The organism is Stenotrophomonas sp. JAG2, assembly GCF_041080745.1.
In the GTDB taxonomy this organism is placed as follows: Bacteria; Pseudomonadota; Gammaproteobacteria; order Xanthomonadales; family Xanthomonadaceae; genus Stenotrophomonas; species Stenotrophomonas maltophilia_AA.
This window is the reverse complement of the sequence record NZ_JBEUMH010000018.1, coordinates 1-57,671: the sequence shown is the minus strand read 5'-3', so window position 1 is coordinate 57,671 and position 57,671 is coordinate 1. Positions and strand designations below refer to the sequence as shown.

Annotated in this window: 47 protein-coding genes and 1 pseudogene (1 of these 48 running past the window's edge); 20 read left to right on the top strand and 28 right to left on the bottom strand. The window is 66.8% G+C overall.

What is annotated here, in order from left to right:
- Window positions 1-245: the 5' end (the start) of a cyclic nucleotide-binding domain-containing protein gene (locus AB9O74_RS17615; protein WP_369350082.1), read on the bottom strand. The gene continues 523 nt to the left of window position 1, outside the view; 245 of the gene's 768 nt are visible here — the first part of the coding sequence; the start codon lies at window positions 243-245; its stop codon lies off the left edge, out of view.
- Between the two features lie 380 nt (window positions 246-625).
- Here AB9O74_RS17615 and AB9O74_RS17610 point away from each other — a divergent pair, with 380 nt between their 5' ends.
- Window positions 626-910 carry a hypothetical protein gene (locus tag AB9O74_RS17610; protein ID WP_046273347.1) on the top strand — a complete coding sequence of 95 codons (285 nt, stop codon included), beginning with the start codon at window positions 626-628 and terminating at the stop codon, window positions 908-910.
- Here the strand turns inward: AB9O74_RS17610 and AB9O74_RS17605 are convergent, their stop codons facing one another.
- Genes AB9O74_RS17605 through AB9O74_RS17590 form a run of 4 tightly spaced genes read right to left on the bottom strand, consistent with a single transcriptional unit; the run spans window position 911 to window position 4,654 of the window.
- Entirely contained in the window at window positions 911-1,480 is a 570-nt protein-coding gene (locus tag AB9O74_RS17605) for an SCO family protein (protein ID WP_369350081.1), read from the bottom strand.
- Between the two features lie 31 nt (window positions 1,481-1,511).
- On the bottom strand, window positions 1,512-2,660 hold the full coding sequence (locus AB9O74_RS17600) for a hypothetical protein (protein ID WP_369350085.1): 1,149 nt from the start codon (window positions 2,658-2,660) through the stop codon (window positions 1,512-1,514).
- Window positions 2,660-4,249 (bottom strand): multicopper oxidase family protein, encoded by a 1,590-nt coding sequence (locus AB9O74_RS17595; protein ID WP_369350080.1) that lies wholly within the window; start codon window positions 4,247-4,249, stop codon window positions 2,660-2,662. The genes AB9O74_RS17600 and AB9O74_RS17595 overlap by 1 nt, the downstream gene beginning before the upstream one ends.
- Window positions 4,250-4,285: 36 nt before the next feature.
- Window positions 4,286-4,654 (bottom strand): hypothetical protein, encoded by a 369-nt coding sequence (locus AB9O74_RS17590; RefSeq protein ID WP_346477655.1) that lies wholly within the window; start codon window positions 4,652-4,654, stop codon window positions 4,286-4,288.
- Between the two features lie 204 nt (window positions 4,655-4,858).
- Here AB9O74_RS17590 and AB9O74_RS17585 point away from each other — a divergent pair, with 204 nt between their 5' ends.
- Window positions 4,859-5,542, top strand: coding sequence for a MarC family protein (locus tag AB9O74_RS17585; protein WP_369350079.1), 684 nt, complete (start codon window positions 4,859-4,861; stop codon window positions 5,540-5,542).
- 21 nt (window positions 5,543-5,563) lie between these two features.
- Here the strand turns inward: AB9O74_RS17585 and AB9O74_RS17580 are convergent, their stop codons facing one another.
- Complete coding sequence (locus AB9O74_RS17580; protein WP_369350084.1) at window positions 5,564-6,250, bottom strand: SGNH/GDSL hydrolase family protein; 687 nt, start codon at window positions 6,248-6,250, stop codon at window positions 5,564-5,566.
- Window positions 6,251-6,383: 133 nt separating this feature from the next.
- Window positions 6,384-6,959, bottom strand: coding sequence for a TetR/AcrR family transcriptional regulator (locus AB9O74_RS17575; protein WP_046273342.1), 576 nt, complete (start codon window positions 6,957-6,959; stop codon window positions 6,384-6,386).
- A gap of 82 nt (window positions 6,960-7,041) precedes the next feature.
- Here AB9O74_RS17575 and AB9O74_RS17570 point away from each other — a divergent pair, with 82 nt between their 5' ends.
- Entirely contained in the window at window positions 7,042-7,581 is a 540-nt protein-coding gene (locus tag AB9O74_RS17570) for an acyl-CoA thioesterase (protein WP_369350078.1), read from the top strand.
- A gap of 98 nt (window positions 7,582-7,679) precedes the next feature.
- On the opposite strand, the gene AB9O74_RS17565 is transcribed toward AB9O74_RS17570, so the two are convergent.
- The 4 genes from AB9O74_RS17565 to AB9O74_RS17550 all read right to left on the bottom strand — a co-directional run bounded on the left by AB9O74_RS17565 (window position 7,680) and on the right by AB9O74_RS17550 (window position 13,535).
- Window positions 7,680-8,018, bottom strand: a complete 339-nt coding sequence (locus tag AB9O74_RS17565; RefSeq protein ID WP_369350077.1) for a hypothetical protein — start codon at window positions 8,016-8,018, stop codon at window positions 7,680-7,682.
- Window positions 8,019-8,087: 69 nt separating this feature from the next.
- Window positions 8,088-10,304, bottom strand: a complete 2,217-nt coding sequence (locus tag AB9O74_RS17560; protein ID WP_369350076.1) for a patatin-like phospholipase family protein — start codon at window positions 10,302-10,304, stop codon at window positions 8,088-8,090.
- Between the two features lie 176 nt (window positions 10,305-10,480).
- The gene (locus AB9O74_RS17555) at window positions 10,481-10,927 is read right to left on the bottom strand and encodes a hypothetical protein (RefSeq protein WP_369350075.1); all 447 of its coding nucleotides are present in this window, start codon (window positions 10,925-10,927) and stop codon (window positions 10,481-10,483) included.
- A gap of 136 nt (window positions 10,928-11,063) precedes the next feature.
- Window positions 11,064-13,535, bottom strand: a complete 2,472-nt coding sequence (locus AB9O74_RS17550) for a prolyl oligopeptidase family serine peptidase (RefSeq protein WP_369350074.1) — start codon at window positions 13,533-13,535, stop codon at window positions 11,064-11,066.
- Window positions 13,536-13,664: 129 nt separating this feature from the next.
- Between AB9O74_RS17550 and AB9O74_RS17545 the strand changes: the two genes are divergently transcribed.
- Entirely contained in the window at window positions 13,665-14,441 is a 777-nt protein-coding gene (locus AB9O74_RS17545; protein ID WP_369350073.1) for a HipA family kinase, read from the top strand.
- Window positions 14,419-14,811 carry a DUF3037 domain-containing protein gene (locus tag AB9O74_RS17540; RefSeq protein WP_176990907.1) on the top strand — a complete coding sequence of 131 codons (393 nt, stop codon included), beginning with the start codon at window positions 14,419-14,421 and terminating at the stop codon, window positions 14,809-14,811. The genes AB9O74_RS17545 and AB9O74_RS17540 overlap by 23 nt, the downstream gene beginning before the upstream one ends.
- A 20-nt stretch (window positions 14,812-14,831) precedes the next feature.
- Here AB9O74_RS17540 and AB9O74_RS17535 read toward each other — a convergent pair whose 3' ends face one another.
- The 8 genes from AB9O74_RS17535 to ligA form a co-directional block, all read right to left on the bottom strand.
- Window positions 14,832-15,335, bottom strand: a complete 504-nt coding sequence (locus tag AB9O74_RS17535; RefSeq protein WP_369350072.1) for a DUF4952 domain-containing protein — start codon at window positions 15,333-15,335, stop codon at window positions 14,832-14,834.
- Window positions 15,336-15,400: 65 nt separating this feature from the next.
- Window positions 15,401-17,890: a membrane-bound PQQ-dependent dehydrogenase, glucose/quinate/shikimate family gene (locus AB9O74_RS17530; protein WP_369350071.1), complete on the bottom strand. Its 2,490-nt coding sequence runs from the start codon at window positions 17,888-17,890 to the stop codon at window positions 15,401-15,403.
- A 201-nt stretch (window positions 17,891-18,091) separates the two neighbouring features.
- Window positions 18,092-20,791 (bottom strand): DNA gyrase subunit A, encoded by a 2,700-nt coding sequence (gene gyrA / locus AB9O74_RS17525; protein ID WP_346490330.1) that lies wholly within the window; start codon window positions 20,789-20,791, stop codon window positions 18,092-18,094.
- Window positions 20,792-21,039: 248 nt separating this feature from the next.
- Entirely contained in the window at window positions 21,040-22,101 is a 1,062-nt protein-coding gene (gene mtnA, locus AB9O74_RS17520) for an S-methyl-5-thioribose-1-phosphate isomerase (RefSeq protein ID WP_369350070.1), read from the bottom strand.
- Between the two features lie 43 nt (window positions 22,102-22,144).
- Window positions 22,145-22,867, bottom strand: a complete 723-nt coding sequence (locus AB9O74_RS17515; RefSeq protein ID WP_346477669.1) for a DUF3011 domain-containing protein — start codon at window positions 22,865-22,867, stop codon at window positions 22,145-22,147.
- A gap of 110 nt (window positions 22,868-22,977) precedes the next feature.
- Window positions 22,978-23,922, bottom strand: coding sequence for an EF-P lysine aminoacylase EpmA (gene epmA, locus AB9O74_RS17510; protein ID WP_369350069.1), 945 nt, complete (start codon window positions 23,920-23,922; stop codon window positions 22,978-22,980).
- The gene (locus AB9O74_RS17505; RefSeq protein WP_369350068.1) at window positions 23,919-24,404 is read right to left on the bottom strand and encodes an N-acetyltransferase family protein; all 486 of its coding nucleotides are present in this window, start codon (window positions 24,402-24,404) and stop codon (window positions 23,919-23,921) included. Before AB9O74_RS17505 ends, epmA begins: the two co-directional genes overlap by 4 nt.
- Window positions 24,405-24,456: 52 nt before the next feature.
- On the bottom strand, window positions 24,457-26,919 hold the full coding sequence (gene ligA, locus AB9O74_RS17500; RefSeq protein ID WP_369350067.1) for an NAD-dependent DNA ligase LigA: 2,463 nt from the start codon (window positions 26,917-26,919) through the stop codon (window positions 24,457-24,459).
- 126 nt (window positions 26,920-27,045) lie between these two features.
- Here ligA and AB9O74_RS17495 point away from each other — a divergent pair, with 126 nt between their 5' ends.
- Window positions 27,046-28,167 (top strand): pyridoxal phosphate-dependent aminotransferase, encoded by a 1,122-nt coding sequence (locus AB9O74_RS17495; protein WP_369350066.1) that lies wholly within the window; start codon window positions 27,046-27,048, stop codon window positions 28,165-28,167.
- A 91-nt stretch (window positions 28,168-28,258) separates the two neighbouring features.
- Here AB9O74_RS17495 and zipA read toward each other — a convergent pair whose 3' ends face one another.
- From zipA to AB9O74_RS17465, 6 genes are all read right to left on the bottom strand, one after another.
- Window positions 28,259-28,996 (bottom strand): cell division protein ZipA, encoded by a 738-nt coding sequence (zipA, locus tag AB9O74_RS17490; RefSeq protein ID WP_179458572.1) that lies wholly within the window; start codon window positions 28,994-28,996, stop codon window positions 28,259-28,261.
- A gap of 47 nt (window positions 28,997-29,043) precedes the next feature.
- Complete coding sequence (gene smc, locus AB9O74_RS17485; RefSeq protein WP_354273448.1) at window positions 29,044-32,547, bottom strand: chromosome segregation protein SMC; 3,504 nt, start codon at window positions 32,545-32,547, stop codon at window positions 29,044-29,046.
- 720 nt (window positions 32,548-33,267) lie between these two features.
- Window positions 33,268-33,720, bottom strand: a complete 453-nt coding sequence (gene rplI, locus AB9O74_RS17480; RefSeq protein ID WP_019184347.1) for a 50S ribosomal protein L9 — start codon at window positions 33,718-33,720, stop codon at window positions 33,268-33,270.
- Window positions 33,721-33,875: 155 nt separating this feature from the next.
- Entirely contained in the window at window positions 33,876-34,106 is a 231-nt protein-coding gene (rpsR, locus tag AB9O74_RS17475; protein WP_002804494.1) for a 30S ribosomal protein S18, read from the bottom strand.
- Window positions 34,107-34,117: 11 nt separating this feature from the next.
- Entirely contained in the window at window positions 34,118-34,558 is a 441-nt protein-coding gene (gene rpsF, locus AB9O74_RS17470; RefSeq protein ID WP_019184348.1) for a 30S ribosomal protein S6, read from the bottom strand.
- 167 nt (window positions 34,559-34,725) lie between these two features.
- Complete coding sequence (locus tag AB9O74_RS17465; protein WP_123729654.1) at window positions 34,726-35,064, bottom strand: iron-sulfur cluster assembly accessory protein; 339 nt, start codon at window positions 35,062-35,064, stop codon at window positions 34,726-34,728.
- Window positions 35,065-35,248: 184 nt separating this feature from the next.
- On the opposite strand from AB9O74_RS17465, the gene asnS reads away from it, so the two are divergent.
- The 11 genes from asnS (at window position 35,249) to AB9O74_RS17410 (ending at window position 44,894) form a co-directional block, all read left to right on the top strand.
- Window positions 35,249-36,643, top strand: coding sequence for an asparagine--tRNA ligase (asnS, locus tag AB9O74_RS17460; protein WP_176990895.1), 1,395 nt, complete (start codon window positions 35,249-35,251; stop codon window positions 36,641-36,643).
- 25 nt (window positions 36,644-36,668) lie between these two features.
- On the top strand, window positions 36,669-36,974 hold the full coding sequence (locus AB9O74_RS17455) for a hypothetical protein (protein ID WP_176990894.1): 306 nt from the start codon (window positions 36,669-36,671) through the stop codon (window positions 36,972-36,974).
- Window positions 36,971-37,285, top strand: a complete 315-nt coding sequence (locus tag AB9O74_RS17450; protein ID WP_121037851.1) for a hypothetical protein — start codon at window positions 36,971-36,973, stop codon at window positions 37,283-37,285. The genes AB9O74_RS17455 and AB9O74_RS17450 overlap by 4 nt, the downstream gene beginning before the upstream one ends.
- 6 nt (window positions 37,286-37,291) lie before the next feature.
- Entirely contained in the window at window positions 37,292-37,930 is a 639-nt protein-coding gene (locus AB9O74_RS17445) for an FMN-binding negative transcriptional regulator (RefSeq protein ID WP_369350065.1), read from the top strand.
- A 74-nt stretch (window positions 37,931-38,004) separates the two neighbouring features.
- The gene (can, locus tag AB9O74_RS17440; RefSeq protein ID WP_176990892.1) at window positions 38,005-38,667 is read left to right on the top strand and encodes a carbonate dehydratase; all 663 of its coding nucleotides are present in this window, start codon (window positions 38,005-38,007) and stop codon (window positions 38,665-38,667) included.
- Window positions 38,668-38,692: 25 nt separating this feature from the next.
- Window positions 38,693-39,205, top strand: coding sequence for a 3-hydroxyanthranilate 3,4-dioxygenase (locus tag AB9O74_RS17435; protein WP_369350064.1), 513 nt, complete (start codon window positions 38,693-38,695; stop codon window positions 39,203-39,205).
- Window positions 39,206-39,449: 244 nt separating this feature from the next.
- Window positions 39,450-40,727, top strand: coding sequence for a kynureninase (gene kynU / locus AB9O74_RS17430; protein WP_369350063.1), 1,278 nt, complete (start codon window positions 39,450-39,452; stop codon window positions 40,725-40,727).
- A gap of 34 nt (window positions 40,728-40,761) precedes the next feature.
- Complete coding sequence (locus AB9O74_RS17425) at window positions 40,762-42,129, top strand: FAD-dependent oxidoreductase (RefSeq protein WP_369350062.1); 1,368 nt, start codon at window positions 40,762-40,764, stop codon at window positions 42,127-42,129.
- On the top strand, window positions 42,129-43,568 hold the full coding sequence (gene sbcB / locus AB9O74_RS17420) for an exodeoxyribonuclease I (RefSeq protein WP_369350061.1): 1,440 nt from the start codon (window positions 42,129-42,131) through the stop codon (window positions 43,566-43,568). Before AB9O74_RS17425 ends, sbcB begins: the two co-directional genes overlap by 1 nt.
- On the top strand, window positions 43,565-44,251 hold the full coding sequence (locus AB9O74_RS17415) for a DUF2461 domain-containing protein (RefSeq protein WP_019184359.1): 687 nt from the start codon (window positions 43,565-43,567) through the stop codon (window positions 44,249-44,251). Before sbcB ends, AB9O74_RS17415 begins: the two co-directional genes overlap by 4 nt.
- A gap of 61 nt (window positions 44,252-44,312) precedes the next feature.
- Window positions 44,313-44,894: a DUF2939 domain-containing protein gene (locus tag AB9O74_RS17410; protein ID WP_369350060.1), complete on the top strand. Its 582-nt coding sequence runs from the start codon at window positions 44,313-44,315 to the stop codon at window positions 44,892-44,894.
- A gap of 73 nt (window positions 44,895-44,967) precedes the next feature.
- On the opposite strand, the gene AB9O74_RS17405 is transcribed toward AB9O74_RS17410, so the two are convergent.
- The 3 genes and pseudogenes from AB9O74_RS17405 to AB9O74_RS17395 form a co-directional block, all read right to left on the bottom strand.
- Window positions 44,968-45,915, bottom strand: coding sequence for a 5'-nucleotidase (locus AB9O74_RS17405; RefSeq protein WP_088434636.1), 948 nt, complete (start codon window positions 45,913-45,915; stop codon window positions 44,968-44,970).
- Between the two features lie 79 nt (window positions 45,916-45,994).
- On the bottom strand, window positions 45,995-46,765 hold the full coding sequence (locus AB9O74_RS17400; protein WP_176990886.1) for an NAD kinase: 771 nt from the start codon (window positions 46,763-46,765) through the stop codon (window positions 45,995-45,997).
- A gap of 372 nt (window positions 46,766-47,137) precedes the next feature.
- Window positions 47,138-52,030: pseudogene (locus AB9O74_RS17395) on the bottom strand (NAD-glutamate dehydrogenase); the annotation flags it as partial.
- Window positions 52,031-52,377: 347 nt separating this feature from the next.
- On the opposite strand from AB9O74_RS17395, the gene AB9O74_RS17390 reads away from it, so the two are divergent.
- From AB9O74_RS17390 to AB9O74_RS17380, 3 genes are read left to right on the top strand one after another with little or no spacing between them, the layout of a single operon-like run.
- A complete protein-coding gene (locus tag AB9O74_RS17390; protein ID WP_346479835.1) occupies window positions 52,378-53,037 on the top strand; it encodes a TetR/AcrR family transcriptional regulator in 660 nt (219 codons plus the stop codon).
- Complete coding sequence (locus tag AB9O74_RS17385) at window positions 53,037-54,314, top strand: efflux RND transporter periplasmic adaptor subunit (protein WP_346479836.1); 1,278 nt, start codon at window positions 53,037-53,039, stop codon at window positions 54,312-54,314. Before AB9O74_RS17390 ends, AB9O74_RS17385 begins: the two co-directional genes overlap by 1 nt.
- Window positions 54,315-54,329: 15 nt before the next feature.
- Window positions 54,330-57,503, top strand: coding sequence for a multidrug efflux RND transporter permease subunit (locus AB9O74_RS17380; RefSeq protein WP_176990882.1), 3,174 nt, complete (start codon window positions 54,330-54,332; stop codon window positions 57,501-57,503).
- The last annotated feature ends 168 nt before the right edge of the window (window positions 57,504-57,671 follow it).

Below are 57,671 nucleotides of genomic sequence, written 5' to 3'. Positions count from 1 at the left end.
TCGCGGCCTTCGCGATCCACTGCATAGGTCTTGACCGTGCCCAAGCGGATCGCCGTGAGGTACTGGAACCGATCACCTTGCCGGAACAACAGATGGCCGGCATGCACGGGCATCGTGTGCTCGACCAGCCTCTCCAACTCCTGCAGATGGGCCGCATCGGCGGATCCCGGAAAGCACCCCGGACCCAGCGGGCAGGAACAGCATGCGCAGCGCAGCGCCGACGGCGTGCCAGAGAGGATGCGCATGATCGTGGGCCTCCTGCGATGCTGCGTCACCCGGTGCGCGGGCGCGTCTGGCAGGTACTGCACCTGCCGCCTTTCCCCCTGTGACTGACACACCCCATCCGCACTGATACTGCTGCCCTTGCCGGTGGCGGATTCATACTGTTTTGAGCCGCGGCGTTGTGCAATATCCGAACGACCAGTATTTCTACTGGTTTATGCCGTCGAGCCCTCTCCGGGCGCGCGCCAGGCTGAAGCGTTCAGTCCCGCCGTCGAGGAAATCCGGCGAAGCGCTGCGCGCTTGACCCACATCAAGCTGACCGTTCCCAGGCGGTCGTAACGTGTCCCCTACCGGGCGCAGCGGGGTACGGTCCGGACGTCCTGTCCTTTCCGGAGTCGATCCCATGAAGCCTCATTCCCTTCTTGCCCCCCTTGCTCTGGTCGGCGCCCTTGGCCTCGCCGGGCTCGCCCTGGCGCAGGCGCCCACCGTCAACATCGGCGAGCGCCATGGCAACCTCCGCACCGCACAGGAACACATCGTGCAGGCCTACCAACTGATCGGCGTGGCACAGCAGGACAACAATTCGCGCCTCGGCGGCCATGCAGAGCGTGCACGCCAGCTGTTGATCCAGGCGGATCAGGAATTGCGGATGGCGGCGAATTCGGCCAACGACCGCGGCCGCCCCTGATCATCGCTGCCGGGCCGCGTGCGCTCGAGGCGACGTCCCGCCCAGCCCGGCGGCGATATCGCCTGCCACCGCGGCTTCGTCGGCGGTGCGCCCGAAATGGTCGACATAGCGGCCCTCGCGATCAAGCAGGAACACGAACGTCGAGTGATCCATCATGTACTGGCCCTGCTTGCCGTAGGGCACCTTCTGGTAATACACGTGATAGCGATCGGTGACCGTCGCGATCTGCGCAGGGGTACCGGTCAGCCCGATCACATCGGGACCGAACAGCGATACATAGGCCTTCATTTTCGACGGCGTGTCGCGTGCGGGATCGACGCTGACGAAGATCGTTTTCAGCGGGGGCCCACCGAGTGCGCGCACCCGCTGCGCAATGCGCACCAGCCGTGCGAGGTCGGTCGGGCAGACATCCGGGCAGGCCGTGAAGCCGAAGTACAGCAGCACCGGCCTGCCATGGAAACTGCGATCGGTGACTACCTTCCCGTCCTGGTCGACCAGCGTGAAACCACCGCCGATCGGGTTGGCTGGCGAGGCTGACCACGCCGGTAGCGCCAGAAACGCGATCCCCACCCACGCCAGTGTCCACAGAGTGCGCCCCATCTCAGTGCGCCCCGTTGTAGGAGAGCGCCATGCCGACCAGGTTGGCCTGCTGCCCACCCACTGCCTGGCTGCCGATGGAGACCCCGATACTGAGTTGGCCAGTCACGCGATAGCCGCAGCTCACTTCATTGAGATAGTCATGCCGGCCCGCACCGGCCGCCCACGGGCGGCGCTTGTCGGTACGTGTCGCCCCGAAGACCCAGCGCCCGTAGTCGACGGTGACCGAGGTCGTCAGATAGCGCGTGTCATTGCCGGCGATCGCATTCTCATTCTGCACATCCGCGTACTCGACCAGCGGCACGATATCGAAATAGCGGAACCGCAACGTGGTATCCAGGTCCGCGCTGGAATCGGGCGCCCAGATGTAGCGCGCGGACACAATGCGGATCACTTCGTCATCGGCCGGCCCACTGTCGGGCTGCCCGACGCCGGCGCGGTTGCGCATGTAGCCGGCCTGCATCTCCAGGAACGGCAGCGCCGGAATCGCATCCCAGTTCACGGTGACCGCATAGGAATCGAGCTTGCCGGTGTTGGCCGGCCCGCCGTCCGAGCGCTGCGCCCGCGCACCGCTGCGCAGGAAAGGCCGGCTCAGCTCGGTGGTGTCAGCGGTGTACAGGTTGAGCCCCCCTTCGATCATCCCGACTTTCTGGCCGAACCAGCGGTAGGCGTACGTGGCGCCCAGCATCCCGCCAAGGTCGTAGGCGGCGACGAAATCATTGGTATACAGGCCGGGCGCAGCGTCCATCGCACGCCCGAACGGCACCTGCAGTTTGCCGATCTGCAGCTGGGTGTGCTGGGTCAGCTTGTAGTAGTTGAGTTCGTTCACCACCAGCCCGAGATCACCGAAAGTGCGCTTTTCACCGGCGGCTGGCGGATTGACCGGGTTGAACTCGGTGGACAGCCGCAGCTGGTCATTGGGGCTGAAGCGGATGTAGAAGCTGCTCTGGATGTCCGGATAGAAATCCGTGGTGTTGCGCGGGGAGGTCACACCACTGCCTTCCGTGCGGCTGACGTCGTACTGCATCACCACGTTGTAATCCATGCCCAGGTTCGGGTAATAGCCCTTGTCGGCATGCGCGCCCGCGCTGGCCAGCAGGCCCAGCCCGGCAACAAGCCCGGCACACAGAGGGGATCTGCACACGATGCGCATCACGGCACCTCCGCAGGCAGCTGCACGTTGGCCGGCAGCGCGAAGTCGCGCCCGGTGTTCCTGAGATAGCTGCAGGTCTGGTTGTCGCCGTAGATGCCACCAAGCGGCGCCAGCTTGACCGCCTGCGCGTAGTCCTCCGGGCGTACCACCTGGATCACCTGCATCATTCCGCCGTCCTCGTGCTCGAGGATGTGGCAGTGGTAGACGAACTTGCCCAGCATCACCGGATCACGGAACGGAATGCGCAACGTGATCGAACCGCGGGTCGGGATGAACACCGTATCGCGGTACCCACTGAACGGGACGGGCTTGTCGTTGATCGCCACCACCTGGAAATCGGTCTGGTGGATATGGAACTGATGCAGCTCCTGGGACGGGTTGTACAGGCGCCACTCCTCGACATCGCCGAGTTTGACGGTGGTGTTCACCCGGCGTGGATCGAAGCGCTCGCCATTGATCAGGAAGGCGTCGCCGTCAGTCGCCGAATCCTGGAAGGCGAACTGGCGGACATTGGCCACACGCACGTTGCTCAGATCTTCCAATACCGGATATGCGCTGGTGATCGCCCGGGTGGCCACAGCTGCTCCGCCGGCACGCAGGGTCGCGATGCGCGCGCCCTTGTACTGGTCACCTGCCGCACCCGTATTGCCGGCGGCCAGCTCGACCGGGTGATCGCCCGCGGACGGGCCGACCACCAGAATGCTGAAACGCGCGGACGGCCCGATCAGCAGTTCATCGGTCATCACCCGCTTGTTCACCGTATTGCCGTCGCGCGACAGGATCTGCACGTTCTGTCCGTTGATGCGGATGCGGAAGTACTGGTTGGCGGAGATGTTGAGCAGGTGCCACAGCTGGGTTTCGCCGGGCTGGATGGCGATCACTGGATCGCCCTGCCCGTTGACTGTCCGGATCGATGGCGCGCTGGTCACGATCTCGCTGGCCAGCCTGCCGGTACGAGTCTTCTGGAAATTGCGCAGGACCAGAACGCGCTCCTGGATGCCCTTCAGTTCCGGGAACGGATCGAGGATGCCGTCGACCAGGATAGGCCCGGCGATGCCCGACTCCACCTGGCGCTGCGCGCCGCCGTGGAAATGGCTGTGGTACCAATAGGCGCCCGGGCTGTGATCGGGGGGCAGCTTGAAACGGTACAGCCCTTTCTCGTGCGGGCCAACCTCGCGGAAGATGCTGTCACCCGAGTCCAGCGGCGTGACCGTCATCCCATGGAAGTGGAGATTGGTCTTCTCGTCCATCTGGTTGTCCAGTGTGATCGCCACCGTGCCACCGGGTCGCGTGCGGATCACCGGGGCGTCGTAGTTGCCGTTGAAGACCAGCGCGCGATATGGCTGCCCACCCACGGATACCGCCGACATCGCCGCGCGCAGCGTGCCCGCGCTGATGCCATCGGCCCCGTAGCGGATTTCCGTGGGGGCCTGCAGCGCTGCGCCCGGGTCCGCGCTGTCCGGCGGTGCCTGCGCCATCGTCGCGCCAACCCACAGCAGCATGCCGGTCAGGGCAACGAGACAGGCATCGAGCAGTCGGCGCCGCTGCCGGCTGCGCGGGGTGATCGCTGCGGTGCGGGACAGAGCCATGGCGATACCTGCTGGAGAGAAGAAGGGAACGGCGCGTCAGGTGCCGGCGATGGCCCAGGTGATGAAACCGGTGGCAATGGTGCTGACCACCAGGCCGGTCAGGAACAGCCAGTCGGCCATCCCCTCCAGGAACTGGTTGCGCCTGCGTCGCCGCGTACGCAGCGCCCAATAGGCGCTCAGGCACGCGGCCAGGTAGATCAGCGAGTTGATGCTGAGCAGGTCATCGCCGAGGGTGTCGACCTGGCGCAGTACCGTGACCACGTGCAGCACGCCGACCACGGTCATGCACACGCCCAGCATCGCGGCCGAGGTGGTGAAGATGTGGACGCAGATATCCTCGTCCAGGGAGGCCGCATGTGTTGGCGGCTTGTCCGCTGCAGGTGGGGGAGAGGCTGGCTCGTGCATGGGTCTCGCTCGGAGCATTCGGACCTGCGCCGGTCACAGGCCACCCCACGGTAGCGAGCGCTGCCGCCCCGACGCATGACCTAGATCAAGCCGGGACGCCTTGCCGTGCGCGACGGGCGCATTCAGCCCCTTGACCAGGATCAAGCCGCCTTCACCGCCGTGGTCGCATCGTAGGGCGCGGCTCCCCGCGTGTTGCGAGCACCCATGGCCATGTGGAACGACTTCAGCCATACCTTCCTGGTGATCTTCACCAGCCTGCTCCCGGTGACCAATCCGCCGGGCGCGGCGCTGATGGTCCTCGGCATCGTGCCTGAAGCCACCACCGCCCAGCGCAGCCGGGTGGCCCGCGCGGTGGCCTTCAACAGCCTGGTGATGCTTGCCGCCTCGATCGGCATCGGGGCCTATGTGCTGTCGTTCTTCGGCATCTCGATCCCGGTGCTGCGGCTGGCGGGCGGGCTGGTGATCGCGGTGACCGGGTGGCGCCTGCTGCAGGCACCCGCGCAGGGCGAGCATGGCTCGCTGGCCGGCGCCGCCCAGCAGGAGGCCCGCGACGATGCGGAGGCCTCGCTGGACTCATTGCTGTTCTATCCCTTCACCCTGCCCCTTACCGTGGGGCCGGGATCCATCGCGGTGGCCATCGCGGTTGGCACGAGCTCACCGGCACAGGGGCCGGAGGCCGTGCACATCGCAGCCGCCGCGTGCGCATTGCTTGCACTGTGCGCCTTGATCTACCTGTGCATGCGCTACGCCGGGCGGCTGCAGTCACTGCTGGGTCGCACCGGCACCCAGGTGGTGCTGCGGCTGCTGGCATTCGTGATTCTGTGCATCGGCGTGCAGATCGGGTGGCTCGGTCTGTCCGAGCTGCTCGCGCAGCAGGCGGCACGGTAAGCCGCGACCCCGGGGATTGCTTCAGCGCCCCTGTGCCCGGGCAATCGCCGCTTCGGCCAACGGCACCATCTTCGCGTAACCGGCCGGCGTGGGATGCACGCCATCGGCAGCCAGTTCCGGGTCGAGGCCGCCGTCTTTGTTGGTCATGGCCGTGTGGTAATCCAGATAGACCAGACCCTGCTCCTCCGCGTAAGCACGCAACGCCCGATTGAGCGCCGTCACTTTGCCCGCGGGCTGCACGCCGGGTTGCCACGGGTAATCGCTGACCGGCAGCACCGAGGCCAACACGATGCGGATGTTATGCGCCTGCGCCAGTTCCACCATCGCATGCAGGTTGTCTTCGATCATCGCCTGCGTGGTGGGCCCGGTGTTGCCGGCGATATCGTTGGTGCCGGCGAGGATCACGACCAGCGCCGGCTTCAGTGCGATGACGTCCTGCTGGAAGCGCAGCAGCATCTGCGCCGTGGTCTGCCCGGAAATTCCCCGGTTGACGTAGGGCTTGCCCGGGAAGAAACGCTCGCTGCCGGTCGGTCCCCAACCTTCGGTGATCGAGTCCCCGTAGAACACCACGCGCTTCGTCCCCGGCGCGACCGCCGCCAATGCGGCGTTCTCGCCGCGGTAGCGCTGCAGCTGCGGCCAGTCCAGCAGGCGCTGCTGCATCTCCGTGATCTGCGCGGGCGTCGCCTGGTCGGCAGGCACCCGATACAGCGGATTGGTCGCAGGCGATTCCTGCGCGTGCGCACTCGGATGCAGGACGCACGCGGCGAGCGTCGCGGCGAACACGGTGGAACGGATCAAGGCGGTCAAAGCGCGGCACTCCGGTGGCGGCAGGCCGACAGTCTCAGCGATCGGCGACCAGGGAAACAAGCTGCGCTGCGACGCGATCGAACGGGCCGATGTCGCGCGTGGCCCGGCTCATCGCCACCGCGCCCTCGATGCTGGCGATGATCATGGTGGCAATGCCGTTGGCCTGCTCGGGCGAGCGGCCACCGCGACCCAACGCTTCGGTCAGACGGGCTTCCCAGCGCGCGAATACCTCGGCCGCGGCCCGCCGTGCATCGTCGGGTGCATCGTCGATCGGCTCTTCGACCGCCGCCGCAAGGACCGGGCAGCCGACATGGAACGCCGAGCGGATCAGGCGCTCGCGCCACGCCGCCAGGAACAAGGACAGCCCGTCGGGGGCCGCTCCCTGCAGGCAGGTATCGAGCAGCGCATCCACCTTGGTGCCCGCCAATGTCGTGGCTTCGGCCAGGACCTGCTGCTTGCCGCCGGGAAAGTGGTGGTAGGTGGAGCCGAACGGCGCCTGCGCGCGCTTGGCGACCTCACGGACGCTGGAGGCATTGAGTCCGTAGGTGGCCAGCATTTCCGCGGCCGCAGCCACGACGCGCTGCGGCGCATCGGAATGACGTGCACTCATGAGCCGGACTCCTTGCTAAGACGAGTGTCATAGATTAGCGTATTTCCATTATGACACCTGTTATAGATGAGCGCCCCTGCCCATGAATCTCTGGTTCCGCCTCCTGTTCCTGCTGCTGTCCTCGCCATTCCGCCCGAAGCTGAGCGCGCCGTTCGCGGTGTCGCGCTTGAACTTCCGGGTGCTGCCCAACGACATCGACAGCAACCTGCACATGACCAACGGCCGCTATTGGACGATCTTCGACCTGGGCCGGCTCGATCTCGTGTTCCGCATGGGCCTGGGCCGGGTGGCATGGCGCTCGAAGTGGGCCCCGATCGTCAGTGGCGGCAGCATCCAGTTCCGGCGCGAGCTCAGGCCGTTCCAGCGCTTCGTGCTGGAAACGCGACTGGCCGGCTGGGTCGGCACGCGCATCATCATGGAGCAGCGGGTGCTGATCGGCGACGAGGAAAAGGTCGCCACGCGGGCCCTGCTGATCACCGGCATCTACGACCGCCGGCATCGCCGGTTCGTCTCCACCGATCAGATGATGGAGGCCATCGGTGCGCCGGTGGTGCCCTCGCCTGAGCTGAGCAAGGCGGCGCAGGCGCTGCTTGCCGCGGAACTGGCGATGAAAGAGGACTGAGGCGGCCCAGCCCGACCGGGCATCCCAGCGGTCACGCTGCGCGCCACGGCAGGATTTCCGCCTTCGTCATCAGTTCGTTTGGACAGCTTGTGCCCCCGTTAGAAAACGCCCTGCACCAGCAGCTTTCCATCGTCGGTAGGTGCAAGCACCAGACCGTAAGTCTCGTTCCCGCGGCCGTATCCTGCCGAGCAGATCGCATCCCAGCCCTGCCCGCAATCCACCTCGGGATGCGCGGCGAAGACGGGGTCGCCGTCGTTGTCGGGCGCAGATGCAACCCAGCCGGCCTTGATGAGCGCGACCTTCGCCTGCGCGTAGGGCATGCCGACAGTGATGCCGATCTCCGTCCAGGCCGCGGGCAGCGACGGTGCATCAGCGGCATGCGCGTGGCCGGCCAACAGCAGCAGCAACAATGACAGGAACATCGATTTCATCAGCATCACATCACGGTATGGGCTGCACAGGATAAAACGCGGGAAGGTCTGCGGGCACGGATCGCACGTGCCAACTCAGAACCCATCCAACGTCCGCAGCAATGAGCCGAAGGTCAAATAGAACGAGTCGTGCCCCCCCTGCGCGCGCCCATACCCCAGGAACACCGGCCCCAGGAACGTATCGGCACCGACGAACACGCTGCCCGCCGTCTGCATGCCATCGATGTTGACGTCCTCGCGGCGCTGCCAGAATCCGCCCCACTCCACGCTGCCGCCGACGTACAGCGGAATCGTCAGCAGGGAGTCGGCATGCGCGACGCGGCGGTAATACACCACCCGTGCCAGCGCGGTCTGCGGCGCGAAGATGGCCTCCTCTGGATAGCCGGACAGATTGCCCAGCCCGCCCAGGAAGCCGTAGGTGGCCAGCAGATCATCGCCGCCGTGTGCCGAGGTGGCGCGCACGCCGCCCAGCCAGCGGTTGTGGCCCTGCGCCCACGCGCCATCCCACTGCACCCGGGTGACCGCCGCCGAGTTGTCGGTGCCCAGTGCATCGAGATAGTGCTGCCGCGTGAGCGACAGGCGCTGGCCGCGGCTGGGGAAGGCCGAGCTGTCGATCGAATCGTGGCGCAGCTGCCAGCCGACGCTGCCCATGTCCGCGCGGTAATTGCCCAGCTCGGTCGGGTTGCCGACGTCCAGGCGCAGGCGCTCACGGCCGCGCTCGCCGAACAGCGCGATTTCCCAGTCCGGATGTGGCGAATACGCCCAGCGCAGTCCACCCAGCCACTGGCTGTAACGGAACTCGGCGAGTGCGCCCCCGCGCATCAGCGCCAGGTCCAGATCAGTGGCGCGGTACTTGGCATAGGTCGACAGCGCATGCCGGCCACTACTGCCGAACGGCCGGTAGTACTCGGCGAACGCCTCTTCCACTTCGCCCAGCCCGACGCGCAGTTTGAGCTCGGCGCCCTGCTCGCTGAGGCCGGTGCGGGTCAGCTCGGTGATGAGCTGGTAGTTGCTGCTGCCATCGAAATCATCGGACAGCCGCAGCGCGAAATGCAGGAAATCCGGGCCCCAGCGTTTGTCCTGCGGTGCGAGCACCAGGCCCTGCTGCCCGTCGCGCTCCTCCAGCCGCCACTGCACCTGCTGGTAGCGGCCTTCGCCGTACGCAGTGGCGACCTTCTGCTCGACGCGGTCCGGTTCCAGCGGCTGGCCCACTTCGGGCTGCAGGCGCTGCTCGATGTAGCGGGCAGTGCGGGTCCTGTCGCGCAGCACATCGATGAAGGCCACGATCGGCGTCTCGTAGGCCGGCGGCCGATGCTGGCGCTGGAACGCGGCGTAGCGGGTGTCGTCCACCTGGAAGCGCCGGACGGAGGCCACCTCGGCCTGCGCGGCCTGCTCACCGACGCCGACCGCCTGCGGCGAGCGGTTGAAATCCTGGCTGCCCATATCGCCCAGCGGTGGTGTGATCAGCAGATCCTGCGGCCCCAGCGTGGCCAGCTGCGCCAGTACTTCACGCTGCATCAGCACGCTGGCCATCTGGTGGCTGATCGCCAGCGGCGAATCCAGTTGCGCCTCGGTCATCAGCGGCGAGCCGACCCGCGAGACGATCAGCCGCTGCGCGCCCAGCCGGCGCGCTTCGTCGATCGGCACGTTGTCGACCACGCCGCCATCGACCAGCAGATGGTCCTCGTAACGGACCGGCGCGAACACGCCCGGCACCGACATGCTGGCGCGGATCGCCAAGGCCAGGTCGCCCTGCGCGAACACGACTTTCTCGCCGCTGACGATGTCCGTGGCAATCGCCCGGAACGGAATCGGCAGCTGGTCGAAATCGCGCACCTGCCAGGTCGGCAGCAACAGGCGGCGCAGCAGCATCTCCAGCTTCTGGCCCTGGATCAGGCCCTGCGGGAACGCGATCTTGCCGTTGCTCAGGCCGACTTCGACACCGCCCAGCAGGCGCAGGTCATCTTCCTTGCGGCGCATGCTGCGCTCATCGCGTGGCGGTTTGTCGCGCAGCACCTCGGCCCAGTCGATCCGGTCCAGCACCGCCTCGATCTCATCGGCGGTGTAACCGGAGGCATACAGGCCGCCGACCACCGCGCCCATCGAGGTGCCGACGATGCAGTCGATCGGCACGCGCTCGCGCTCCAGCACTTTGAGCACACCGATATGGGCCGCGCCGCGGGCACCGCCACCGCCGAGCACCAGGCAGGTGCGGGGACGGTCGGAATCCTGCGGTGCGGAATCAACGGACGCTGGAACGGTCTGCGCAGCCGCCAACAGTGGGGCGCACACCAGCGCCGCCAGGACAAACAGCCAGCGGCTGCAAGCACGCCGCGTGGCCCTGTCGGTGGTTTGTGTTTGTGTCTGCCGCATTCGATCCCTCGCTCCCCGCTACCCGTCATCCCCTTGAAGCGCACTTTGCCTGCCGGGCCCGACGAGGTCCACCCATCGGGCCTGGGGCCTGCATCTCAACTGCCGCTGGGAAGAAAGCCCACGAGCGCCACGGCCAGACAGACGAGGCCGCCAGCCAGCGGCAGATAGGTGGCCCACACCGGTGCCCCCTGGCCAACCGCGAAGGCGACAAACGCCTCCCGTATGTTTCGGCCGGTCAGAAGCGGAATGACGATCAGCGCCAGCAGGGGCAACAGCGAGGCGAACCCGAAGCCGAGGAACGCGGGCCGGTGATCATTGCTGGCAAATCCGCCCAGCGGGTACAGGGCCACGCCCCCCAGTAATCCCGCGAAGAAAAGAGTGTTGGCGACCCGGATCGTGGTGCGGTGACGGCGCCGCAGCGCGGCCCGGGACCAGCCACGGTCGTGCGTCTGCAATCGCCTCGCCCAATACGCCACCAACCCCGTTGCGATGATGCCGCCGACGACACCGCTGACCGCCGGTCCCCAAGGTGGTATCTCCATGCTTACGTCCCTGTGCCTTTCCGGCAGTGTAAGGCCGCGGCCGGTCGCGCATGCACGAACGGCCGCCCATGACGGGCGGCCGTTGGTCTGTTGCGCACCCCAGCCGAAGGACGGCGGATGCTACCGATGCCCCGCCTCAGCGCTTGGCCGGCGGCGCATTCTTCACATAGGTATCGAACCAGGTCAGCATTTCCGATACCAGCTGTTCATTCGATTCCAGCGCGGTGTACCAATGCGGTTCGTGCGGCAGCATCACCAGGCGCGTGGTGCCCCCATTGCCGCGGATCGCCTGGAACAGCTTGCGCGACTGGAACGGCTCGGTGCCCGGGTTCGCATCATCCTCGCCGTGGACCAGCAGCAGCGGCAGCTTGATCTTGTCGGCGTAGAAGAACGGCGAGGCCTTCAGGTACACGTCCTGCGCCTGCCAGACCGAGCGGCGCTCATTCTGGAAACCGAACGGGGTGAACGTCTTGTTGTAGGAACCACTGGTGGCGACGCCGGCCTTGAACAGATCGGTATGCGCGATCAGGTTGGCGGTCATCAGACCCCCATGGCTGTGACCGGTGACACCGATCCGGTTGCGGTCGACCACACCCAGGTCCACCGCCTTGTCCACTGCGGCCTTGGCATCGGCCTCAAGCTGTTCCAGATACGTGTTGTAAGCGGTTTTCGGGTCGCCGACGATCGGGAACGAGGCGTTGTCGATGATCGCGTAACCGGCCAGCAGCATCAGCCGGTACGGTGCCAGCCGGGTGAAGGTCTGCTGCGAACCGGACACCTGCCCCGCCTGCGCGGCGTTGGCGAAATCGGCCGGGTAGGCGTACAGGATGGCCGGCACGCGCTGGCCTTCCTTGTAGCCCGGCGGGGTGTACAGAGTGAACGACAGGTCCACGCCGTCGGCACGCGTGTAGGTGACCAGGCGCTTCTTGATCTGACGCACCTCCGGGGTGGGGTCGACCAGATGGGTCAGTGCGGCCGGCTTGGACATGAACTGCGCCTCGCCCGGCTTGGGGTCGGCGACATCCTCGCCCAGCAGGCGCACGAACGCATTCGGCGCATCGGTCACCGACTGGTGCCACGTGAGGAGGTGGCCCGGGAGGGCGCTGAAGCCGATGAACTGCTCGTAGGCATCGGGATCGCTGCGGAAAAGACGCTCCGTCTTCAGGCTGCGGAGGCTGAGCGCATCCAGGAACGGACGATCGCCCTGCGGCGAAGCGCCCTGCCCGCGCAGGAAGACCGTGTTGCCTTCCTGACGCACCACGTAGGCGCCATTGGGCAGGCGCTCGTATACGAAATTGCCCGGGTCTTCGTACAGTTCATCGCTGGAAAGATCCCACAGCAGGCGACCTTCCTGCTTCGGGCTGTCGACGTTGACGATGCGGGTCTGGCGCCAGTGCCGGTTCTCATCGTTCTCGTCGAGGAAGGCGACGTCGGGCTGCGCCGTCCAGGCCAGGCCTTCGAAGCGCTGCGCGGTGCGGGCGATCTCGGTGGGCTTGGCGGTGAACGGGGCCTTGAGCATCAGCACGCGGTCGCGGTGCGGGACGGTGACTTTCCAGTCGCCCTTGTCCAGCGCCTCGGCGTAGACCAGCGTGGCTGGATCGGTGGCGCGCCAATCGAAATCACGCGGACCTTCCGGCACGCCATGCACCGGCACGCGGTCGGCCAGCGGCAGGCTCGCGATCGGCGTACTGCGGCCGCTGGAGACATCCAGCACCGCCACGTCATTGGCGAAACGCTGGTAGGTCACCGCATGCGAGAACGGCGCCTTGAGCGTCTTGGTGAGCACATGCACGCCATCCGGTGCGGCCCCGATGCTGTCCAGCAGCGCCGGTGTGCCGACGGTGCGTACGGTGTTGGCCGCGGTATCCACCACCGCCAGCTGCGACTGGCCGTAATAGGCGAACAGCGCCTCGTCGTAGGCACTGGTCAGCGTATCGCGGGCTTCGTAGGTACTGCTTTCGCCCGCCGTCCCCAGCGACTCCTGGATATCCGGGCCGATCGCACCCTCGGCGCTCGGTGCCGGACCTTGCTTTGCAGGCACCAGCTTGACCAGCAGCTGCTGGCTGCCGCCGAGCCACTGCACGGTGCTGCCGAAGATCGGATTGAGCGCTACGTTGGGGACTTGCCGGACCTGACCGGTGACCGCATCGCCGACCCACAGCTGCACGCTGTCATCGACCACATTCTGGAACGCAAAGCGCTGGCCGTCGGCCGACCATTGCGCCATGCCGGCACACCCGTTGGGCAGCGCCACCTTGGTGGAGCGGCCGCTGAGGGTCTCCACCACGGTGAAGTCACCGACGCACGGTGGAATGCCGTAACCACCCGGGGTGTCGTGGCGGCTGCGGTTCTTCGGCTCCAGGCGCACGCCGGCCAGCTTCAGGTACGGCTGGGCAACGCGGGTGATCGACGGATAGGTCTGCACCGTCGTCAGCAACAGGCGCTGGCCGGTGGGGTCGACGCTGGGCGTCGGCGGCGGCGGCGCCTTGAGCACCTTGAGCAGGTGTTCCGGCGGAGTGGCATAACCGGCAAAGGCCGGTGCGGCTGGCAGCAGGCCGAAGGTGGCGACGGCAACGGCCGCAGCCAACGAGGTACGACGAATCAGCATCCTTATCCCCTTGCAGTGTCAACGAGTGCCCGCACAGGGGCATGGCCCGAATCTAGCACCGCTTGGGCCGATGGGAATGGGCCGGAAGGGCTAACCGCCCGACACCGCAAAGCCCGGCTAGAATGCCCCATGCGAACCGTGCAAGCCCTCCGATATGTCACCCCGCTGCGCGAAGGCGGCTCCCTGCCCGCCGTTGTCGAGACCGACGACGACGGCATGGTCGTACTCAAGTTCCGGGGCGCCGGCCAGGGACCGAAGGCGCTGATCGCCGAACTGATCGCCGGCGAAATCGCCCGCACGCTCGGCCTGCCGATTCCGGAGATCCTGTTCGTCGAGCTGGACCGCGAGTTCGCCCGGACCGAACCGGACCCGGAGATCCAGGACCTGATCCGCGCCAGCGAAGGCCTGAACCTGGGCAGCGATTACCTGCCCGGCGCGATCAACTACGACCCGGCCGCGATGCAGCCCGATGCGGAGCTTGCCTCGAAGATCGTGTGGTTCGATGCGTTCACCAGCAACGTGGACCGCACCGCCCGCAATCCCAACCTGATGGTCTGGCATCGCAAGCTGTACCTGATAGACCATGGCGCAGCGATGTATTTCCATCACGACTGGGCCAGTGCGGGCGAGGCCTGCAAGAAGCCGTTCGTGCTGATCCGCGATCATGTGCTGCTGCCGTTCGCCACGCAGATTGCGGAGGTGGATCCCGGTCTCGCGGTGATGCTGCCGGATGCGGAAATCGTGCGCATCGTCGGCCTGGTGCCGGACAACTGGCTGGTGGACGAACCCGCCTTCGACAGCCCGACCGCCTACCGCCAGGCGTACATCGATTACCTGCAACACCGTCTTCGCGTCCGCGCCGCCTTTGTCCAGGAGGCCGTCCGTGCCCACACTGCACACGTATGACTATGCGGTGATCCGCGTGGTGCCCCGCGTCGAGCGCGAGGAGTTCATCAACGTCGGGGTGATCGTGTCGTGCCCGGGCGCCAAGCATCTCGAAGCGGCGATCGAGCTGGATCTGGAGCGGCTGCGTGCCTTTGCCCCGTCACTGGATATCGAAGGCCTGCAGCCGTGGCTGGACGCGATCGTGGCGATCTGCCGCGGTGACGCGACCGCCGGGCCGATCGCGCAATTGCCTGCGCGCGCCCGCTTCCATTTCCTCACCGCCAAGCGCAGCTCGGTGGTGCAGATGTCGAGCACGCATGTCGGGCGCACGGCGGAGCCGCAGCGTGTGGTCGAGCATCTGCTCAACCGGATGGTGCGCGTTCCGCGGTAGCCACCCTGGGCGGTGCCGCACTACGGGCTTTGCCTGATCACGCCGACGGTGACGCCGAACGACGGTATCCGGTCCCAGTGTTCGCGCGGGAAGGACGGTGACTCCACGCCCATGCCGATGTCATACCTCACGCCGTCCGGACCTTCGCGCCAGGCGTGCGGTTCGCTGCCCCAACCGCAACAGACGTACACCAGTGACGGCATGTCGAAGCGCTGCCGCAGATAGGCTTCCACCTCCGCGGCGGCAGCGCCGCTCACGGCGTAGCGGGCGGTCATCGGCTTGAGGTAGGAATCGTCGTCCTTGTCACAGCCCAGGTAGTGAAGGCTGTCCGGCTTGCGGCCCAGGGCCGCCAGGAAATCCTGGCACGGGGTGTCCGGTCGCGCCAAGCCTTCAGCGCGGCCGTGGGCCTCCCACTCGGCCATGGCGCCGAGCGGCGCCTTTACCTCGGAGTGAGCAATGGCGGCCAACGGCAACAGCATGCAAAGGAGGATGCCCTGTGTCCGCCCGCGTGTTGGTTTGCTCATGATCGAATTCGGCGGACGTCAACAACGGAGCGTCATCCTATTCGATCCACCAGGCGCATCGCATGTCACTTCGGCAGCGCGTAGGCGATCACGTAATCGCCCGCCGGGGTTTCCATGAAGTGGTGGCCGCCTGCCATGATGACCACGTACTGGCGCCCGCCGAACTCATAGATCATCGGGTTGGCCTGGCCGCCGGCCGGCAGCTTGGCGTGCCAGAGTTCCTTGCCGGTTTTCAGGTCGATCGCACGCAGCAGATCATCGGTCGCCGCGGCGATGAAGATCAGGCCGCTGGCAGTGACCACCGAGCCGCCGTTGTTCGGCGTGCCGATTTCGATCGGCAGGCCGGAGCGGATGCCGAAGGGGCCGTTGCCGCGGGCGCTGCCGAACGGGCGGTCCCACAGGGTCTTGCCGGTACGCATGTCGACGGCACGGATGCCACCGTACGGCGGTTCCTTGCACAGCAGTTTGGTGAACGGGAGGCGCCAGCCGGCGTTGACGTCGATGGCGTACGGCGTGCCCACCTGCGGATCGCCCGCACCTTCCGCGCCGCCCTTGTCGGCGGTCACGTCCTCGCGCGGCAGCCAACCCAGCTTGTCCGCCTTCTCGCGCGGCACCAGCCGGTTGTAATTGGGCATGTCGTTGTAGTTGGCCACGATCACGCCGCGACGCGGATCCACGGCCACGCTGCCCCAGTCCGAGCCGCCGTTGTAACCGGGATACTCGATGGAGTGACGGTCCGCGGTCGGCGGAGTGTAGAAACCTTCGTAACTGGCCTTGCGGAACTGGATGCGGCAGACCAGCTGATCGATCGGGGTCATGCCCCACATGTCGCGCTCGGTGAGGTCCGGCTTGCGCAGCGTGTGATACAGCGAGAACAGCTGGGTCGGGGAACGCTGCTCCGGCTCGACGCCGCCGGTCGGAACCTTGCGCTCTTCGGCCGGGGTCAGCAGCCTGCCGGTGCGGCGGTCGAGGATGTACATGTCGCCCTGCTTGGTCGGCAGCAGCAGCGCCGGGACTTTGCCGGCGGCGGTCGGGTAGTCGATCAGGGTCGCCTGCGAGCCCATGTCGTAGTCCCAGACATCCTTGCGCACGGCCTGGAAGTGCCAGGCCGGCTTGCCGGTGTTGACGTCGATGGCGACCAGCGACGTGGCGTATCTGTTTTCGTTCTCGGTGCGCGAGCCACTCCAGTAATCGCCGGCCGAGTTGCCCATCGGCAGGTAGACCAGGCCGAGTTCGTCGTCGCCGGTCGCGGTGGTCCACATGTTCGGGGTGCCGCGGGTATAGGTCTCACCCGCCGGCGGTGCGCCATTGCGTTCCGGGCGGACCATGTCCCAGGCCCAGCGCAGCTTGCCGGTGACGGCGTCGTAGGCCTGGATCACGCCGGAGGGCGCGTCGCGGCGCTGGCCATCCAGCACCTGGTGGCCGGTGACGATCACGCCCTGCACGATCGCCGGCGGCGAGGTGATGGAGACATAGCCGGCCGGGCTGTCGCCCATGCCGACGGTGATGTCGACCTGGCCGTTGTTGCCGAAGCCTGTGCACGGCTTGCCGGTCGCGGCGTCGACCGCGATCAGGCGGCCATCCAGGGTGCCTTCGATGATGCGGGCAGCGCAGGCGCCACGCGGCACCTGGGTCAGCACCGGCACGCCACTCGGGACGGCGAGATCCGCTGCGACGTCATTGAATGCAGCATCCTGCGCGGTGGCCGGCACTTCGTAATAGGAGACCCCACGGCAGGCCGCGGTGTACGGAATGGACTTGTCCTTGATCTTCGGGTTGTAGCGCCAGCGCTCGGTGCCGTCGGCTGCGTTGAGCGCGACCAGCTGGTTGCGGGCGGTGCACAGGTACAGGCTGTCGCCGACTTTCAGCGGCGTGGTTTCCGCGCCCCAGCGCTTCTCGGGCAGGTCACCGGTGCGGAACAACCAGGCCTGCTCAAGCTTGCCCACGTTGTCCGGGGTGATCTGCTGCAGTGGCGAGAAGCGCGTGGCGGCATTGTTGCGGCCATAGGCGGCCCAGTCGCCGTCGACCGGGCGGTCGGCCGGCTGCAGCGGCGCATCGGCGGTCGGTGTCAGGCCGGTGCTGGTCATCGGTTCGGGGAACGCGCCTTCGGCGGCGGTGACGCCGTGCGGAACGAAGGCCAAGGTGAAGGCGGCGACGAACACCAGGGCCAGCATGCCGGCGATCCCGCGCGAGACCTTGCGCGAGACCGGACGATCCAGTGTCGGCAGCAGCAGCGACAGCACGAAGCCGATCGCCACGATCAGGCCCAGGCGCGGCACCCACCGCCAGTAGTTGCTGCCCGACTCCCACCACGTCCACAGCAGGGTGCCGACGAACACCAGCGCGAACCACAGCGCACCGCTGTAGCGGCCCCGCCACAGCTGCACGCCGGAGACCAGCAGACCGACACCGGCCAGGACGTAGTACCAGGAACCACCGAGGCTGGCGAGCCAGGCGCCCCCTGCGGTGAATACAACGCCCAGCAACAGAATGACAATCGCCAGCACAGCCACCAGCCAATGGCGGGGGTGGAGGGTCTGCGTCGTGGTGGACATCGGTTTCTCCTGAAGCGCGAAGATCGCCGACGTTGCTGCCGGCCCCGCGGCTCTTATCCCACCGGGGTCGTGAACGTTGCGCGTTCTTTGCGGCGGTCGCCAACGTCGGCACAGCCAACGATGAAACCCGGCACGTCCCTGCCCTCAAACGAAAAACGCCGGCGTTTGCCGGCGTTCTCCGTGTGACTCCCGCGGGGTGGCTTACGCCTCCGGCGGTGCCACCACCGGGCTGGCCTCGACGGCCGCCGGTGCCTCTTCTTCCACACCCTCGTCCAGCGAGGCATCCATGCGTTCGACCGCCTGGAGCTTCTCTTCCTTGGACAGACGGATCAGGGTCACGCCCTGGGTGTTGCGGCCGACGCGCGAGATTTCCGAACCACGGGTACGCACCAGGGTGCCACCGTCGGAAATCAGCAGCACTTCGTCGCGCGGCCCCATCAGCACCGCACGCACCAGCTTGCCGTTGCGCTCGGTGGTCTGGATGCCGATCACGCCCTGCGTGCCACGGCCCTTGCGCGGGTAATCCGGCAGCGGAGTGCGCTTGCCGTAGCCGTTCTCGGTCGCGGTCAGGATGTAGAGCGCGTTGTCGTCGTCAGCCCCGTTCTCGATCACGGCATCGCCGCTGTCGATCACGGTCTCGTCGACCAGGCTCTCATCCTCGTTCTCGTCTTCGCTGCCGCCGGCACTCTCGGCCACGATCAGGCTGACCACTTCCTCGCCCTTGGGCATCTTGATGCCGCGCACGCCGGTCGCGGTACGGCCCATCGAGCGGACCTTGTCCTCACCGAAGCGCACGGTCTTGCCGTTGGAGGCGAACAGCAGGATGTCGCGCTCACCGTCGGTCAGGCCGACGCCGACCAGCGCATCGCCCTCATCGAGGTTGATCGCGATCTTGCCACGCGCCAGGCGGAAGGCGAACTCGCTGAGCGGGGTCTTCTTGACGGTACCGTTGCGGGTGGCGAAGAACACGAACTGGCCTTCGGCATACTCGCGTACCGGCAGTACCGCCTGGACCCGCTCACCGGCTTCCAGCGGAATCCAGTTGATGATCGGGCGGCCACGGGCATTGGACCCGGCTTCCGGCAGTTGATGCACCGGCAGCCAGAACACCTTGCCGGCGCTGGTGAAGGTCAGCAGCGTATCGTGCGTGTTGACCAGCCACAGCTGCTCGATGAAATCCTCTTCCTTGGTCGACGCCGCGCTGCGGCCACGGCCACCGCGGCGCTGGGCCCGGTAGGCACTGACCGGCTGGCGCTTGGCATAGCCGGCGTGCGACAGGGTGACCACCACGTCTTCCGGGGCGATCAGGTCGAGGATGTCCAGGTCTTCTTCGCTGTGGCGGATCTCGGTACGGCGGTCGTCGCCGAACTCGGTGCGCACGTTGATCAGCTCTTCGCGGATGACCTGCAGCAGACGGTCGGGATCTTCCAGGATTTCGATCAGCCCGGCGATCACTTCCAGCAGCTGCTTGTACTCGTCGGTCAGGCGGTCCTGCTCCAGCCCGGTCAGGCGGTGCAGGCGCATTTCCAGGATCTGGGTCGCCTGGATCTCGGTCAGCTGGTAGCCGCCCTCGAGCAGGCCCACACCCTTGGGCAGATCATCCGGACGCGAGGCTTCGGCGCCGGCGGCGCCCAGCATCGAGCCGACCAGGCCCGGCTCCCACAGGCGGGCGAGCATGCGTTCGCGCGCTTCGGTGGGGTTCGGCGAGGTCTTGATCAGTTCGATCATCTCGTCGATGTTGGCCAGCGCGACGGTCAGGCCTTCCAGCACGTGCGCACGCGCACGCGCCTTGCGCAGCTCGAACACGGTGCGGCGGGTGACCACTTCGCGGCGGTGGCGCACGAAGGCCTCGAGCATCTGCTTGAGGTTCATCAACTGCGGGCGGCCATCGACCAGCGCCACCATGTTGATGCCGAACACCGACTCCATCTGGGTCTGCTGGTAGAGGTTGTTCAACACAACTTCCGCCGACTCGCCACGCTTGATCTCGATGAAGATGCGCATACCGTCCTTGTCGGACTCATCGCGCAGTTCGCTGATGCCTTCGAGCTTCTTTTCCTTGACCAGCTCGGCGATCTTCTCGATCAACCGGGCCTTGTTCACCTGGTACGGGATTTCGGTGACGATGATCGATTCGCGACCGTTGTCAGCCACTTCGACCTCGGCCTTGGCGCGGATGCGCACACGGCCACGCCCGGTCCGGTACCCGGCGACGATGCCGGCGGTGCCGTTGATGATGCCCGCGGTCGGGAAGTCCGGACCCGGGATGTACTCCATCAGGCCGTCGACGTCGATCTCGGGGTTGTCGATCAGCGCGATGCAGGCGTTGATCGACTCGGTCAGGTTGTGCGGCGGGATGTTGGTCGCCATGCCCACCGCGATACCGGCCGAACCATTGACCAGCAGGTTCGGGAACCGGGTCGGCATGACCGTCGGCTCCAGTTCCTTTTCGTCGTAGTTCGGCTGGAAATCGACGGTTTCCTTGTCGATGTCCGCCATCAGCTCATGGGTGAGCCGCGACATGCGCGCTTCGGTGTATCGCATCGCAGCGGCGGAATCGCCGTCGACCGAGCCGAAGTTACCCTGGCCATCGACCAGCATGTAGCGCAGCGAGAACGGCTGCGCCAGACGCACCAGCGTGTCGTATACCGACTGATCGCCATGCGGATGGTACTTACCGATGACGTCACCGACGATACGGGCCGACTTGAAGTAAGGCTTGTTGCTGTGCGCGTTCAACTCACTCATCGCGAACAGCACGCGGCGATGCACCGGCTTGAGGCCATCGCGCGCATCCGGGAGTGCGCGCCCCACGATCACGCTCATCGCGTAATCGAGGTAACTCTTGCGCATCTCGTCTTCCAGGTTGACCTGGATGATTTCCTTGGCGGTTTCTGCCATTCGGGTTCCGTTGTCTGGTAGCGGTCCAGTCCGTCGCGGCCGCCCTTTCGGGGCGGTTGCGCCGGAATCTCGATTAACCGTTGGATTCTACCACAGCGGGCCGTTCTCCGCCTGCTTTTACGGGGGTTTTACCGGCAAGAATCAGGAACTTACGGGGGCGTTGCCGGGAGGCGACCCGCGCGACGCACCCCCGGGTAGGCCACGACCATTGGTCGTGGCACGCGTCGTGGCACGCGACGCGCCAGTCCTCAGCCGAAGGCGGCCTGCATATTGGCCACCGTCGGGTTCAGGATCACCCCGCGCTCGGTCACGATGGCATCGATCAGGCTGCCCGGGGTGACGTCGAAGACCGGGTTCCAGGCCGCGATGCCCTCGGCGACGGTGCGGGTGCCGCCCACGCCATAAAGCTCGCCCGGGTCACGCTGTTCGATCTCGATCTGCTCGCCATCGGCGGTGTCCATGTCCACCGTGGAGGACGGCGCCACGACCATGAACTTCACCCCGTGGTGGCGGGCGGCGATGGCCAGCTGGTAGGTGCCGATCTTGTTGGCGGTATCGCCGTTGGCGCAGATGCGATCCGCACCGACGATGACCCACTGCACCGCCCCGGTCTTCATCAGGTGCGAGGCCGCCGAGTCGGCGATCAGGGTGGCGTCGATGCCGTCCTGCTGCAGCTCCCAGACGGTCAGGCGCGCGCCCTGCAGCCACGGCCGGGTCTCGCCGGCGAACACGCGCGCGATACGGTGCTGGGCCATGCCCGCGCGGATCACGCCCAGCGCGGTACCGAAACCGGCGGTGGCCAGCGAGCCGGTGTTGCAATGCGTGAGCACCCCACTCCCTGCGTCGATCAGGCCGGCGCCCAGTGCGCCCATGTGGCGGTTGGCGGCAAGGTCTTCTTCGGCGATGGCCTGGGCCTCGGCGGCCAGCACCTGGCGCCAGTCGCCACCGGCCGGGGCCAGCGCGCGGCGCATCCGGGCCAGCGCCCAGGCCAGGTTCACCGCGGTCGGGCGCGAGGCGTTGAGCCGCTGCAGGGCCGGTTCGAGCTTCAGCAGGGCCTGCGCACCGTCATCGGCCTGGACCTCGTTGGCCGCCAGCACCACGCCCCAGGCGGCGGCGATGCCGATGGCGGGCGCGCCGCGCACGGTCAGCGCGTGAATGGCCTCGGCGACCGCGTCGCTGTTGCGGCACTCCACGTGCTCGACGATGAACGGCAGTTTGCGCTGGTCGAGCAGCTGCAGGCTCTCGCCGGTCCACAGGATCGGGCGGATATGGTCGTAGCGGGCGTAATCGATGTCGGTGGATGCGTTCATGCGGCCATTGTAACGGCGCACCGTTGCACGCGGAATCGGGCGCTCAGTTGACCGCGAATTCGGCGCGGCAGCCCTTGTCCACCCACACGCCGCGGCTGTCCCAGCCCCAGCTGCTGCCCTGCTCGCACGGGGTGCCGGACAGCTGCTTGTTGAGGGTGACGCCGTGGGTGATGCCTGCTCCGCAGAAGCGTCGCTGGCGCGACTTGGATTCACAGACGAGGATGCGCGGCACGTTGAGGAAGCCAGTGCCATCGGCGGCGCCGACTTCGAATTCGCCCTGGCAGCCACGGGTCACCCAGATTTCGTTGCGGCGGTAGCCCCAGCTGTGGCCTTCGCGGCAGGGCAACGAGGTGAGCTGGCGAAGCAGGCGGACCGGCGCCCCCTGCAGCACGACCGGACAGTTCTGCGGACGGCCATTGGATTCGCAGCGGACCACGCGGCGGGTGCGGCGTTCGCCATCGGCGCGCGGCGCGGCGGCCGCGGTCCGCGCGCGGAACTCGGCACGGCAGCCCAGGGTGACCCACACGCCGGAGCGGTCAGTGCCCCACTCCGAGCCACGCACGCAGCTGTTGTCGGACAGCTGGCGGATCAGATCCACGCCACCTTCGGTCGGCACATCGCAATGCACCCACTCCATGTCACGGGATTCGCAACGCACGACCTGGCCGGCATACCCGCCCGCCTGCGCCAAGGCCGTTTCGGGCATCAGCGCAGTCCACAGCAACACCGGCCACAGGGGCATGCCCGCGCCTACCAACAGCTTCATCAACACGATCCCCGCCACGCCTGAACGATCACATGACCACCTTCGGACATCCCGTGTGATCAGAGCATCATCATGCACCCCGTGCAAGACGCGGATGCGTCAAATACACCTCAGGCCCGGGCGAAATCGAAGGCCAGCACATCGGCGATCCGGCCGGTGCGGTTCATCGCCATCAACAGGCGATCCACGCCGACCGCGACGCCCGCGCAATCGGGCAGTGCCGGCAGGGCTGCCAGCAGGTGTTCATCCAGCGACGGCAGTACATCGCCACGTGCCGTGCGGATCGCATGGTCGCGCTCGAAGCGGGCACGTTGTTCAGCCGCATCGTTCAGCTCGTGATAGCCGTTGGCCAGCTCCACGCTGCCCAGGTAGAGCTCGAAGCGCTCCGCCAGCGGCGGCGTGCCCGGCCGGATCCTCGCCAACGCCGCCTGGGTCGCCGGCCAGTCATGGACCACCGTCATCGTGTCGTCACGGAAGTGCGGCTGGATGCAGTGGGTCATCAGCAGATCGAGCCAGTCATCGCGGGTCAATCCCTCGGCGGCGATGTGCACGGCGGACAACGGCGCCTGCAGCTGTTCCAGCGTCGCCTCGAACGGGTCCAGCCCGACATGCTGCTGGTAGAGCGCACGGTAATCGATCACCTGCAGCGTGGCCTCGCGCTGGACCAGCCGGAGTGCGTCGCGTACCAGGGTGGCGGTCTCGTCGATCAGACGGTGATGGTTCCAGCCCACCCGATACCACTCCAGCATGGTGAACTCGGGATTGTGGCGACCACCGGCCTCGCCGTTGCGGAACACGCGGCCCAGTTCGTAGCAGTCGCCCACCCCCGCGGCGAGCAGCCGCTTGAGCGGGAACTCCGGCGAAGTGCGCAGCCACCGCTGCGGCGTGCCTGCATCGACATGCCCGCTGAAACGGGTATGGAAGCTGTCGATGTTCGGCTCGGTGTTGCCAGCGGCGGACAGGATCGGCGTCTCCACCTCCAGTACGTCACGCGCGGCGAAGAAGCTGCGGATCAGCGCGTTGAGCGCGGCACGCTGGCGCAGCGCAGCGATCATGCGCGCGCGTCCTTCAGGCGCTGCGCAAGCGGCAGGGTCAGCAGGTCGCGGGTGTCATCGACATACCCGGTCGCAAGGTACAACCGGCGCGCGAGTTCGTTGTGGTGGTTCACTTCCAGCCGCATGCGCTCCACGCCGCGTGCGTTGGCACGCTGTTCCAGGATGGCCAGCGCCTGCTTGCCGCGGCCGCGGCCGCGTGCGGCATGGCTCAGGTACAGCTCGTCCAGCAGCGCGAAGTGGCCGCCCTGCTCCAGGCTGAAGCCCATCGCCAGCGCGCCGTAGCCGACCACGCTGCCCGCCTCATCCAGCCACAACAGCACTTCGCCGTTGCGCGGATCTTCCAGCAGCGACGCCAGGGCCCTGCGCACGCGGGTGTCGTCGAAATCGAGTTTGTCTTCCGCGTAGAAATCACGCATCAGCCCGATCAGCAGCTCGGTGTCGGCCACGGTGGCCAGGCGGAAATCGAGGGGGACGGTATGCATGCGGGTTCTCTTTGAAGGACGGATCGCGGGGCACGACGGCCCCGCGACAGATTCAGTGCTGCGCGAGGAAGGCCACCAGCTGGTCTTCGTCCCAGATCGGCACGCCCAGTTCCTGCGCCTTGGTCAGTTTGGAGCCCGCCTCGGCACCGGCGACCACGAAGGAGGTCTTCTTCGACACACTGCCGGCCACCTTGGCGCCCAGCGCTTCCAGCCGTGCCTTGGCCTCATCGCGATTCATCTGCGCCAGCGTGCCGGTCAGCACGGCGGTCTGACCCTCCAGCGGGCCCGCGGCCTGCTCGGCCTGTTCCGGCGCCAGGGCCAGCAGCTTCCGGCGGTAGTCCTCGGCCTTGAGCAGCATCGGGCCATGACCGTCGCTGTCCAACCAGTCAGCCAGGCCGAGCGCCACCTCGTTGGGCAATCCGGCCGCCACGAAACGCACCGGCTCGGCATCCAGCACCGAGGCCGCATCCGGCAGCATGGCGACCAGCTTCTCGGCGCGCAGGCGGGTTATGCCCGGAATCTCGGCTTCGACCAGCAGCTGCGCGAAATCCAGCCCCTCGCGCAGCTTGGCGATCGGCGGATGCACATCGCTGATGCGCACCTGACCGACCTGCAGCAGCGCATCGATCGCCTCCTGGTTGCCGGCCTGCTCGAAGAAGTGGCCGAGCGAGCGCGCAACTTCGCCGCCGATGTCCGGCACGCGCTTGAACAACGGCCACGGCAGATGGCGGATCAGCTCGAGATCACCGAACCAGGTCGCCAGGGCCTTGGCGGTGCTCTCGCCGACGTGCTCGATGCCCAGCGCGAACAGCAGGCGTTCCAGCGTGGTGGTGCGGCTGGCATCGATCGCGGCGATCAGGTTGTCGGCCCACTTGGTCGCGATCTTCTTCGTGTTCCAGGTGAACGTGGCCGGCATCGCCAGCGCCTGCGCGCGCCACGCCTCGTCGCTGCCGTCCAGCTTGAGCAGGCTGCGGAGGTATTCGCCACTGCCTTCCGGCGGCAGGTGCAGGCCGACCTGGCTGGCCAGCGCCTCGGGCGACTCGGCATCCAGCACCAGCTTGAGCTGCAGCAGCTGGTCGCGCTGCAGACGATACAGATCGGCCACACCGCGCACGATGCCGGCGTCGACCAGCGTCTCGATGTATTTGCCGCCCAGGCCATCGATATCCATCGCGCGACGCGAGGCAAAGTGCGCGATGGCTTCCTTGCGCTGCGCCGGGCAGCTCAGCTCACCCGAGCAGCGCCAGGCCGCCTCGCCTTCCTCGCGGACGATCTCCGAGCCGCATACCGGGCACTGCGACGGCATCTGCCACGGCCGGGTCCCGGCGGGGCGGCGGTCGGCGATCACGCTGACCACTTCGGGGATCACATCGCCGGCGCGACGCACGATCACCGTGTCACCCACGCGGACATCCAGGCGCGCGATCTGGTCGGCATTGTGCAGCGTCGCGTTGGAGACGATCACCCCCGCCACCGCGACCGGCGCCAGGCGCGCGACCGGCGTCGCCGCGCCGGTGCGCCCGATCTGGATTTCAATCGCCTCCACCGTGGTGGTCTGTTCCTGCGCCGGGAACTTGTGCGCGATCGCCCAGCGCGGCGCACGGGCGACGAAGCCCATCTGTTCCTGGCCGGCGCGATCGTCGAGCTTGTAGACCACGCCGTCGATATCGAACGCCAACCCATCGCGGCGCTCACCGATGTCACGGTAATAGGCAAGCAGTCCCTCCGCGCCTTCCACCACCTGGCACAGATCGCTGACCGGGAAGCCCCACTCGCGCAGCTGGGCCAGCGTGGCCGAATGCGTGGCCGGCAGTTCACCGCCGTCGACCTGGCCGATGCCATAGGCGTAGAAACTGAGCTTCCGCTTGGCGCTCATCTTCGGATCAAGCTGGCGCAGCGACCCGGCAGCGGCGTTGCGCGGATTGGCCAGCACCTTGCCGTCATGCAGGCGTGCATCGGCGTTGTAGGCCTCGAAATCGGCACGGGCCATGTAGACCTCGCCACGCACTTCCAGCACGTCGGGCCAACCGGCGCCTTTCAAGGTCTGCGGGATCACGGCGATCTGGCGCAGGTTCGCACTGACGTCTTCGCCGGTGGCGCCATCGCCCCGCGTCGCGCCCTGCACGAACCGGCCGTTCTCGTAGCGCAGGCTGATCGCCAGGCCATCGAGCTTGGGTTCGGCGGAGAAATACAGCGTGCTGCGGCGCAGGCGCTCGCCGATGCGGCGCACGAAATCCTGCACTTCCTCATCGTTGAAGGCGTTGCCCAGCGACAGCATCGGCACCGCATGGCGGACCTCGGCGAAGCGCGAGGACGCCTTGCCACCGACCTGCCGGGTCGGAGAATCGGCGCGGGCGAGTTCCGGGTGCGCCTGCTCGATCGCTTCCAGCTCACGCACCAGCAGGTCGTACTCGACGTCGGGGATCAGCTGCTCGTCGCGCTCGTGGTATGCCTTGCCGGCATCCTCGATCTGGCGGCGCAGGACGTCGGCACGTGCGGCGGGACTGGGGGTCATGCGGAATGCAATCCTGGTGGGGCATTCAATTTTACCCCTCCCCCCGCGCCTGCGCGCGGTGAAGAACGCTTGCCGCCGCTCCGCAGGGGCGCTAGCGTGCGCCGAACCCCTCGTTTCCGGTGTCCCGTGACCCCTGCCCTCGCCGCGTCCCGTCGCTCCTTCCTGCAGCTGGCCGGTACCGGCCTGGCGTTGTCCGGCCTCGGCATGGTGCCCACGTCGGCCGCACCTGCGCGCGCCCTTCCGCACGCCGGCGGACCGGTGCTGCTCAACTTCAACGAATGCCCGTACGGGCCATCGCCCGCCGCGCAGGCAGCGGCACGCGACATCGTCGCCAGCAGCGGGCGCTATCTGTTCGGCCTGGCCGGCGAACTGCGCGACCTGTTCGCCCAGCAGGAAGGCCTCGGCAAGGAGCACGTGCGGCTGTATCCGGGCTCGAGCGAGCCACTGAACCGGGCGGCGGTGCTGTGGACCTCGCCCGCTGCGGGGCTGGTCGTTGCCGATCCCACCTTCGAGGCACTGGGCGATCTCGCCGCCGCGCGGGGCGCGACCGTGGCCAAGGTTCCGTTGCGCGCCGATGGTGCACACGACGTGCAGGCGATGGCGGCGGCAGCCGCGAAGGTCGATGCCGGCCTGCTGTACCTGTGCAACCCCAACAATCCCACCGGCTCGATCACTCCGGCGGCCGACATCACCTGGCTGCTCGCCCACAAGCCGGCGAAGACCCGGGTGCTGGTGGATGAGGCCTACCTGCAGTACAGCGAGCAGCGCTCGGTGATCGGCCAGGTGATGCAGCGCGACGATGTGATCGTGCTGCGCACCTTCTCCAAGCTCTACGGCATGGCCGGCCTGCGCCTGGGCGTGGCCGCGGCGCATCCGGACCGCTTGAAGGAACTGGCCAGCCTGGGCGACAACCCGCTGCCGGTGACCGCGATGGCGGCAGGGCTGGCGAGCCTGCGCGAGCCCGGGCTGGTCGCGCAGCGCAAGGCGGACAATGCGCTGGTGCGGCAGAACACCGTCCGCTGGCTGGGCCAGCGCGGCTTTGCGTGCGTGCCTTCGGAGGCGAACTGTTTCGTGGTCGACGTGCAGCGCGACGGCGCCGCGTTCTCCGCTGCCATGGCCGCGCGCGGCGTGGTGATCGGCCGAAGCTGGCCGATCTGGTCGCAGCGGGTGCGGGTGACAGTGGGGACCGAGGCCGAGATGGCGCGGTTCCGTGAGACGTTCGAGGCGGTGGTCAGCGAAAACGGCTAGGCCCGACCGTTGCGTGTCGGCCGGTGTGCGTATCGACCAACGGTCGATACCTACCGGTGCTGCTCCACGTCCCCGCCAAGCCGCGCTGGGTTCACCAACGCGGGGCTTTGGTCAGCGGCGGGGCCTGGTGCTGGCGGTCGTAGGCGCGCAGCTCATCGCGGATGTGCGCGATGCGCTGGCGGCCCAGGGCGTTGCGGCTGTCATCGAGCACCACGCCATCGAGCAGCTCGCCCATGCGCTGCACGGTCGGCAGCATCTTCTCCCAGGCATCCAGCGCGGTCAGCGGCGCCGGCAAGGTCAGGAAGAAGGCGATCGCCGGCGTTTCCATCTCGCGGATGTTGGCCATGTCGAAACTGCCCGGCTTCATGATGCTGGCCATCGAGAAGATCGGGCCGCGCTCGGGGTGGCCTTCGACCAGGCGGTGGAAGACATTCATGTGGCCGAACACCAGGCCGGTCTTTTCGGCCGCGACCACGATGTCTTCGCCCCGCAGCTGCTCACCCGCGCGGGCGGCAACGAACAGCGAGACGATCTTGTCGAAATCCTGGGTGGTGCGCTTGCCCAGGTCGCTGGCCGGACCGGCATCCACCTCGGGCAGGCCGAGTTCGGGCTGGGTCACGCCGTCTTCACCCACCACGGGCGCAGCGCCGTCGGCCGGGCTTTCGCCGTCGCCCAGCACGGGTTCGCGGCGCTGGCCGTTGGCGCCTTCGGCACCCTCGACGCGGCGGCCCTGCACTTTCTTTTTCGGACGGCCAAACAGGAAGATCGCAGCGATCAACAGCAGGCCGGCGGCCAGGATGCCGATGCGGAGCAGTGCCATGTCGGACATTCGGGAGGTTCTCCGGCTAAATCATTCAGGTACTTAAGGATGGCACGTCACGCCGCGCCCGCCAATCGTGCGGCTTCCTCCAGGTCGACACTGACCAGTCGGCTGACGCCCGGTTCGCGCATGGTCACGCCGGACAGCTGGTGCGCAGCTTCCATCGTGGCCTTGTTGTGGCTCACAAACAGGAACTGAACCTTCTCGCTCATTTCCTTGACCATGTTGGCCAGGCGGCCGACGTTGGCTTCGTCCAACGGCGCGTCCACCTCGTCCAGCAGGCAGAACGGGGCCGGGTTGAGCTGGAAGATCGCAAACACCAGCGCCACCGCGGTCATCGCCTTCTCGCCACCGGACAGCAGCGAGATGCTCGAAACCCGCTTGCCCGGCGGCCGCGCCATGATCGCAACACCGGTGTCGAGCAGGTCTTCACCTGTCAGTTCCAGGTACGCGTGGCCGCCACCGAACAGGCGCGGATACAGCTGCTGCACGCCGGCGTTGACGCGATCGAAGGTGTCCTTGAAGCGGCCGCGGGTCTCGCGGTCGATCTTGCGGATCGCGTCTTCCAGCGTTTCCAGCGCGGTGGTGAGGTCGGTGTTCTGCGCGTCCAGATACTCCGAACGCTGCGAGGCCTCGCCGTATTCCTGGATGGCGGCCAGGTTGACCGGCTCCAGGCGGCGCATGCGGCCATCGATCTGGTGCACGGCCTGCTCCCAGTCGGTGACGCGCGCATCCTCGGGGAGGCCATTGATCACGTCCTGCAGCACGAAGCCGGCTTTCTCCACCGAGGCCGACAGCTGGTCGGCACTGAGCACCAGCGCCTGCTGGTCGAGCTTGCGCTGGGAAATCCGCTCGCGCTGCGCCAGCGCCTGTTCGTCGCGCTGGTGGCGGGTCTGTTCGAACGTACGCAGTTCGGCATCGATGCCGTCCAGCAGGGTGCGGGCCTCACCCAGCACGCGGTCGGCGCGCACGCGCTCGCCCAGTGCGTTCTGGTGTTCGGCTTCCAGCGTCTTGACCGGGGAATCGCCTTCGTCGAGCTGCGAATGCAGTTCGCCCAGGCGGGTATCCAGCTGCCCGCGCTGCGTGCTCATGCGCTCCAGCGCCTGGCTGAGCGAGGCCATCTGCGCGCGTTGCGATTCCAGGGTCAAGGCCAGCGAATGCGCCGCCTCGCGCACGTTGCGCGCCTGGTCGCGGGCCTGGTCGCGAGCATCGGTGAGCTGGCGCCGCTCGCCTTCCAGCGCGGCCCGGACCGATTCCAGATCGCCCATGCTGGTGACCGCGTCGTCCAGGCGCGAGCGTGCTTCGCGCACCTGCTCACGACCGGCATCCAGCGTTTCCAGCAGCTGCACCAGTTCGCCTTCGATGCGATCGATGCGGGTGCGCGCGGCTTCCACCTTGCCCTGCTGGCTCTGCAGCTGCCCACCCAGCTCGGAGACGCTGCGGTGGGCCAGATACAACTGGCGCTGCGCGTCCTCGCGCTGCTGCTCGCCGGCCAGCAACTGGTCGCGGAAGCCGGCCAACTGCTGCTCCAGCGCCGCTTCGCGGTCCTGCAGGGTTTCAATCTGCTCGCGCAGGGTGACGATCTCGCGCTCACGCAGCAGCGCGCCCTGCTTGGCCGCGCCGGAGCGCGACACCCGCACCCAGCCCTCGCCCAGGCGCTCACCGCCACGGGTGATGACCGAATCGCCCTCGCCGAGCGTTGCCTGCAGCGCACGCGCCGCCTCGAGATCCTCGGCGGCATGCAGGCGCGCGAGCAGGCGGCGGATCGCGGTCGGGCCCTGCACTTTCGCGGCCAGCGAGGTCGGCGCGACGGTCAGCGCGTCCTGCTCGGCCGAGACCAGCGCGATACGGCCTTCGCCGAGTTCGCCCAGCGCGTCCACCAGCGATTCGGGGGCATCGACCAGCACGCCTTCGATCAGCTGACCGAGCGCGCTTTCCACGGCGTTTTCCCAGCCACTTTCCACGGTCAGACGTTCGCCGACGCGCGCGCCCGAATCCAGCCCGCGTGCCTTCAGCCACGCCACGGCAGCGCCCTGCTCCTGGCCCAGTGCGGCCTGCTGCAGGGTTTCCAGCGACGACAGCCGGCCGCGTGCGGCCTGGGCCTGCTTGCGGATCTCGGCCAGCTCGGTCTGCCCGGTGCGCTGGCGATCCTGCAGCCCGGCCACGGCAATTTTTCGTTCTTCGACCTGCTCGTTGAGCACATCCAGCGAGGCTTTCTGGGTCTCGTGCTGGATATGCAGCTCCTCGAACACCTCGGCGAGCGCGTCCAGGTCCAGCCCGGCGCGTTCGGCCTGCAGCGATTCGCGGCGACGGTCCGCCTCGAGCACCTGGCGGTCCAGATAATCCACGCGGGTGCGTTCGACTTCGCCGGCACGCGACGCCTCGGAGGTGCTGCGGGTATGGCTTTCCCACCGCTGCTGCCAATCGGCCAGACGGGCCTCGGCATCGCGCAGGGCTTCCTGCTTGATTTCGTTTTCTTCCTGCAGCTGCTCCAGGCGCGGCTCGGCATCGTCCACCGCCTCGCGCAGCACCATCAGCTTGGCCTCATCGCCGCTGATGTGCTGACCCAGATCGGCCAGCGCCTGCTGTGCTTCATCGCGCGCCTTGTTGAGTCGCTGCGACATTTCGCGCTGGTGCTGGATCTGCTGCTCCAGGCGCGCCAGCGTGCTGCCGACCTGGTAGACCTCGGCCTGGGCGGTGTTGAGCGCATCGGACGCTTCTTCGCGGCGCAGCCGGCTGGTTTCGATCCGGGCCTCGGCATCGCGCTGCTCGGCGATCAGCTGCTGCAGGCGGGTTTCTTCGCGCGACAGCGCTTCGCGCAGTCCGCCGAGGCGGCCGTCCAGACCGCGGTATTCCAGCGCCTTCCACTCGGCATCCTTGACCTTGCGCTCTTCCTGCAGCGCCTGGTACTGCTCGGCCTGCCGCGCTTGGCGCTTGAGGTGCTCGAGCTGCTTGCCGATTTCCTCGCGCAGGTCGCCGAGACGATCCAGGTTCTCGCGGGTATGTCGGATGCGGGTCTCGGTTTCCTTGCGGCGTTCTTTGTACTTGGAGATGCCGGCAGCTTCTTCGAGGTACACACGCAGGTCTTCGGGGCGGGCCTCGATGATCTTGCTGATCATGCCCTGCTCGATGATCGAGTAGCTGCGCGGCCCCAGGCCGGTACCCAGGAACAGATCGGTGATGTCGCGCCGGCGGCACTTGGTGCCGTTGAGGTAGTAGTTGCTGCTGCCGTCGCGGCTGACGGTGCGCTTGACCGAGATCTCGTTGAACGAGGCGTATTCGCCGGTGATGGTGTGATCGGTGTTGTCGAAGATCAGTTCGACGACGGCCTGCGAGACGGGCTTGCGGGCGGAGGAGCCGGAGAAGATGACGTCGGTCAGCGAGTCGCCGCGCAGGCGGCTGGCGGAGCTTTCGCCCATGACCCAGCGCACGGCGTCGATGATGTTCGATTTGCCACAGCCATTGGGGCCCACCACGCCGGTCATGTTGGTCGGCAGGTGCAGCGTGGTCGGATCGACGAAGGATTTGAATCCGGACAGCTTGATCGTGGACAGACGCATGGCGTGATGGTTTTCCGGGCGAAGGCCTGAAGCGACCCCCACCATGGTGGATTACGGAGCGGATTTACCCTTCAAGCCATTGATGTTGCAGGGTTTCAATGGCCCCGGGGGCGACGCGATAGCCTGAGTATAACGGGGCGGGTGTTCAGCGGGCTGCGGGGGGTGGAGCTGGTGGCAGCTGGAGCTGGGGCCAACGCCGAAGCGGAAGCCGAAGCCGAAGCCGAAGCCGAAGCCACATTTTCGGGTAACCCGAGGCGGGACGGCGTGGGTGGGGTCGCGGGACCCGCCGTGAACCCGTCCATGGGGGCTCGTAATGCGCCATCCATGGCGCCTTACGGTCCCGCCACCCCACCCACGCCATCCCGTAGACAGAGGGCTGGTGTGCGGGCGAACAGCCGAAGCGGAACAGCCCGGACCGGACCCAAGCTGGCTGAGCTGGCCGAGCTGACCCGCCATCGCCGACGCGCCGGAACGGGGGTAAAGCCACGCCATGCGTGGCTGGGGCGGTACCTGGAACCCAAAGCATCCACGCATGGCGTGGATCTACCCAAGCCGGCCGTCTATCACCCCAATGGCGCAGACCCCACGCGCCCTGGAACGCTGAGGTTGCCCTGCCCTCCCACCGCGGCAACCAAGGCGCGAAGCCGTTGCCGTTGCCACAAACAAAAACGGGCACCCTCGCGGGCGCCCGTTTCAGTGACTCCAGCCTTTCGGCAGGGATCAGGCCTTTTCGGCTTCCACAACCACCTTGACGGTGGTTTCGACGTCGGCGTGCAGGTGAACGGTCACCTCGTACTCGCCCACGTTGCGGAACGCGCCTTCGCCCAGGATCACTTCGCTCTTTTCCAGCGGCAGGCCGGCAGCGGTGAAGGCTTCGGCGATATCGCGCGGGCCGACCGAACCGTACAGCTTGCCTTCGGTCGAAGCGTTCGCAGCGATCGTGACGCTCTTGCCTTCCAGCTGCGCCTTGCGGGCTTCGGCGTCAGCGTGGATCGACTGGGCCTTGGCTTCGTAATCAGCGCGCTTGGCTTCGAACTCAGCCACGTTGGTCGCGGTGGCCGGAACGGCCTTGCCGGTCGGGACGAGGAAGTTGCGGCCGTAGCCCGGCTTCACGTCGACCAGATCGCCCAGACCGCCGAGGTTGGTGACCTTCTGAAGAAGAATCAGCTTCATGGTGTAGCTCCAAATATGTATTCGTTAGCGAGGCTCAGGCCCCGCAGCGGATGGCTGTCCGAATATCCGAACGGCAGACCTGGAAACCGCCCGACGCCATGCAGCGCGGGCGGCCAGATCCGCGAAAGCGGCGACCGCAAGGCCGCCTGCCTTCATCAGACGTCGTGGTTGTCGGTGTACGGAATCAGGGCCAGGAAACGGGCGCGCTTGACGGCCGTTGCCAGCTGGCGCTGGTACTTCGACTTGGTACCGGTCACGCGGCTCGGCACGATCTTGCCGTTCTCGGTGAGGTACTGGCGCAGGGTGTTGAGATCCTTGTAATCGATCTCCTTGACACCTTCGGCCGTGAACTTGCAGAACTTGCGACGACGGAAGAACTTGGACATGTCAGTGCTCCTTAAGCGGCCGAAGCGGCGTCTTCGCCGGCATCGGTGTCAGCGGCGGCGGGGGTGGTTTCACCTTCTTCGTCATCACGACGACGACGCTCGCCACGCTCGGGCTTGTCACCCTTCTCGTCCTTGCTCTTCATGATCAGCGACTGCTCGGTGTCAGCTTCGTCACGCTTGATGACGAGGTTGCGCAGCACGGCGTCGTTGAAGCGGAAGCTTTCCACCAGCTCGCTCAGCACGGCCTGGTCGCACTCGATGTTGAGCATGACGTAGTGGGCCTTCACCAGGTTCTGGATCGGGTAAGCCAGCTGACGACGGCCCCAATCTTCCAGACGGTGGATGGTGCCGTTGCCGTTCTCGACCAGCGCCTTGTAGCGCTCGATCATGGCCGGGACCTGTTCGCTCTGGTCCGGATGGACCAGGAACACGACTTCGTAATGACGACTCATGTGTTTTTACCTTTCGGATGTGGCCCTTTGAGGGCCGGACAGCCCCCCGCAGGTGAACGCGGTGGGGCAAGGGTCCTGCCCGGAATCAGGCAGGAAGCCGCGCATTGTGGCAGCAGAAGGGGTTACAGGCAAGCCGGGCGGGCGCAACAGGCCCGGCGCGCGGGCGATCAGGCCTTGTCAGCCTCGGTCGTGAAGCTCTCGCCACAGCCGCATTCGGCGGTCGCGTTCGGGTTCCTGAACGTGAAGGTCTCGCTCAGCCCATGCTTGCCGAAGTCGATTTCAGTGCCGTCGACCAGGTCCAGGCTGGTGGCATCCACATAGATGCGGACCCCGTCCTGCTCGAAGACGGTGTCGCCCTCGCGCTCATCGCGGGCCAGATCGGTGATGTGGCCCCAGCCGGAACAGCCGGTGCGGGTCACGCCGAAACGCAGGCCCAGCGCGCCGGGGGTCTGCTCGACGAACTTCTGCACACGGGCAAAGGCAACAGGGGTAAGGCTTACGGCCATGACAGGCAACTCCAGCGGATCGTGATCAGTATAGAGGGTATGGCGCGGGCCGACCTCGGTGGCCGCAGCTGCGGTTCACACGGCCGGCGGCCCCGAAGCCCACAAGAAATGCCTCGCAAGCCGAACACCGCACCCGTTAAACTCCGTGTTCAGAGATCGAGTCGATCAACAGAGGATTCAAGTCATGACGGTGGTCAGCGTTGAACATGCGCTTGCCGGGAAGATCCCGGAAGGCGGCGAGGCAACAGTACGCGGATGGGTCCGCACGGTGCGCGGCTCTGCGGCGCTTGCCTTCGTCAATGTCACCGATGGCTCCTGCTTCGCCCCCATCCAGGTGGTGGCCAATGACACCCTGGCCAATTTCGACGACATCAAGAGCCTGACCCCGGGCTGCTCGGTGATCGCCCGCGGCACCCTGGTTAAGTCCCAGGGCAAGGGCCAGTCCTTCGAGATCCAGGCCAGCGACATCGAGATCGTCGGCCTGGTCGAAGATCCGCTGACCTACCCGATCCAGCCCAAGCCGATGAGCCCGGAATTCCTGCGTGAAGTGGCGCACCTGCGCCCGCGCACGAACCTGTTCGGTGCGGTCACCCGCATCCGCAACTGCCTGGCCCAGGCCGTGCACCGGTTCTTCCACCAGAACGGCTTCAACTGGATCAGCACCCCGATCGTGACCACGTCCGACGCCGAAGGTGCCGGCCAGATGTTCCGGGTCTCTACCCTGGACATGGCCAACCTGCCGCGCAACGAGAAGGGCGAGGTGGATTTCAGCCGCGACTTCTTCGGCAAGGAAACCTTCCTGACCGTGTCCGGCCAGCTGAACGTCGAGGCGTACTGCCTGGCGCTGAGCAAGGTCTACACCTTCGGCCCGACCTTCCGTGCCGAGAACTCCAACACCACCCGCCACCTGGCGGAGTTCTGGATGATCGAGCCGGAAATCGCCTTCGCCGATCTGGCCGAAGACGCGCGCCTGGCCGAGCAGTTCCTGAAGTACCTGTTCCGCGCGGTGCTCGATGAGCGCGGCGATGACCTGGCCTTCCTGGCCGAGCGCGTGGACAAGAACGCGATCACCAAGCTGGAAGGCTTCATCAACGCCCCGTTCGAGCAGATCGACTACACCGAAGCGGTGAAGCTGCTGCAGAAGGCCGACAAGAAGTTCGACTTCCCGGTCGAATGGGGCCTGGACCTGCAGACCGAGCACGAGCGCTGGCTGACCGAAGAACACATCGGCCGCCCGGTGGTGGTGACCAACTACCCCGAGCACATCAAGGCCTTCTACATGCGCCTGAACGACGACGGCAAGACCGTCGCCGCGATGGACGTGCTGGCCCCGGGCATCGGCGAGATCATCGGCGGCAGCCAGCGCGAAGAGCGCCTGGACGTGCTCGATGCGCGCATGGCGCAGTTCGGTCTGGACCCCGAGCATTACGGCTGGTACCGCGATTTCCGCCGCTACGGTTCGGTGCCGCACGCCGGTTTCGGCCTGGGCTTCGAGCGCCTGGTGGTCTACGTCTGCGGGCTGAGCAACATCCGCGACGCGATCCCCTACCCGCGCGCACCGGGCAGCGCCGAATTCTGATCCCGACCACGGAGGCACCAAGCCCATGACCCTGTTCTTCGCGCTGTGCTTCGTCGGCGTGGCGATCGCCGGGTTCAGTGCCTTCGTGATCTTCTGGCCGCTGACCCTGGTCCACATCCGCGACCGCCATCCGGCGCTGGCGGATCGCTTCGGTACGGGCGCATTCCTGCGCCCGGATGCGCTGCGCTGGCTGCTCGGCCGCGACTATCGCCAGAGCAGCGACCGCTCGCTGACCGGCCTGGCCACGCCGGCCTGGCTCTCGCTGCTTACTCTTCTTGCCGGACTGGGCATGGCTGCCCTGCTCTGGCTGCTTTCGATGGTACTGACATGAACGACGACACTTCCCACCACGACGAGTGGTTCCTGGCCAGCCTTGGCAACACGCTGATCTGGGCCCGCCTGCGGGTCCGCCCGGCGGGCACCGCCGAGGTGCTGGACAGCGACGGCAACACGCTGAGCTACGACAGTGAAGACACCGCGCGCTCGCAGCTGTTCGACGCCGAGTTCGTCGCCTACGACGGCCTGGACGAAGAGGACGCCCTGGTCCGCGGCTTCTCGCTGCATGAAGTGCAGCCGCCGCAGGCCGACAGCGACGACGCGCTGCACGGCCGCATGGTCCAGAGCCTGGGCGCCCGCGCGTAACCGCCGATGTTCATCCCGTCCGCCTTCGTCGAGACCGACCTGATCTGGCTGGACCGGCTGCTGGCGCGTGATGCATTCGTCACCCTGGTCACCACCGGGGCCGACGGTCTGCCGCAGGCCACCCGCCTGCCGGTGCTGTACAAGCGCGATGCCGACGGCATCCTGATCGAAGGCCACTGGGCCAGGCCCAATCCGCAGGCGGGACACGCCGGCCCTGCGTTGATGCTGGTGCATGGCCCGCACGCCTACATATCGCCAAGCTGGTATCCGGATAAAGCCGCGCAGGCGCGCGTCCCGACCTGGAACTACGCCGCTGCGGAACTGCGTGGCGTGCTGGAGCCGGTGACCGATGCCGATGCCTTGATCGCCATGCTCGACGGCCTGAGCGCGCACTACGAGGCGCAGGTCGGCGGCGACTGGGATCTGCTGCCGATCGAGCCCCGCCAGCAGCGCATGCTCGGCGGCATCGTCGGTTTCCGGTTCCGGCCGGCGCAGGTGCAGATCAAACTCAAGCTCAGCCAGAACCACCCCGAAGCCAACCAGTCCAGCGTGATCGACGCGCTGTCGGCACTGGACGCCCCGGCATCCCGCGAGCTGGCGCAGTGGATGCGCTGGCGCCGCGAGGGCGGCACCGCCGCCGACTGACCTTCCCCACTCCTGCGACGACGCGGCCATGATGGCCACGCCTTGCCCCCACCCGACGTCAGGGACCCCGCACGATGAAAGACATCCACAAGCTGCTGCAGAACAACCGCGAATGGGCGGACCGGATCGAGAAAGAAGACCCGGATTTCTTCCACCAGCTGGCCAAGCAGCAGCACCCGGAATACCTGTGGATCGGTTGTTCCGACTCGCGCGTGCCGGCCAACCAGATCATCGGCATGGCACCGGGTGAGGTGTTCGTGCACCGCAACGTGGCCAACGTGGTGGTGCACACCGACCTGAACTGCCTGAGCGTGATCCAGTACGCCGTGGACCAGCTGAAGGTGAAGCACATCCTGATCGTGGGCCACTACGGCTGCGGCGGCGTGCACGCCAGCTTGAACAACACGCGCGTCGGCCTGGCCGACAACTGGCTGCGCCACGTAGGCGATGTGGCGCAGAAGCATGCGGCGATCATGGAAGCAATCGAGGAGCCGGAGCTGAAGCATGCCCGCCTGTGCGAGTTGAACGTCATCGAGCAGGTGGTCAATGCCTGCCGTTCGACGATCGTGCAGGACGCATGGGCACGCGGGCAGAAGCTGATGGTGCACGGCTGGGTCTACAGCCTGAAGGACGGCCGGGTGCGCGAGATGGGCATCGACGTAGGCGCGCCGGAAGACCTGCAGCCGGCCTACGAGAAGGCACTGTCCTACGTTCCGCGCCACGGTCGGCGCGACTGACCCTTCCTTTCTGCGGACATCTCCCATGCTTGCCTCGCCCATCAATCTGCTCGCTTGGATCGAAGAGAACCGGCATCTGCTGAAGCCGCCGGTAGGCAACAAAATGATCGAGAACGGCGATTTCATCGTGATGGTGGTCGGCGGCCCGAACAGCCGCACGGACTTCCATTACGACGAGGGCCCGGAGTGGTTCTATCAGCTGGAAGGGGAGATGACGCTGAAGGTGCAGGAGGATGGCGCGGTACGCGACATTCCGATCCGCGCGGGCGAGATCTTCCTGTTACCCGGTGGCGTGCCGCATTCGCCGCGCCGTCCGCCAGGCGGTGTGGGCCTGGTGGTGGAGCGCAAGCGGCTGGCGCATGAGCGCGATGGGTTGATGTGGTTCTGCGAGCGGTGCAATCACAAGTTGTACGAGGAGTTTTTCGCGCTGGAGAACATCGAGACGGATCTGCCGAAGGTGTTCGATCGCTATCACTCTTCGCTGGAGCTGCGCACGTGCGATGCGTGTGGGCATGTGGATCCGTTGCCTGCGAACTGAAAGCCAAGGCAGCGCTTGAATTGCCTGGAAGTGGGCCGGCGGGGGTGGGTTTCCGGGACCCGCCCACACCGGCCCGCCCACCGTAGACGCGAGAAACACGCCGTTGCCGTTGCCGTTGCCGTTGCCGTTGCCATCGCCATACCCAACGGCCCAGACCCAGCCAAAGCAGCACCGCAAGCCAGATTCAGCCCACACCCCCACCACCCGGATAAACTGTCGGTTCACTGACACCGCCGGTTGCACCATGTCCGAGATCCTCAGCCGCACCCATGCCGTTGCCCTGGACGCCGCCGATCCGCTGCGCGCCCTGCGCAATGAATTCGTCTTCCCGCAGCACAACCACCGCGACCAGACCTACTTCGTCGGCAACTCGCTGGGCCTGCAGCCGCGCGGCGCCCGGGCTGCCGTCCAGGAAGTCATGGACAAATGGGCCGCGCTGGCCGTGGAAGGCCACTTCACCGGCGACACCCAGTGGCTGCACTACCACCGCCTGGTCAGCGAACAGCTCGCCCGCGTCGTCGGCGCCCTGCCCAGCGAAGTCGTGGCGATGAACACCCTCAGCGTCAACCTGCACCTGATGATGGTCAGCTTCTACCGGCCCACGGCCGAACGCCCCGCCATCCTCATGGAAGCCGGTGCCTTCCCGACCGATCGGCACGCGGTGGAATCGCAGATCCGCTTCCACGGCTTCCATCCGGATACCGACCTGATCGAAGTGCAGCCCGATGAGCCCAACGGCACGATCTCGCTGCAGGCCATCGAACGCGCCATCACCGAACACGGCCCGCGCCTGGCGCTGGTGCTGTGGCCCGGCGTGCAGTACCGCAGCGGCCAGGTCTTCGATCTGGAGGCCATCACCCGCATGGCCCGCCTGCAGGGTGCGCGGATCGGTTTCGATCTTGCGCACTCCGTCGGCAACGTGCCGCTCGCGCTGCACGACATCGCCCCGGATTTCGCCGTGTGGTGCCATTACAAATATCTCAACGCCGGCCCGGGCGCCGTCGCCGGCTGCTTCGTGCACGAACGCCATCACCGCGATGCCACGCTGCCGCGATTCGCCGGCTGGTGGGGCCATGAGGAAGCCACACGCTTCAAGATGGCGCCGCAGTTCGTGCCCGCCGTCGGTGCCGAAGGCTGGCAGCTCAGCAATCCGCCGGTGCTGGGCCTGGCGCCGCTGCGCGCCGCGCTGGACGTCGTCGACAAAGCCGGCGGCATCGAGGCGCTGCGCACCAAGTCGCTGCGCCTGACCGGCATGCTCGATGCCCTCGTGCGTGCCCGCCTGTCCGGCGTGCTCGAGGTGCTGACCCCGTCCGAACCCGAGCGCCGTGGCTGCCAGCTCTCGCTGCGCGTGGCCGGTGGCCGTGAGCGCGGCCGCAGCCTCTTCGAATACCTGCAGACCGTGGGCGTGCTCGGTGACTGGCGCGAGCCCGACGTGATCCGCATCTCTCCGACACCGCTGTACAACCGCTACCTCGACCTGCACCACTTCGTCGAGGAAGTGGAAGCCTGGGCCGGTCTCTGACCCGACCGCCCTCCCCGCCCCCACGGATATCGCCTTGATCGCTACCCCCTCCCGCTCGCTGAGCATCATCGGCGCAGGTCTGGCCGGTTCACTGCTGGCCATCCTGCTGTCCCGCCAGGGCTGGCAGATCACCTTGTATGAGCGCCGCGGCGACCCGCGCGTGAGCGATTACGAGTCCGGCCGTTCGATCAATCTGGCCCTGGCCGAGCGTGGCCGCCACGCGCTGCGCCAGGCCGGTGTCGAAGACGCGGTCATGGCCAAGGCGGTGATGATGCGCGGGCGCATGATCCACCCGCGCGAGGGCGAACCACAGCTGCAGCGCTACGGGCGCGATGACAGCGAAGTGATCTGGTCGATCCACCGCAAGGACCTCAACACCACCCTGCTGCAGCTGGCCGAGGATGCAGGCGCGACCGTGCATTTCCACCGCCGCCTGCACACCGTGGACTTCGATGCCGGCTACGCGCGTTTCATCGATGACCGCGACGACCAGCCGCACGACATCCGCTTCGATACCCTGATCGGTGCCGACGGGGCCGGCTCGGCGCTGCGCGCAGCGATGAACCGCAAGCAGCCGCTGGATGAGCGCATCGACTTCCTGGACCACTCCTACAAGGAACTGGAAATCCCGCCGACTGATGACGGTGGTTTCCGGATCGAGGCCAATGCACTGCACATCTGGCCGCGTGGGCACTACATGTGCATCGCGCTGCCGAATGACGAAGGCACGTTCACGGTCACGCTGTTCCTGCCCAACGAGGGCGACCCGAGCTTCGCCACCACCAACAGTGGCGCCGAGGCCGAAGCGCTGTTCGCGCGCGACTTCCCCGATGCGCTGGCGCTGATCCCGAACCTGCGCCGCGATTGGGAGCAGCACCCGCCGGGCCTGCTCGGCACGCTGCACCTCAAGCATTGGCACATGAAGGGCCGCGCGGTCCTGATCGGCGATGCCGCGCACGCGATGGTGCCGTTCCACGGCCAAGGCATGAACTGCGCCTTCGAAGACTGCATCGCCTTGGCCGCGCACCTGCTGGAGCAGAACTCGCTGGGCGAGGCGTTCGCCGCATTCGAGGCCGATCGCAAGCCGAATGCCGAAGCGATCCAGCAGATGGCGCTGGAGAACTACCTGGAGATGCGCGACCGCGTGGCCGATCCGCAGTTCCTGCTGCAGCGCGAACTGGAACAGGCGCTGCAGGCGCGCTGGCCGACCCGCTTCGTGCCGCATTACACGATGGTCACCTTCCTGCGTACGCCGTATGCCGTTGCGCTGGCGCGCACCGAGCTGCAGCGACGCATGCTCGAAGACGCCACCGCCGGGCACGACAGCCTGGCGCATATCGACTGGGCCGCGCTCGAGCGCCTGGTCCATGAACAACTGCCCGTCCTGGAGGGTGCGCACTGATGGCCGACAGCTTCCTGTTCTATGACCTGGAGACCTTCGGCCAGGACCCGCGCCGCACGCGCATCGCGCAGTTCGCCGGTATCCGCACCGATGCCGATCTGAACATCATCGATGAACCGGTCAGCTTCTATGTCAAACCGGCCGACGACCTGCTGCCCTCGCCGATCGCCACCCTGATCACCGGGATCACCCCGCAGCACGCGCTGCAGGCAGGCATCAGCGAAGCCGAGGCGTTCTCGCGCATCAACGATCTGATGGCGCGGCCGGGCACCTGCTCGCTGGGCTACAACACGCTGCGCTTCGACGATGAGTTCGTCCGTCACGGGCTGTTCCGCAACTTCTACGATCCGTACGAGCGCGAGTGGCGCAACGGCAATTCGCGCTGGGACCTGCTGGACATGATGCGGCTGCTGCACGCGCTGCGCCCGGACGGCATTGTCTGGCCGCAGCGTGAGGACGGCGCGACCTCGTTCAAGCTAGAGCACCTGGCCACGGCCAACAACGTCCGCCAGGGCGATGCGCATGAAGCGTTGTCCGACGTGTACGCGACGATCGGTCTGGCGAAGCTGTTCAAGCAGGCCCAGCCGCGCCTGTGGGAGTACGCGCTGAAGCTGCGCGACAAGCGGTTCGTCGGCAGCCTGCTGGATGTGGACGCGATGCAGCCGGTACTGCACATCTCGATGCGCTACCCGGCACAGCGCATGTGCGCCGCGCCGGTGCTGCCACTGGCGCGCCATCCCTTCATCAACAACCGCATCATCGCGCTCGACCTGGACGGCGATATCGAGCCGCTGCTCGAGCTGCCCCCGGAAACCATCGCCGCACGCCTGTACACCCGTGCCGCCGACATGGCCGAAGGCGAGCAGCGCGTGCCCCTCAAGGAAGTTCACCTCAACAAGGTGCCGGCGCTGGTCGCCTGGAACCACCTGCGCCCGGCCGACCATGCCCGCCTGGGCATCGACCCGGCCGCGATCGAGGCCAAGGCCGAGCGTCTGCGCCAGATCGGCCCCGCGCTGGCCGAGAAGGTCCGCCAGGTTTACTCGGGCGAGCGCACGCTGGCCCCCAGCGATGTGGACGCCTCGCTGTACGACGGCTTCCTCGCCGACGGCGACAAATCCCTGATGTCGCGCATCCGCACCAGCCCGCCCGCGGAACTGGCCAGCTTCGCCGAGCGCCTGCGCGACCCGCGCATGCCCGAGCTGCTGTTCCGCTACCGCGCCCGCAACCACCTCGACACCCTGGACACCACCGAGCGCTCACGCTGGAACGACTATCGTCGCCAGCGCCTGCTCGGCGATGCGTCGCTGGGCGAACAGACCCTGCCGCAGTTCACCGCGCAGCTGGATGCACTGGCCGCGGAGCACGCCGACGATGCCGGCAAGCTCGCCCTGCTGCAGCAGCTGCGTGACTGGGGCACCCACCTGCAGAGCAGCCTATGAGCACGTATTTCAGCCCGGCAACCTTCACCTTCCTGCGTGGCCTGGCGCGCAACAACGACAAGACCTGGTTCAACGAGCACAAGCCGAAGTACGAAGAGCACGTCCGCCAGCCGTTCCTGCGCCTGATCACCGATCTGCAGCCGGACCTGGCCGCAGTCAGCGAGCATTTCCGTGCCGATCCGCGCACCGTGGGCGGCTCGCTGTTCCGCATCTACCGCGATGCGCGCTTCTCCAACGACAAGTCGCCCTACAAGAGCTGGCAGGGTGCACGCCTGTTCCATGAGCGGCGCAAGCAGGTGCCGGCGCCGTCGTTCTACATCCACCTGCAGCCGGGCGAGAGCTTCGTGGGTGCCGGCCTGTGGCATCCCGAGCCGGCCACGCAGCGCAAGGTACGGCATTTCATCGTCGACAACCCGGGCAGCTGGAAGGCCGCCGCGCATTCGCCGGTGCTGCGGAAGAAATTCGATTTCGAGGAAAGCGAGAAGCTGGTGCGCGCCCCGCGCGGGTTCGAACCGGATTTCGAGTTCATCGACGATCTCAAGCACCGCAACTGGGTGTTCTGGCGCTCGCTGGACGACGCCACGATGACCGGGCCGCGACTGCGCCAGACCATCGCAGCCGATCTGGTCACGCTGGCCCCGTTCGTGGATTACCTGTGCGCGGCGCTGGACCTGGAATTCTGAGCTTCACGTGCGCTGACGCCGGCTGGGGCAAGCTGGGCGCCAACACTGCAAGGCAGATCCGATGAAAAAACTGCTCTGGCTGACGGTCGTCCTGCTGGTGGTGCTGGCGGGCATCGTGTTCAGCGGCCCCTATGTGACCGTGCATGGCCTCAGCCGCGCGATCGAACAGCGCGATACCGCCAAGCTCGACCGCTACGTGGACTTCCCGATGCTGCGCGCCAACCTGCGTGCGCAGCTGAGCGACTACGTGGTGCGCCGCGCCGGACCGGACCTGCAGTCCAGCCTGTTCGGTGCGCTGCTGCTCTCGGCCGGTGACCGCCTCAGCGCGACCGCCGTGGATGCGCTGGTGACCCCGACCGGCATCGGCGCCCTGCTCGAGGGCCACACCCTGTGGAAGCGCGCCAGCAACGACCTGGACAGCCCCAGCAACGATGCCTACGCCGCGCCACGACCGGCGCGGCCGCTGAACGGTGCCACCCATCGTTTCGAGTCGCTGTCGCGCTTTACCGCTACCACCCGCACCCCGCAGGGCGCGCCGGTGGTGTTCGTCCTGCAGCGTTCGGGCCTGCGCTGGCGACTCGTCGACATCCGGCTGCCATTGAATCCCGAGACCACCGCCCCGTCGGCCCTCCCGATCCGGTAGGTACCCACCGTTGGTGGGTACATGGGCGCCACCATTGGTGGGTACATGGGCCCACGCACCTCCGGGTGGCGCATCAACCGTCGTTGGCGACACCATGCGGCACATGGCCGGCCGCCACGCTCTGGTGCTGCAGCGCGCTGTCGATGTTGTGCTGCGAATCGTCAAAGAAGATGTCCGCACCGAAGGCTTCCAGGAACGGCCCCTTGTGGCGGCCGCCGAGGAACAACGCTTCATCCAGGCGCACGCCCCATTCGCGCAGGGTGCGGATCACGCGCTCGTGCGCCGGCGCCGAGCGCGCGGTCACCAGCGCGGTGCGGATCGGCGCATCCTCGCCCGAGGGGAACACGGCCTGCAGGGTGTGCAGGGCCGAGAGGAAGTTGCGGAACGGACCACCGCTGAGCGGTTCGCGGGCGTTCTCGCGCTCGTGGCGCCCGAAGGCTTCCACGCCCTGCTCGCGCGAAATGCGCTCGCTTTCATCACCGAAGATCACCGCATCACCATCGAAGGCGATGCGCAGCTGGCCCAGCGGACGGCCGAGGTCGACCTGTTCGGCCGCAGCGATGGTCTCGCCCGGTGGCTTGGGCAGGATGGTCGCGGCGGCGATGCCGTGCAGCAGCGCGCGGCGCACCGACTCGGGGTTGGCCGACAGGAACAGATCTGTGCCGAACGGCTTCACATACGGCCAGGTCGGCTCGCCCGCGGTGAACGTCGCGCGGATGATGCCCAGGTCGTAGTGCTGGATCGAATTGAAGATGCGCAGGCCGGTATCGGCCGAATTGCGCGAGAGCAGGATCACTTCCACCCGCGGCTGTTCCGGCGACTGGCCCTGGTTGAGCGCGAGCAGCTTGCGCACCACCGGGAAGGCCACGCCGGGGCGCAGCACATCGTCTTCGTGCTTGCGCTGATACTCGGCGTAGGCATCGACGCCTTCGGCCTCGAACAGCGCGTGGCCCTCTTCCAGATCGAACAGGGCCCGCGAGGTCACGGCAACGGTCAGCAAGCGGGGGGTGTTGTCGCCCATGGCAATCAGCAATCCAATGCGGCCGCAGCGGCCGGCCAGCCATTCTCCCACAGAGCATGGCCACCACGGCCGTGCCCCGTCAGAACATGAACTGCTCGCTCAGGATCCGGTCTTCCAGATTGTGTTCCGGGTCGAACAGCATGGTGACGCGGCGCTCGCGCGATTCGCGGATGGTCACTTCCACCACATCGCGGGTTTCATGCGAATCGGCGGTGACACTGACCGGGCGTTTGTAGGGGTCGAGCACGCGGAACCGCACTTCGGTGTCGGCCTTGAGGATCGCCCCGCGCCAGCGGCGCGGACGGTACGGGGCCAACGGGGTCAGCGCGATGGTGTGCGAGCCCAGCGGCAGGATCGGGCCGTGTGCGGAGTAGTTGTAGGCGGTGCTGCCGGCCGGGGTGGCGACCAGCACGCCGTCACCGATCAGCTCGGCCACGCGTTCCTGTCCATTGAGGTCGATGCCGATGTGCGCGGCCTGGCGGGTCTGGCGCAACAACGAGACGTCGTTGTAGGCCAGCGAGCCGGTGGTGGTGCCGGATTCGGTCAGCGCCAGCATCTCCAGCGGGCGCAGGTTGGCCGGCTCGGCCGCGGCCAGGCGCGCCGGCAGGTCGTCATCACGGAACTGGTTCATCAGGAACCCCACCGTGCCCAGCTTCATCCCGAACACCGGCTTGCCCAGCGCGCCGTAGCGATGCAGCGCCTGCAGCAGGAAGCCATCGCCCCCGAGCGGGCACAGCACCTCGGCCTGCTCGGGCGTGTAGTCGCCATAGCGGGCCCGCATCTGTGCCAGGGCGAGCTGCGCCGCTTCGGTGGAACTGGCCAGGAAGGCGATACGGGGGGAAGCGCTCATCAAACATCCGGTGGGGCGGGTTCGCCAGAGCATACCCGCCACGTCCCCGGTAGGCCACGACCGTTGGTCGTGGCGTGGGGCGCCGGTCGTGTCGGCGTCCGCACCGACCAACGGTCGGTGCCTACCGGATGCCGGCAACCGGCATGCCGGCAACCGACATGAAAAAACGGCCCCGCGTGAGCGGGGCCGTTGATGAGTCATGTACCTGCCAGATCCAGAAACACACGTCTGGAGCAGAGCCCCCCTGAGTCAGGGGGGCGCGCCGAAGGCGTGGGGGTCTGGAAGCATGGTTTGCATGGGGCCCACGGTTTGCAAAGCAAACCGCGGGGCGTCAGCGCGAATGCGCTTACGCACCATGCTCACGCACCATGCTTACGCGCCGTGCGAGGCCAGCTGACCGAGGCGCTGGACCGCGACCGAGACGGTCGGGTAGTCCAGGGTCTTCTGTTCGGCCAGCTCGGCCAGCATCGCCAGGGTGAAGCGCAGGCTGCTGTCGTCGCGGCCCATCCAGGCGGCGACCTTGGCTTCGGCGCTGCTGCCCTTCATCGACAGGACCTGGGCAGCCAGGTTGCGATGGTGGGCGGCCAGCTCGTCGCGCAGCACGCCACGGGCCACGGCGTGCCAGCGGCCGTTGACCTCCAGCGCGTCGATCTGCTCGAACAGCCACGGCAGCTGCAGGGCGTCGCCCAGGCGGAAGTGGACCTTGGAGACGTCCACCGGCTTGAGCTTGCGGGTCCGGGCCAGTTCGATGATGTCGAACGCCGGCTCCAGGAACTGCAGTTCCGAGAGCTGCTGCGACAACGCCGGCGGCAGGCCCTTGTCCTTCCACTCCTGCACGCTCGCCTCGTAGGCCGGGCGCTGCGAATCCGGCAGCACGCCCGAGGCGTCGCGGATGTCGTTGAACGCGGCCTGGTAGCGGTTGACGGCCTCGGTGATGCCCGGCATGGCGCCCGGACGCGAGAGCAGCCAGCGCACGAACGAGCGCTGCAGCTTCCAGATCACTTCCAGCGCGTCGATCTGCACCGACTCCGGCAGGGTGCCGTCGAGGGCGTCGATCTGTGCCCACAGCGCGCGTGCGTCCAGCGTTTCACGGCTGATCGTATACGCCTTGGCGACCTCGGCCACGGTGCGCCCGGTGTCTTCCTGCATGCGCATCAGGAAGGTGGCGCCCATGCGGTTGATGGTCTGGTTGGTCACGGCCGTGGCGATGATCTCGCGCTTCAGGCGGTGACGCTCCATCGCATCGGCGTACTTCTTCTGCAGCGGCGTCGGGAAGTAGCGCTGCAGTTCCTTGGACAGGTACGGATCTTCCGGAATGTCCGACTCGAGCAGCTGCTGGAAGGCCACCAGCTTGGAGTAGGACAACAGCACCGAGAGTTCCGGACGGGTCAGGCCCTGGCCACGCGCCTTGCGTGCGGACAGTTCCGCATCGGAGGGCAGGTACTCGATCTGGCGGTCCAGCAGGCCCTGCTGTTCCAGCGTGCGGATGAAGTGCTGCTTGGACCCCAGGCGCTTGACCGCCATGCGTTCCATCAGGCTCAGCGCCTGGTTCTGACGGTAGTTGTCCATCAGCACCAGCGCGGCCACTTCGTCGGTCATCGAGGCCAGCAGCTTGTTGCGCTGTTCGACGGTCAACTTCTTGGCCCGCACCACGTCATTGAGCAGGATCTTGATGTTGACTTCGTGATCGGAGGTGTCCACACCGGCCGAGTTGTCGATGAAGTCGGTGTTGAGCAGCACGCCGGCCTGGGCGGCTTCGATGCGGCCCAGCTGGGTCATGCCCAGGTTGCCGCCCTCGCCCACCACCTTGCAGCGCAGCTCGCCGCCATTGACGCGCAGCGCGTTGTTGGCGCGATCGCCGACATCGCTGTGCTGCTCGCTGGCCGCCTTGACGTAGGTGCCGATGCCGCCGTTCCAAAGTAGGTCGACCGGCGACTTGAGGATCGCGCTCATCAGGTCGTTCGGGGTCATCGACTTGATGCCCTCGTCCAGGCCGAGTACCTCACGGACCTGCGGGGTGATCTCGATCGACTTCAGCGTACGCGGGTACACGCCGCCGCCCTTGCTGATCAGCTTGGCATCGTAATCGGCCCAGCTGGAACGCGGCACGGTGAACAGACGCTCGCGCTCGACGAAGGTCGTGGCCGCATCCGGGTTCGGGTCCAGGAAGATGTGGCGGTGATCGAACGCAGCAACCAGGCGGATGTGGCGCGACAGCAGCATGCCGTTGCCGAACACGTCGCCGGACATGTCGCCCACGCCGACCGCGGTGAAATCCTGGCTCTGGCTGTCACGGCCCAGCGCACGGAAGTGGCGCTTGACCGACTCCCACGCACCGCGGGCGGTGATGCCCATGCCCTTGTGGTCGTAACCGACCGAGCCACCGGAGGCGAACGCATCGCCCATCCAGAAGCCGTGCGCCACGGCCAGGCCGTTGGCGATGTCGGAGAAGGTCGCGGTGCCCTTGTCGGCCGCCACCACCAGGTACGGGTCGTCCATGTCGTGGCGGACCACGTCCACCGGCGGCACGATCTTGTTGTTGACGATGTTGTCGGTGATGTCCAGCAGGCCCTGGATGAACAGCTTGTAGCAGGCCACGCCGTTGGCGAACACCGCATCACGGTCGCCGTTGACCGGCGGCATCTTGGCGAAGAAGCCGCCCTTCGCACCGACCGGCACGATCACGGTGTTCTTGACCATCTGTGCCTTGACCAGGCCCAGCACCTCGGTACGGAAGTCTTCGCGACGGTCCGACCAGCGCAGGCCACCACGGGCGACGGCACCGAAGCGCAGGTGGGTACCTTCCACGCGCGGGCCGTACACGAAGATTTCGCGGTACGGGCGCGGCTTGGGCAGGTCCGGCACCAGCGCCGAATCGAACTTGAAGCTGATGACGTGGCCCGGACGGCCCTCGGCGTCGGTCTGGTAGTAGCTGGTGCGCAGGGTCGCATCGATCACGCCCATGAAGCTGCGCAGGATGCGGTCCTCATCGAGGCTGGAGACGCGGTCCATCAGCTTCAGCAGCGCATCGCGCGCGGCATCCATCTGCACGGTACGGTCGCCCTTGCGCGCATCGACCACGGTCTTGAGCACTTTCAGGGTGGCTTCGTCGCCGCCGGCGAGCACGGTCAGGTGCGCGCGCAGCTGGGCCTGGCCCTCGGCGATCGCGTCCTTGCTCTCATGGCCGGTAGCCGGATCGAAGCGGGCTTCGAACAGCTCCACCAGCAGGCGGGCCAGCAGTGGGTAGCGGGTGAAGGTGCCTTCCACGTAGGCCTGCGAGAACGGCACGCCGGTCTGCAGCAGGTACTTGCAGTAGCCACGCAGCATCGCGACCTGGCGCCAGTGCAGGCCGGCGGCGAGCACGAGGCGGTTGAAGCCATCGTTCTCGGCATCGCCGTGCCACACGCGGGCGAAGGTTTCACCGAAGGCGGCATCGACGCTCGGCGCATCGATCGCACCGGCCACCGATTCCACTTCGAAGTCCTGCACGTACACCGGGGCGTTATCGACCGTCAGGCGGTACGGACGCTCGGCGATGACACGCAGGCCCATGTTTTCCATCATCGGCAGCGCGTCCGACAGCGGGATGTCGTCCAGCTGGCGATACAGCTTCAGGCGCAGGCCGTCGCCGCCTTCGCGCTGCACGGCCTGCAGGCTCAGGCGCAGATCGTCCGGACCGGTCAGCGCATCCAGCTGGCTGACGTCGTTGGCGGCGATCTCGGTGCTGGAATCTTCGATGTAACCGGCCGGCAGCGCCTTGCCGATACGCGCGGCGATGCGCAGGCCTTCGCCTTCACCGTGGCGGGCAACCAGCGCTTCGCGCAGATCGTCCTGCCAGTTGCGCAGCACCTGGGCGAGCTTCTGCTCCAGTTCGCTGGTGTCCACTTCCAGGGTCTGGCCTGCCTTCGGACGCACGATCAGGTGCACCTGGGCCAGCGGCGACTCACCGAGCACCACCGAGCTGTCCACGTACTCGCCCTGCAGGGCGTCCTTGAGCATCGCTTCGATGCGCAGGCGCACATCGGTGTTGAAACGTTCGCGCGGCAGGTACACCAGCGCGGAGATGAAACGGCTGTACTTGTCCCGACGCAGGAACAGGCGGCTGCGCACGCGCTCCTGCAGGCCCAGCACGCCCATGGCGGTGCGGAACAGTTCGTCCTCGCTGGACTGGAACAGTTCTTCGCGCGGCAGGGTTTCCAGGATGTGGCGCAGCGCCTTGCCGCTGTGGCTGCTCGGCGCGAGGCCGGACTTGCTCATCACGTATTCGTGGCGCTGGCGCACCAGCGGGATTTCCCACGGGCGGCGGTTGTAGGCGCTGGAGGTGAACAGGCCCAGGAAGCGCTGCTCACCGATGATCTTGCCCTTGGCGTCGAATTCCAGCACGCCGATGTAATCCATGTAACCGGAGCGATGCACGCGCGAACGGGCATTGGTCTTGGTCAGGATCAGCGCGTCCTTCAGGCCGGTGGTGGCATTGAGACCCTGCGCGGCGAGCGTCTTGACCGGGCGTGCAGCGGACTTGTCCTGCCCGCGCATCAGGCCCAGGCCGGTGTCGTTGAGCGGCGCCAGCACGTCTTCCTTGCCCTGCTTCTCCACGCGGTATTCGCGGTAGCCGAAGAAGGTGAAGTGGTTGTCGGCGGCCCAGCGCAGGAACTCCTGTGCTTCGGCGCGCGACGCGGCATCGACCGGCAGCTGCCGGCTGCCCAGGTCGTCGGCCAGGCTCTGCGCCTTGGCACGCATCGCGTCCCAATCGCGGACGATGGCACGCACCTCGTCCAGCGCCTTGATGATCGCCTTCTCGACGTCGGCCATGGCCTCGGCCGGCTGGCGGTCGATCTCCAGCAGCATCACCGATTCGGCGGTGCCGTCGCTCACACCGGTCAGCTTGCCGGCCTTGTCACGCGCGAAGCGGATCACCGGGTGACCCAGCACGTGCACGCCGACGCCATGCTCGGCCAGCGACATCGTGACGGTGTCCACCAGGAACGGCATATCGTCGTTGACGATCTGCAGCACCGTATGCGGCGACTCCCACCCGTTGCTCTTCAGCGTCGGGTTGAACACGCGGACGTTGGCCTTGCCGGACTTGCGCACACGCGCGAATTCCAGCGTGTCCGCTGCCAGTGCGGCCCACTCCTCCGCGCTGTGGTGCGGGAACTCGTCCGCCTCCATGCGCTTGTAGAAGTCGGCGGCAAAAGCCACTGCCTCGGCCTGCCCGGCCGACGGGTAGCGCTTGCGCAAGGCCGTGTACACCGGCTCCAGCGAGAAGCCCACTGGCGAAACAGTCTGCGTATCGGCTGGTTTGGATTTGTTTTTCACGGTCTTGGCTGCTGGTTTTTGCGGTTTCATGACGGAGCGGTGCGTGATGCTCAGTTGGGAAAATGAAATTGTAGGCCTACCGCACAGAAATACCTTGCTGCAGGACGGAATAAGATCATTCGGGTTGGGTGGCGTTTACATCGGCGATGCCAATTCGGCCGGGTACGGACATGTGGGTCGGCGTCTGGTGTAGCGCAGCATCGACCGCTTCCATTGCAACGTGACGTCGGGTACCAAACGCCGCGGAAAAACAAGGCTTCTACAATTCTGAACTGGACGGTATAGTCCACCGCGTGACTCCCCCACACCCCGCCGCCAGCACCCTGGACGCGCGCGATCACCGCGTGTTCGATGCCGTGCGCGAACTGCTGGCCAGCCAAGGCATGCAATTGAGCATGGATGCGGTGGCCCAGCACGCGGGCTGCTCCAAGCAGACGCTCTACAGCCGCTACGGCAGCAAGCAGGAACTGCTCAGGCGGGTGATGCAGCGGCATGTCTGCCGCGCCACCGCCGGGCTGCGCTCACTCGATGGTGATGACCTGCGTGGCAGCCTGCTGCAGTTCGCCAACGACTACCTGGACCATTTCAATCAACCGCACGTGGTCCAGGCCCGGCGGCTGATCGCAACCGAATCCAGCCAGTTCCCCCAGGAAGCCCGTACCCTTTACCAGGACGGCGCCGGGGCACTGGCGCTTCATGTTTCTGAATGGCTGGCAACACGGGCCGCCCAGGGCCAATTGAGGCATGACGACCCGCACTTCATGGCTGAACTGCTATTGAGCATGATCGCCGGATTGGATTTCGAGAAACAGCGTTTCCACATCCCCCACCGCGATGACGCCGCCGTGCGCCGCCGCTGGGCAGAATTCTCCGTCGACAGCTTCCTGCGCGCCTTCGCTGCGCCCGAAGCCGCCACGGCTTCGCATTCAAACCAACACCGGAGCTTCTCCTGATGATCGCCCCACTCCGCACCCTTGCCCTGACGTGCGCAGTCGCCTTTGCGTTGACCGCCTGCAAGAAGGAAGAGCAGCAGGCCCCGCCGCCGCCGGAGGTGGGCGTGATCGAGGCCAAGCCGCAGACCCTGCCGCTGCAGCGCGAGCTGGTCGGCCGCCTGTCACCGTTCCGCAGCGCCGACGTGCGTGCCCGCGTCCCGGGCGTGCTGCTCAAGCGCGTCTATCAGGAAGGCTCGGACGTGAAGGAAGGCCAGGTGCTGTTCCTGATCGACCCGGCACCGCTGCAGGCTGCCCTCAATGCCTCGCAGGCCGAACTGGCGTCGGCCCAGGCCACTGCCGCCAATGCCAAGGCCGCCGCCAACCGCGCCCGCTCGCTGGCGCCGCAGGCCTACGTCTCCAAGTCCGACCTGGATGCGGCCGAAGCCACCGAGCGCACCGCCGCTGCCGCCGTGCAGCAGGCCCAGGCCTCGCTGGCCAGCGCGCGGATCAACCTCGGGTATGCCGAAGTGCGTTCGCCGATCAGCGGCCGCGCCGGCAAGCAGCAGGTCACCGAAGGCGCGCTGGTCGGCCAGGGCGATGTGACCCTGCTGACCACCGTGGACCAGCTCGACCCGCTGTACGTGAACTTCTCGATGAGCGTGGATGAGCTGACCCAGATGCGCGCGGCCCAGGCCAAGGGCGCACTGGCCCTGAGCGGGGACGGCAAATCCACCGTGCAGGTGAAGCTGGCCGACGGCACGGTCTACGACCAGCCGGGCACGCTGGACTTCTCCTCGACCACGGTCGATCCGGCCACCGGCGCGGTCTCGCTGCGCGCGGTGCTGCCGAACCCGCAGCAGATCCTGCTGCCGGGCGCCTTCGTCAGCTTCCAGGCGACCCTGGGTGAGCGCAACAACGCCTACCTGGTCCCGCTGCAGGCGCTGCAGCGCGACACCACCGGCGGCTATGTGCTGGTCGTGGGCAAGGACGGCAAGGTCATCCGCAAGAACGTGAAGAGTGAAGGCCAGCAGGGCAGCAACTGGCTGGTCAGTGGCGGGCTGGATGCCGGCGACCAGGTCATCGTGGCCGGCGTGCAGAAGGTCAAGGAAGGCGAGCCGGCCAAGGCCGCCCCGTGGAACCCGGCCGCCGGCAACGGCAATGGCCAGGCGCCGGCGGGTGCTGCTCCGGCAGGGGCCGCTCCGGCGGCTGCCGCCAAGCCCGATGCCGCTGCCGCCCCGGCCGATGCCGCCGCCGACACGTCCGACGCCGCTCCGGCTGCCGAACCGAACAAGCAATAACGGGAATCCTCCGTCATGCCTAAATTTTTCATTGAACACCCGGTATTCGCCTGGGTGGTCGCGATCCTGATCTCGCTTGCGGGCGTGATCTCGATCCTGGGTCTGGGCGTGGAGTCCTACCCGAGCATCGCACCTCCCCAGGTGACGGTGAGCGCCACCTACCCCGGCGCCAGCGCCGACACCGCCGAAAAGTCGGTCACCCAGGTGATCGAGCAGCAGCTGACCGGTATCGATCACCTGCTGTACTTCAGCTCCTCCTCGGCCTCCAACGGCCGCGTCACCATCACCCTGACCTTCGAGACCGGCACCGATGCCGATATCGCTCAGGTGCAGGTGCAGAACAAGGTCTCGCTGGCGACGCCTCGCCTGCCGACCGAAGTGACCCAGCAGGGTGTGGTGGTGGCCAAGGCCAACGCCGGCTTCCTGATGGTGGTGGCCCTGCAGTCCGACAGCGCCTCAATCGACCGCGATGCCCTCAACGACATCGTCGGTTCGCGCGTGCTCGACCAGATCTCGCGCATTCCCGGCGTGGGCAGCACCCAGCAGTTCGGTTCCGAGTACGCCATGAACATCTGGCTCAACCCGGAAAAGATGCAGGGTTACGGGCTGTCGGCCACGCAGGTGCTGGCCGCGATCAAGGACCAGAACGTGCAGTTCGCGGCCGGTTCGCTGGGCTCGGATCCCTCGCCGGAAGGGCATTACTTCACCGCGACGGTCTCGGCCGAAGGCCGCTTCAGCTCGCCGGAAGAGTTCGAGAACATCATCCTGCGCGCCAACACCGACGGCTCGCGCGTGCTGCTCAAGGACATCGCCCGCATCGCCTTCGGTGCGAACAACTACGGCTTTGACACCCAGTACAACGGCAAGCCGACCGGCGCCTTCGCGATCCAGCTGCTGCCGGGTGCCAACGCCCTGAACGTGGCCAACGCGGTCACGGCCAAGATGGACGAGCTGTCGCCGAGCTTCCCGGCCGGTGTCAGCTGGTTCTCGCCGTACGACAGCACCACCTTCGTGAAGATCTCGATCGAGGAAGTGGTCAAGACCCTGATCGAAGCGGTCGCGCTGGTCTTCCTGGTGATGCTGATCTTCCTGCAGAACTTCCGCGCCACCCTGATCCCGACCCTGGTCATCCCGGTCGCGCTGCTGGGTACGTTCCTGGGCATGAGCATCATCGGCTTCACCATCAACCAGCTGACGCTGTTTGCGATGGTGCTGGCGATCGGCATCGTGGTCGATGACGCCATCGTGGTCATCGAGAACGTCGAACGCATCATGACCGAGGAGAAGCTGCCGCCCAAGGCCGCCACCCAGAAGGCCATGACCCAGATCACCGGTGCGGTGGTCGCGATCACGGTCGTGCTGGCCGCGGTGTTCATTCCGTCGGCCCTGCAGGGCGGTGCCGCCGGTGAGATCTACAAGCAGTTCGCGCTGACCATCGCCATCGCGATGGCCTTCTCGGCGTTCCTGGCACTGGGCTTCACCCCGGCGCTGTGCGCGACGTTCCTCAAGCCGACGCACAACGACAAGCCGAACATCGTCTACCGCACCTTCAACAAGTACTACGACAAGGTCAGCAACACCTACGTGGGCCACATCACCTCGGCGGTGAAGCATGCCCCGCGCTGGATGATCCTGTTCGTGGTGCTGACCGCGCTGTGCGGTTTCCTGTTCACGCGCATGCCCGGCAGCTTCCTGCCGGAAGAAGACCAGGGCTATGCGCTGGCGATCGTGCAGCTGCCGCCGGGCTCGACCAAGTCGCAGACCAACCACGCCTTCGCCCAGATGCGCGGCATTCTGGAAAAGCAGGATGGCTTCGAAGGCATGCTGCAGGTGGCCGGTTTCAGCTTCGTCGGTTCCGGTGAAAACGTGGGCATGGGCTTCATCCGCCTCAAGCCCTGGGCGGACCGTGACATCACGGTGCCCGAGTTCATCAACAACATGAACGGCGCGTTCTTCGGCATCAAGGAGGCGCAGATCTTCGTGGTCAACCTGCCGACCGTGCAGGGCCTGGGCCAGTTCGGCGGCTTCGACATGTGGCTGCAGGACCGTGGCGGCGTGGGCTACGAGCAGCTGACGCAGGCGCGCAACATCCTGCTCGGCAAGGCCGCGCAGGAAAGCGATCTGCTGACCGGCGTACGCCCGAACGGCCTGGAAAACGCGCCGCAGCTGCAGTTGCACGTGGACCGCGTGCAGGCGCAGACCATGGGCCTGTCGGTCTCGGACGTGTACAGCACAATCCAGCTGATGCTGGCCCCGGTGTACGTCAACGACTTCTTCTATGAAGGCCGCATCAAGCGCGTGACCCTGCAGGCCGATGGCCCGTACCGCACCGGCGCGGAGTCGTTGAACAGCTTCTACACGCCGAGCACGCTGCAGACCAATCCCGACGGCACGCAGGCGATGATTCCGCTGAGCACCGTGGTGAAGTCCGAATGGGTGTCCGCACCGCCGTCGCTGAGCCGCTACAACGGCTATTCGGCGGTCAACATCGTCGGTTCGCAGGCGGCCGGGCGCAGCTCGGGCGAGGCGATGCAGGCGATGGAGCGGATCGTCAATGACGACCTGCCGGCTGGCTTCGGCTACGACTGGTCGGGCATGTCCTACCAGGAAATCCTGGCCGGCAACGCCGCGACCCTGCTGCTGGTGCTGTCCATCGTGGTGGTGTTCCTCTGCCTGGCCGCGCTGTATGAAAGCTGGTCGATCCCGGTGGCGGTGCTGCTGGTGGTGCCGCTCGGCGTCCTCGGCGCGCTGGCCTTCTCGCTGGCACGTGGCCTGCCGAACGATCTGTACTTCAAGATCGGCCTGATCACGGTGATCGGCCTGGCCGCGAAGAACGCGATCCTGATCGTGGAGTTCGCGGTGGAACAGCGGGCCGCGGGCAAGAACCTGCGCGAAGCAACCATCGAAGCCTCGCGCCTGCGCTTCCGTCCGATTCTGATGACCTCGTTCGCCTTCATCATGGGCGTGGTGCCGATGGCCATCTCCACCGGTGCCGGCGCCAACGCGCGCCACGCGATCGGTACCGGCGTGATCGGCGGCATGGTGTTCGCCACCTTCCTCGGTCTGCTGATGATCCCGGTGTTCTTCGTGGTGGTCCGCCGCATGCTGGGTGACAAGCTGGACGAACCGTCCAAGGAGTTCCTGGAGCGCCAGGGCGAAGCCAATACGGCCCACCGTCCGGATCGTTGATGCACAGGGGCAGCCACGGCTGCCCCGCCCCGCCAGGTGACCATCGTGGGTGGTCACGCTGAAATGCAAAAGCCCCGGCGCGAGCCGGGGCTTTTTTGTGTGCGACGCAAGAAGGGTAGCAACTGTCTTATCAGGTGCAGACCAACGCGGCCTCGGCGTCCCGCTTGC

Coding starts and splice junctions, on each gene's coding strand:
- AB9O74_RS17610 (WP_046273347.1), top strand. CDS start 626: ATGAAGCCTCATTCCCTTCTTGCCCCCCTTGCTCTGGTCGGCGCCCTT.
- AB9O74_RS17600 (WP_369350085.1), bottom strand. CDS start 2,660: ATGCGCATCGTGTGCAGATCCCCTCTGTGTGCCGGGCTTGTTGCCGGG.
- AB9O74_RS17595 (WP_369350080.1), bottom strand. CDS start 4,249: ATGGCTCTGTCCCGCACCGCAGCGATCACCCCGCGCAGCCGGCAGCGG.
- AB9O74_RS17590 (WP_346477655.1), bottom strand. CDS start 4,654: ATGCACGAGCCAGCCTCTCCCCCACCTGCAGCGGACAAGCCGCCAACA.
- AB9O74_RS17585 (WP_369350079.1), top strand. CDS start 4,859: ATGGCCATGTGGAACGACTTCAGCCATACCTTCCTGGTGATCTTCACC.
- AB9O74_RS17575 (WP_046273342.1), bottom strand. CDS start 6,959: ATGAGTGCACGTCATTCCGATGCGCCGCAGCGCGTCGTGGCTGCGGCC.
- AB9O74_RS17570 (WP_369350078.1), top strand. CDS start 7,042: ATGAATCTCTGGTTCCGCCTCCTGTTCCTGCTGCTGTCCTCGCCATTC.
- AB9O74_RS17565 (WP_369350077.1), bottom strand. CDS start 8,018: ATGCTGATGAAATCGATGTTCCTGTCATTGTTGCTGCTGCTGTTGGCC.
- AB9O74_RS17555 (WP_369350075.1), bottom strand. CDS start 10,927: ATGGAGATACCACCTTGGGGACCGGCGGTCAGCGGTGTCGTCGGCGGC.
- AB9O74_RS17550 (WP_369350074.1), bottom strand. CDS start 13,535: ATGCTGATTCGTCGTACCTCGTTGGCTGCGGCCGTTGCCGTCGCCACC.
- AB9O74_RS17545 (WP_369350073.1), top strand. CDS start 13,665: ATGCGAACCGTGCAAGCCCTCCGATATGTCACCCCGCTGCGCGAAGGC.
- AB9O74_RS17535 (WP_369350072.1), bottom strand. CDS start 15,335: ATGAGCAAACCAACACGCGGGCGGACACAGGGCATCCTCCTTTGCATG.
- AB9O74_RS17530 (WP_369350071.1), bottom strand. CDS start 17,890: ATGTCCACCACGACGCAGACCCTCCACCCCCGCCATTGGCTGGTGGCT.
- gyrA (WP_346490330.1), bottom strand. CDS start 20,791: ATGGCAGAAACCGCCAAGGAAATCATCCAGGTCAACCTGGAAGACGAG.
- mtnA (WP_369350070.1), bottom strand. CDS start 22,101: ATGAACGCATCCACCGACATCGATTACGCCCGCTACGACCATATCCGC.
- AB9O74_RS17515 (WP_346477669.1), bottom strand. CDS start 22,867: ATGAAGCTGTTGGTAGGCGCGGGCATGCCCCTGTGGCCGGTGTTGCTG.
- epmA (WP_369350069.1), bottom strand. CDS start 23,922: ATGATCGCTGCGCTGCGCCAGCGTGCCGCGCTCAACGCGCTGATCCGC.
- AB9O74_RS17505 (WP_369350068.1), bottom strand. CDS start 24,404: ATGCATACCGTCCCCCTCGATTTCCGCCTGGCCACCGTGGCCGACACC.
- ligA (WP_369350067.1), bottom strand. CDS start 26,919: ATGACCCCCAGTCCCGCCGCACGTGCCGACGTCCTGCGCCGCCAGATC.
- zipA (WP_179458572.1), bottom strand. CDS start 28,996: ATGTCCGACATGGCACTGCTCCGCATCGGCATCCTGGCCGCCGGCCTG.
- smc (WP_354273448.1), bottom strand. CDS start 32,547: ATGCGTCTGTCCACGATCAAGCTGTCCGGATTCAAATCCTTCGTCGAT.
- rplI (WP_019184347.1), bottom strand. CDS start 33,720: ATGAAGCTGATTCTTCTTCAGAAGGTCACCAACCTCGGCGGTCTGGGC.
- rpsR (WP_002804494.1), bottom strand. CDS start 34,106: ATGTCCAAGTTCTTCCGTCGTCGCAAGTTCTGCAAGTTCACGGCCGAA.
- rpsF (WP_019184348.1), bottom strand. CDS start 34,558: ATGAGTCGTCATTACGAAGTCGTGTTCCTGGTCCATCCGGACCAGAGC.
- AB9O74_RS17465 (WP_123729654.1), bottom strand. CDS start 35,064: ATGGCCGTAAGCCTTACCCCTGTTGCCTTTGCCCGTGTGCAGAAGTTC.
- asnS (WP_176990895.1), top strand. CDS start 35,249: ATGACGGTGGTCAGCGTTGAACATGCGCTTGCCGGGAAGATCCCGGAA.
- AB9O74_RS17455 (WP_176990894.1), top strand. CDS start 36,669: ATGACCCTGTTCTTCGCGCTGTGCTTCGTCGGCGTGGCGATCGCCGGG.
- AB9O74_RS17450 (WP_121037851.1), top strand. CDS start 36,971: ATGAACGACGACACTTCCCACCACGACGAGTGGTTCCTGGCCAGCCTT.
- AB9O74_RS17445 (WP_369350065.1), top strand. CDS start 37,292: ATGTTCATCCCGTCCGCCTTCGTCGAGACCGACCTGATCTGGCTGGAC.
- can (WP_176990892.1), top strand. CDS start 38,005: ATGAAAGACATCCACAAGCTGCTGCAGAACAACCGCGAATGGGCGGAC.
- AB9O74_RS17435 (WP_369350064.1), top strand. CDS start 38,693: ATGCTTGCCTCGCCCATCAATCTGCTCGCTTGGATCGAAGAGAACCGG.
- kynU (WP_369350063.1), top strand. CDS start 39,450: ATGTCCGAGATCCTCAGCCGCACCCATGCCGTTGCCCTGGACGCCGCC.
- sbcB (WP_369350061.1), top strand. CDS start 42,129: ATGGCCGACAGCTTCCTGTTCTATGACCTGGAGACCTTCGGCCAGGAC.
- AB9O74_RS17415 (WP_019184359.1), top strand. CDS start 43,565: ATGAGCACGTATTTCAGCCCGGCAACCTTCACCTTCCTGCGTGGCCTG.
- AB9O74_RS17410 (WP_369350060.1), top strand. CDS start 44,313: ATGAAAAAACTGCTCTGGCTGACGGTCGTCCTGCTGGTGGTGCTGGCG.
- AB9O74_RS17405 (WP_088434636.1), bottom strand. CDS start 45,915: ATGGGCGACAACACCCCCCGCTTGCTGACCGTTGCCGTGACCTCGCGG.
- AB9O74_RS17400 (WP_176990886.1), bottom strand. CDS start 46,765: ATGAGCGCTTCCCCCCGTATCGCCTTCCTGGCCAGTTCCACCGAAGCG.
- AB9O74_RS17385 (WP_346479836.1), top strand. CDS start 53,037: ATGATCGCCCCACTCCGCACCCTTGCCCTGACGTGCGCAGTCGCCTTT.
- AB9O74_RS17380 (WP_176990882.1), top strand. CDS start 54,330: ATGCCTAAATTTTTCATTGAACACCCGGTATTCGCCTGGGTGGTCGCG.